Genomic DNA, 56,553 nt, shown 5'->3' on the forward strand with positions numbered 1-56,553 from the left:
GCCGCCGCGGCCGCCGCCATGCCGGCCGGACCGCGCTTCGGACCCGCGCCCGCCGCGCGCCCGGCGCGTGCCCCGGCCCGCCAGTTCGCGAGCTCTGATGCCGCCGAGGCGGCGCTGATCCGCGCCTGCAAGGCGGGCGACGCGCCCGGCGCCCATGCGGCCTTCCTCGCCTGGATGCGGCTTTCGGCCGGCACCGATGGCCTGCGCACGCCGCGCATGGCCCATGCGGTGCGCGACCTCTACCACGCGCTCTACCGGGCCGAGGCGCCGGCCTGGTCGGGCCGCGACTTCCTCGCCGCGTTCCGCGCCGAGCAGGCCGCCCGGCGCAAGGCCGGCCGCGCGACGCGCCGCGCCCGCATCGATCCGCTCTATCCGGCCGGCTGAACCGGCGCGCCTCAGCCGCCGCGGCGGAAGGCGGAGGGGGTCATGCCGAACCGTGCGCGGAAGGTGCGGTTGAAGTAAGAGAGGTCGCCGAATCCGGTCTCGAACGCCACCGCGCTCACCGGCCGCGCGCCCTCCGGGCCCTTGGCGGCGAGGGCCGCGTGCGCGGCGAGCAGGCGCTGCTCCAGCACATAGGCCGAGAAGGTGGTGCCCTCCGCCTGGAACTGCTTCTGGATCGCCCGCGGCGTCACCCCCACGAGGCGCGCCACCATGTCGAGGCTGAGGTCGCGGCGCTTGAGGTGGGGCGCGATGGTGCCCTTCAGCGCCGCGAGCCGGTCCGGCTCAGCCGCATCGTCGTCGGGGAAGAACACCACCCGCGCCAAATCGCGCATGTGCGCGCTCGCGAGCGCGGCGTGGCGCTCGCTCTTGAGCGGGATGAGGCCCTGCATCACCGCGCCGGCATAGTGGACCAGTAGCAGCAGGCTCGCCTCGTCGGCGGCGGCGAGCGGCAGCGGGCCGGGCGCGCCCTCGGCCTGCCAGATGTCGGACGGCATCAGCAGGTGGTCGACCCGCGTGCCGTCGCCGGCCGTGTAGGAGAAGGGAAGCGCCAGCGACAGGAGCGCCCCCTGGCGGTCCTCCAGCACGATCCGGCGGCCGCACTGCTCCACCGGCAGCCGCCCGCCCACCGGCCGCAGCAGGATGAAGCCCGCCGCCCCGCTCTGAGCCGCCCGGCGCGCGAAGCGGGCCCCCGAGGCGAAGCACGTGGCGAGGCGCGCGCCGGGCAGAGCGACCCACAGCATGCGCGCGGTGAAGGCGGCTGGCGCGGCCACCTCGATGTCCACGTCCGCCAGCGCGGCGCGGAAGGCGCGCGCGAATTCCGCCGGCCGCTCGGGGGTCGGCACGCCGGCGCCATCGAACCAGGCGGGCGAGAAGGCATCACGCATAGTAGAACTTTTCTAAGTCGTTGCCGAATTGCGACAGCATCATGATTATCATCACCGGTTCGCCACAGTCCATCTTTTCCGGCGCCGCAGTCCAAGACATGCAGAAGCCGGAGGCCGCATGAAAGCTGTACGCGATCCACGGCCGACTTTGATTTTCAGGCGGCTGGGGAGGCTCCTTTTTCAGAACGACTTAAAACTGCGGGCGGACACATGCCTCGTTCTTCGATGCCTCGTGCTTCATTCGGGTCTTTGACACCCTGCGCGGTCGGTGCGGGCGCACTTCTGGCGGCGCTCGCCGCCGTTCCCGCCGCCCACGCGCAGGACGCGCCGCCTTCCGGCCGGAACGAGGAGATCACCCTCGACACGCTGGTGGTGACGGCGGCGCGCGCCGAGCGGCCCATCGCCGACGTGCCGCAGACGGTGCGGGTGATCGACCAGGCGGAGATCCAGGAGCAGCTGCAGCTCACCAACAATGCGGCGGCGGTGCTGGCGAAGCTGATCCCCGGCTATTCGCCCTCCACGCAGACCATCTCCAGCGCGTCCGAGAACTTCCGCGGCCGCGACCTGCTGGTGATGATCGACGGCGTGCCGCAGAACACGCCGCTGCGCAACGTCTCGCGCATCCTGCCGCTGATCGACCTCAATGCGGTGGAGCGCATCGAGGTGGTGGCCGGCGCCTCCAGCCTCTACGGCTCGGGCGCCACCGGCGGCACCGTGAACTTCATCATGAAGCGCCCGCAGGACGGCAAGCCGCAGGTCTCCATCAACACCGCGCTGCGCTTCTTCACCGCCGATCCCGGCAACTCGCTGGCGCCGGAGGTCTCGGCCACCGTCACCGGCGGCTCCAAGACCGGCTTCGACTACATCTTCACCGGCACCGGCACGTTCGCCGACCGCACCTATGACGGCGCCGGCAACGAGCTTCCCTCGGACGGCATGCTCGGCCAGGGCGGCGGCGACCGCTTCGGGCGGGGCAATTTCTTCGGCAAGATCGGCTACAACTTCGACCCGACGAAGCGCATCGAGGTCTCGGCCGGCTGGACCTATCTGGAGCAGAACCCGCAGTGGATGACGCGCTACGGCCTGCCCTACGCCCAGCCCGACTTCGGCAACTTCTACGCCGGCATGCCGGTGCTGGAGGACACCAAGACGGTGAGCGCGCGCTACACCGACAGCGCCTTCGCGCTCGGCAATCTCTCGCTGCTGGCCTATTACAACGACGTGAAGAAGCGCTTCAACTTCTCCGACTTCAGCATCGACTATAACGGCGCGGTCTATTACTCCGGCAATCTCGGCCGCCCCACCTCGCCCTACAACCAGAGCGAACTCTATTCCGAGCGCACGGGCCTCAACCTCACCATCGACACGCCAGTCTCGTTCCTGAAGGGCGCCACCTTCACCTGGGGCGGCGACATCGTCCACGACGATACCTGGCAGACGCTGACCAACGGCCAGAACATCTTCACCCCGCTCTCGCAGATGAGCTACGCCGCCTTCGGCCAGCTCCAGGTGCCGATCGGCGAAAAGATCGTGGTGCGCGCGGGCGCCCGCTACGAGCTGCTCGACCTCACGGTCAGCGACTTCGTGCGCCCGCCGGTGTTCGTCGGCTTCTCCGGGCTCGGCTATGCGGTGCTGCCGGACCTGCCGGTGACCGGCGGCCAGTACCAGTATTCCGCCCCCACCTTCAATGTGGGCGCCACCTACAAGCTCACCGAGACCAGCGAACTCTATGGCGGCTTCAGCCAGGGCTTCGCGCTGCCCGACATCGGCGCCTTCACGCGCCGCGCCGGGGCCTCCGGAGCGGCCGAGATTCTCTATTACGGCTGCTATATCGGCCTGGGGCCGTTCCCGCCCATCAACTACTCCTGCCCCAAGCAGCGCACCCTCTCCTATGACGATCTCGGCATCGAGGCGCAGATCGTCAACAATTGGGAGCTGGGCATCCGCGGCAGCGCCGGCCGGTTCCGGGGGAGTCTGGCCGGCTACTACTCTACGTCGGACGCGGGCGTGAACTTCGTCGCCTCCACCAACACGGTCTCGCAGACCAAGGAAGTGATCTACGGCGTGGAGGCGACCGCCGAATACCAGGTGAACGACCCGTTCACCGTCGGCGCCAACGGCACGTTCCGGGAAGGCCAGTGGGACAGCGACGACGACGGGGTGATCGACGCCTTCCTGCCGAACAACCGCATCGCCACCCCGGTGCGCGGCACGCTCTGGGGCCAGTATGCCTTCCAGACCGGCACCGTCGTGCGCCTGGAGATGGAGGGCTGGTCGGGCCGCAGCGTGTTCGACGGCACCGGCGTGTTCGAGATCGACAGCGGCTACACCTTCAACGCCGCCGTCAGCCACCCGTTCGGCGGCGGCCTCGCCTACGCCTCGGTGAGCAACTTGCTGGACGCGCAGTATGAGAACCCCTCCGCCACCGCCACCCGCAACCTTGCCGTCATGGCCTGGGGCCGCACGGTGACGCTCGGCTACCGCAAGACCTTCTGATGGTGCGTCTCGACGAGGAACCGGGCAGCCTGCTGGTGCTGCGCTTCCACCAGCCTTACGGGGCGGGCGACGAGGAGGCCTATCTCGCCAGCCTCGACGCCATCGCCGCGCATGAAGGCCCATTCCGCCTCATGACCGTGTTCGGCGGCGGGCCGGCGCTCTCGCGCGCCGGCGAGCGGTCGCAGGCGCTGTGGTTCAAGGCGACGCGCGCGCGCATCGACGGCCTGTGCCGGGCCTGCGCCATCGTGCGGCCCAATGCGGGGGAGGAGATGGCGCAGGTGTTCCGCCGGCTGTGGTCGTTCCCGCTCATCGCCACGCCGGACGAGGCGGAGGCGCGCGCCTTCCTCGCCCGCCACGCCGGCTCCCCGTCATGAGCGCGCCGGCCGCCCCCGCCGCCGCGCCGCTTGGGCGGATGCGGCTGTTCGTGGTGCTGGCGGGGCTCTATCTTGCCCAGTCGATCCCGAGCTACCTGCTGGTGGCGGCGATCCCGCCCATCATGCGCGAGCAGGGCGTCTCGCGCACCGCCATCGGCATGCTTTCGGCGCTGATGCTGCCTTTGGTGCTGAAGTTCCTGTGGGCGCCCTATGTGGACCGCTTCCGCCCCATCTCCGGCCTGCACCGGGCAGGGTGGGTGCTCATCACCCAGTCGCTCACGGTGCTGGCGATCGCCGCCTTCTCGCTGATCGCGCCCACCGACGTGTGGGCCTTCCTCGCGCTCGGCATGGCGCTGGCGCTCCTCATCTCGACGCAGGACATCGCCACCGACGGCTACGCCACCCGGCGCCTCGCGCCGGAGGATCGCCCGTTCGGCAACGCCATCCAGGGCGGGGCGGTGGCGCTGGGCGTGGTGATCGGCGGCACGGGAAGCCTCGTCATCTACCACCATTTCGGCTGGCAGCCGATGATCTGGACCATGGCGGCGCTCTCGCTCGTGCCGCTCGCCTCCGCCTTCGCCATGCGCGAGGACGACGTGACGCGGGCGCCGCGCGCGCCGCGGGCGACGCTGAAATCCTTCTTCGCCCGGCCCGAGGCGCGCGAGGTGCTGGTGATCGCCCTCGTCTACCGGGCGAGCGAGGGCCTCGTGAAGGCCATGGAGGGCCCCTATCTGGTGGACCGGGGCGTGCCGCTCGACATCGTCGGCTATCTCTCCGGCGGCGCTGCGGCGACCGCCGGCCTGCTCGGTTCCGGAGTGGCGGCGCTGCTGATGGTGCGGCTCGGCACCGCGCCGGTGCTGACCCTGCTCGGCGGGCTGCGCACCCTATGCTTCGCCCTGTTCGCGCTGCACGCCTTCGACATCGTCACCGGCTGGACCGCCTTGTTCGGCGCCGCCGCGTTCCAGACCCTGATCCGCTACATGGAGATCGTCGCGCTCTACTCGCTGTTCATGGCGGCCTCCTCGAAGGACCAGCCGGGCACCGACTTCACCATCCTCGCCTGCGCGCAGCTGGTGGTCTATCTCGCCGGCTCGTTCGTGGCCGGGGCGATCGCCGACCGGTTCGGCTACGGCGCGCTGTTCACGCTCGCCGCGCTGCTCTCGCTTGCCGCCGTGGTGGACACGCGCCGCCGCCTCGCCGCCCGCAGCGCGCCCGCGTGAGGCGCCGCCCCGGTTCGCGCGCACGCGGCGGCGGTGCTATGTCTGCGCGCGAACGAACCGGGAGGGCGAGATGGCGGACGGCATGTCGAACGGCGGCGCGGGGCGCCATGCGGGCTTCTGGCTGCGCGAACTGCCCTATCTCGCCATCCTGCTGCTCACGGTCGGCGGCGTCGCCTATGTGAGCATGGAGCGCACGCCGATCGTGCCGTTCTGGGAGTTCGTGGCGGTGGCGAGCTGCGCCGCCTGCGTCTATGCAGGCTGGGCCGATGCCGCCGGCAAGGAGGCGCGCTGGCACCTCATCTGGACCCAGGCGCTGCACTGGGGCGCGTTCCTCGGCGCCATGAACCTCGTCTTCCTGCCCAGCGTGCAGGCGGTGGCGGATGCCGATTCCACCAGCCTGTTCCTGCTCCTGCTGCTGGCGCTCGGCACCTTCGTCGCCGGCGTGCACACGTCGTCCTGGCGCATGGGGCTGAACGGCGTGGTGATGGGCCTGTGCGTGCCGGCGGTGGCGTGGCTCGACCAGTCGGCGCTGTTCGTCGCCCTGACCGCCCTCGTGATCGTCACCGTCGGCGCCGGCCTCATGTGGGGCTATCTCAAGCTCCGGGGCTGAGGCGCCTCACGCGCCGGCCGCCGTGCGGCGGCGGGAGGGGGCCGCGCCGCGAGCGGCGTCCGGCGCGGCATTCCCTGTCCGCTTGGCCCCGCCCCGGCTTTTCGCCGCCGGCCGGGATTCGGCCTCCGCCCGCGCCATCTCCGAGCGGATCTGGTCCGCCAGCTTGCGGATGTGGGCGCGCGCCTCGCGCTCCGCCGCATCCGGATCGCCCGCCTCCAATGCGGCGATGATGAGTGAGTGGTCGTCGGTGGATTGCGGCAGGCGCATGGGCATGGACTGGCGCTGCAGCCGCATCACCCGCATGCGCGCGAAGATGGACTGCAGCAACTCCTCGATCACCTTGTTCTGGGCGATCGACGCCACCTTGTCGTGGAAATCGAGCGCGGTGGCGTAATAGCCCTCGATGTTGCCGTCCTCGAAGCTGCGGCGCTGCTCGTCCACGCCGCGCTTCAGGGCGGCGACCTGGGACGGCGTGATGCGCTGCGCGGCGAGGCGCGCCGCCATGCCCTCCAGCACCTCGCGCGCCTCGTAGATGTCCAGCGCCCGGCGCGGATCGTACCGGATGAGATAGACGCCCTGGCGCGGCACGATCTCGACGATGCCTTCCGCCTCCAGGCGGTTGATGGCGCCCCACAGCGGCGTGCGGCTGACGCCGAGGCCGCGGCTCAGTTCCTCGACGCTGACCTTGTCGCCCGGCTCGTACTGATTCCCGTTGAGGAACAGGTCACGGACATAGGTATAGGCGTCCTCGCTCAGATTGGACCGCTTGAGCTTCTTCACCGGCGTTTCCTGCTTCATGCTTCATGTCAGGTCTACCCACCTCGCGCCGGCCACTCAAGCGCGAGTTGGAGGATTTTACGCGGATTCGCGGTGGCGCGTGCATAGATCGGAGGCATCTGCCCGACAACGAGGCGCGCCGCCGCTCATTTGAGCCGTGGATCGCGCCGCTCCTCCGCCACCGCCCGCATGGCCCCCGCCTGGCGCCGATCAAGCGCGCGCAAGCCGCCTCGCCGCCTTTGCCGATCTCCCGCAGAACCCGCCGCAACGTGGCATGGCTCTTGCTGAAATGAAACATGAGGCATTTCTGAAGATCGGAGATCCCGTGTTCGCCCAGCAACTCATGAACGGACTGATGCTCGGGGGCATCTACGCCTTGGTCGCGGTGTCGTTCACCCTCACCATAGGCATCCTGAATTTCCTCAACTTCAGCATCCCGGCGCTGTTCATGCTGGGGGGCGTGGTGTCGTGCGCGCTGCTCGCGGCGGGGGTGCCCGCCGTCGGCGCGGCGGCCGGCGCGCTCGCCGCCACCGGGCTCGCCTCGCTGCTGGTGGAGCGCTGCACCTTCCGCTGGCTCTCCACCTCCGACCCGCACATCCCGCTCGTGTCTTCGCTCGGCTTCCTTATCTTCTTCGAGAACCTGGTGCTGGTCTATTTCGGCTCCGACGCGGTGGGCTATCCGAGCCCGTTCGCGCGGGCGAGCGTGAAGGTCTCGGACCTCACCGTGAGCCTGCCCCAGACGGGCGGCTTCCTGCTGGCGCTGGTGCTGGTGGCCTTGTGCTACGTGCTCTTGAAATACACGAAGCTCGGCCGCGGCCTGCGCTCCATCGCCGAGAGCCCCGCCATCGCCGAGATGCTCGGCGTGAAGGTCGGCTGGACGGTGTCCAGCGTCTATCTCGTCTCCGGCCTGCTCGCCGGCATCGGCGGCATCCTGTTCGGCATCTCCTATCTCCAGGTGTCCTGGGACATGGGCTCCGAGGTGGCGCTCAAGGGCGTCTCCGCCATGGTGCTCGGCGGCATGGGCAATGTGTGGGGCGCCGTGCTGGGCGCGCTCATCATCGCCGTCATCGAGGTGATGACCATCGCCTACCTGAATTCCGAGGCCGTGAACGTCTTCGTCTACGGCCTGCTGCTGGTCATCATCGCCTTCTGCCCGCGGGGGCTGCTCGGCGACCGGGTCAAGATGGCGGAGCGCATGTGATGAGCGGCTACGCCCTGCAGATCGGCGCCATTCTGTGCGTCCACGTCATCGCCGCCTATGCCGCCTACATGACGCTGGCGGCCGGGCAGCTCAATCTGGGCATCGCCGGCTTCATGGCGCTCGGCGCCTATGGCTCCGCCGTGCTGTCCAATGCCGGCTGGGCCATGCCGCAGTCGATCGCCGGTGCGGTGCTGCTGGCGAGCCTCGTCGGGCTGTGCGTCTCCTATCCGGTGCTCCGGGCGCGGGGCATCTACCTCACCATCGCCACCCTCGCCTTCTCGGAGGTGGTGGTGGCCCTGATCCTCAACATGGAGAGCCTCGGCGCCGCCAGCGGCCTCGTGGTGGTGGGCCATCTGGGCTTCTGGCCGATCCTGTGGGTCACGCTCGGCGTGGTGGCGCTGGTGGTGTTCCTGGCCTCGACCCGCTTCGGGCTGTGCCTCACCGCGATCCGCAACGACGCGCAGGGGGCGGCGGTGTTCGGGGTGCGCACGCGCCGCATCGAGGTCACCGCCTTCACCATCGGCGCCGCCCTCGCCGGGCTCGCCGGGGCGCTCTACGCGCATCATTTCTCCTATGTGGAGGCACAGCGCTTCAACGTGCTGCTGAGCACCTATGCGGTGCTCTACACCCTGCTCGGCGGACTCCAGACGCCGCTCGGCCCGCTGGTGGGCGCCGCCCTCTTCACGCTGGCGCCCGAGCTGCTGCGCGGCACCGACGAGTGGCGCTACGTGACCTTCGGCGCCGTCATCGTCGTGCTCATGCTGCTGCGCTCCGAGGGCCTGTTCACGCGCAGCTTCATCCACAATCTGATGCACCGGAGGCCGGCCACATGAAGCCCAAGCTGTTCCTGCACGGGGTGACGCTGGCCTTCGGCGGCCTGACCGTCATCGACAGCCTGGACATCCAGGTGATGCCCGGCTCGCGCACCGGCCTCATCGGGCCGAACGGCGCCGGCAAGACCACGGTGTTCAACCTGATCAGCGGCGTCTACCGCCCGAACGCGGGCGAGATCCTGCTGGACGACGAGGCGATCGACGCGGTGCCGCTCGACCGCCGCGTCCGGCTGGGCATCGGCCGCACGTTCCAGAACCTGCGCATGATGAAGCACCTGACGGTGCTCGAAAACATCATGCTCGGCCAGCACACCCATGTCGGCCTGTGGCAGCGCATGCTGGTGCCGCTGAATTCGCCGTTCAACCGGGCGGGCCTCACCGAGACGCGGGCGGCGGCGCAATTGATGGGGCTCTCGGCCCATGCGGACCTGCTCGCCGACGGCCTGCCCTACGGCGTGCAGAAGCGCATCGAGATCGCCCGCGCGCTGGTGACGCGCCCGCGCCTCCTGCTGCTCGACGAGCCGGCGGCGGGCCTCAACTCGTCTGAGCGCGACGAGTTGCTGTCCATCCTCCTGACCCAGCTGCCGAAGGAGATGTCCGTGCTCATCGTCGAGCACGACGTCGCCTTCGTCTCCAGCCTGTGCGACCACGTGGTGGCGCTCAATTTCGGCCGCAAGATCGCCGAGGGCCGCGCCGAGGCGGTGTGCAGCCACCCGGCGGTGATCGAGGCCTATCTGGGCAAGGACGACGACGCGGCGGACGCCGATGCCGGCGTGCCGGCCCCCGCGCTCGACGAAACCATCGTTCCCCAGGAGAGCGACCAAAAGAGCGAACGCGCGCCCGGCGCCGAGCGAGGCACCCATGCTGCTTGAGGTCGCAAACCTGTGCGTCTCCTACGGCGCCGTCACCGCGGTGTCCGGCGTCAGCCTCGGCGTGCGCGAGGGCTCCATCGCCACCGTGCTCGGCGCCAACGGCGCCGGCAAGTCCTCGCTGCTGCGGGCGATCATGGGTCTGACCCCGGCCACGGGCGAGGTGCGCTTTGCGGGCGAGGCGATCTCGCGCTGGCCGGCGGCGCGCCGCGTCGCCGCTGGCATCGCCATGGTGCCGGAAGGGCGGCGCATCCTGGTGTCGCTCACGGTGGAGGAGAACCTGCTCATGGGCGCCTATCCGCGCCATGACCGGCAGATCGCCGCCGACCTCGACAACATCTACGACCTGTTCCCGAACCTCGCCCGGCGGCGCCACGCCCCGGGCTCGGTGCTCTCGGGCGGCGAGCAGCAGATGCTCGCCATCGGCCGGGCGATGATGGCGCGGCCCAAGCTGCTTTTGATGGACGAGCCCTCGCTCGGCCTCTCGCCGCTGTTCGTGCGCGAGGTGTTCCAGCTGATCCGGCGGATGAATGCGGACGGCCTGTCCATCCTGCTGGTGGAGCAGAACACGCGCCTCGCGCTGCAGACCGCCGCGGACGGCTACGTGCTGCGGCTCGGCGCCTGCGTCGCCGCCGCCGACACGGCGACGCTCGCCCGGTCGGACGACCTCATGCACGCCTATCTCGGCGGCGCCCACGCCGCCCCCACCGTTCACGGTCCCTGAAGACGGAGCAACTGACATGGCGTTCGACTTTGGCATTCGCAGATCATGCGTGGTCGCGGCGATCCTCGCCTTGGGCGCGGCGCCCGCGGCCGCCCAGCAGCAGGACCTGCTGCTCGGCTACCTCGCCGCCACAACCGGGCCGTTCTCCGCGCTCGCCAAGCGCAATGCGGTGGCGGTGGAGATCGCGGTGGAGGACATCAATGCCGCCGGCGGCATCAACGGCAAGAAGCTGGCCGTCACGAGCTTCGACACCGGCGGCAAGCCGGAGCAGGCCGTGACCGGCGTCACCCGCTTCGCGCAGGACATGCCGGCGCTCGCCATCATCGGCCCGTTCAGCACCTCCGAATGCCGGGTGACCTTCCCCACCGGCGAGCGGCTCGGCATCGCGCAGATGTCCATGGCCTCCTCGGCGCCGAAGGTGGCGGCGCCCTTTACCTATGCGTTCCGCAACGCCACCGACGAGGCCTACACCTATGAGCGCCTGTTCAAGACTCTGAAGGCGAAGGGCTATGCCCACGGCTCCGCCGCCGTCGCCTACGCCACCGACGACGCGGTCTCCCAGTCGCTCGGCACCAAGGTGCTGCCGGACGCGATCAAGGCCGCCGGCATCCCGCTGGAGGAGACGGTGTCGTTCCGCGTCGCCGCGTTCGACCTCGCTCCGCAGGTCTCACAGCTCAACCAGAAGCCCACCGATCTGATCGCCGTCGGCACCCCGCCGGAGCCGATGCTGAAGCTCTCGGCCGAGCTGCGCCGCCAGGGCAACAAGGGCCGCATGCTGGGCGGCTCCACCGTCGCCGACGCCGAGCTTCCCGCCCGCATGGGGGCCAATGGAGAGGGCACGGTCATCACCTCCACCTTCTTCTCGGGCATGCCGGACGAGCGCACCCAGAAGTTCGTCAAGGCGTTCGAGACCAAGCTGAAGGAGAAGGGCGAAACGGTGTTCGAGCCGAACCAGTTCGACGCCGCCACCTACGACATCGTCATGATGTACGCCACCGCCATGAAGAACGCGAAGGTGACGGGCGATCCGGCGAAGCTCGCCGCCGAGCGCGCCGCGATCCGCGACGAGGTGCGCAAGCTCAAGGACTTCCCGGCGCTGGTCGGCCCGCTCTCCATCAATTCGGAAGGCGACGCGATCAAGACCATCTACGTGCTGGAAGCCAAGAACGGCCGCTGGGAGCTGGTGGACACCCACAAGAACTGAGACGGCCGCAGGCGCGCGGAGCCCCGCTCCGCCCCGCCGGGGACGCCAGCTGCCTCGCCCCCCTGCCTTGACAGCGGCGCCCTCGGCTCTATTGTGAAATGAAACACGAAGCACGAAGTCATGGCGAACATTTGCGAGAAGCTTGAAATCCCGCCGGAATTCTCGATGGAGGCCCGCCTCTATCGGCCGTCGCATCTGCCGGATGCCGCGATCCGGCTGGCGGCGCTGGAGGCGGCCATCCTCGACGACATCGAGGTGCTCAAGTATCCGAGCGTGCCTTTGCCGTACGAGCACGACGACGCCATCCTGGAGGTGGCGATCATCGGCGCCGGCCAGAGCGGCAAGGCGCTGGCGTTCGGGCTGCGCCGCTACGGCTGCCACAACGTCCGGGTGTTCGACCGCGCCCCCAAGGGCCGCCAGGGGCCGTGGCGCACCTATGCGCGCAACCACCTGCTGCGCACCAAGAAGGATTCCACCGGCGGGCTCGAATGGGGCATCCCCAACCTGCACTTCCAGCGCTGGTGCGACGCGAATTTCGGCCCCGATTACTATCCGAGCATCAAGAAGATCCCGCGCATCCTGTGGGCCGACTATCTCGACTGGTACGGCGACCTGCTCGATTTGCCCATCGCCTACGGCACGCGCGTCACCGACATCTCCTGGTGCGAGGAGGACGACTGCTTCGTGCTCGCCACCACCACGGGCGTGGAGCGCGCGCGCTTCGTCATCGTCGCCACCGGCATCGAGAGCGCGGGCCAGGCGCGCTTCCCGCAGATCGTCACCGACGTGCTGCCGGCGCACGCCTACGCCCACACCATGAGCGAACTGGCGGTGGAGGACGTCTGCGGCCGCGACGTCGTCGTGGTGGGGGGCGGGGCGAGCGCCTTCGACACCGCCAACGCCGCCCTCGCCGCCGGCGCGCGGCGCGTCGACCTGATGCTGCGCCGGCCGCATCTGCCGCCGGCCCACCGGGTGTGCTGGGGCAGCAAGTGGAACGGCTACCACCGCCACTATATCGAGCTGCCGGACGAGATGAAGTGGGCCTATTCGCTCGCCGACCTGGACCTCGGCGTGCCGCCGCCGCGCGACACCTATTACGAGGCGGCCCGCGACCCGCGCTTCACGCTCTACGGCTCGGCCGGCATCGACGCGCTGGCGTTCCGCGACGGGCGCATCCACGGCATCTATGGCGGCACGCCGCTCGCCCACGACTTCATGATCTGCGGCACCGGCGCGCGCAACTCGCTCGCCGACCAGAGCGAACTCTCAGCGCTGCTGCCCCACGTGCGCCTGTGGCGCGACGTCTACATCCCGAACGGCATGGCCTCGCATCCCGAGCTGGAGAACAGCCCCTATCTCGGCGAGGCGCTCCAGTTCACGCCGCGCACGGAGGACGGCAGCTTCGTGCGCCGGGTCTACTATCTGTGCTCCGGCGTCGCCCATCTCAGCGGCTTCCGCTGCAACCTCTCCGGCCTGCAGTTCGTCGCGCCGCGCATCTGCCACGACATCTCGCGCCAGCTCTTCCTCGCCCATGCCGGCGAGGTCAAGCACGCCTTCGATACCTACGCCATGTGGGAATGAGCGTCGGGAATGACTTCGGATCATCTTCGGGAGAACGACATGAACGTCGCCGTCACTGTCCCCTCTTCGTCGCGCTGGTCGCCGGAAGAGACCCAGCTGCGCATCGAGCTTGCCGCCGCCTACCGGCTCACCGCGAAGCTCGGCCTGGACGACCTGGTCTACACCCACCTCTCCGCCCGCGTGCCGGGGCCGGAGAACCACTTCCTGCTCAACCCCTACGGGCTGATGTTCGACGAGATCACCGCCTCCTCGCTGATCAAGGTGGACGTGAACGGCGAGGTGGTGGACGCCGGCACCGGGCAATGGCTGCACAACCCCGCCGGCTTCGTGCTGCACTCCTCGCTGCACCGCTCGGGCGACGAACGGGCCTGCGTGTTCCACTGCCATTCGGTGAACGCCATCGCGGTGTCGTCGCTGGAGTGCGGCCTCATCCCCATGTCGCTGTGGGCGCTCTCCTATTACGACCGGCTCGCCTATCACGACTATGAGGGGCCGCCGGTGCGCCTCGACGAGCGCGACCGCATCATCGCGAAGCTCGGCGACCACCAGGCCATGCTGCTGCGGAACCACGGCATCCTCACCACGGGCCGCACCTGCGCCGAGGCGTTCATCTACATGTATTACCTGGAGCGCGCCTGCGAGATCCAGGTGAAGGCGCAGTCCACCGGACAGAAGATCGTCATCCCGACCCCGGACATCTGCGAATACACCGCCGCGCTCAGGTATTCCGACATCCAGCACACCGGCAATCCCGGCGCCATCGAGTGGCAGGCGCTGATGCGCAGGCTCGACCGGGAAGACCCCTCCTACCGCGACTGACCCACCCCTCCCCACGGCACGAGAGCAGCGACGGCGCCCCATGACCAGGCCCACCACTTTGGCGATGAACGGGATGGTGACATCCCCCCATTATCTTGCGTCCCAGTCGGGCCTCAAGGTGCTCCGCGAGGGCGGCAATGCGGTGGAGGCGGCGATCGCCACCGCGGCCACCATCGCGGTGGCCTATCCCCAGGCCAACAGCATCGGCGGCGACAATTTCTGGCTGGTAGGAAACGCCGGCGAGAGCGCGCCGCGCGCGCTCAACGCCTCCGGCCGCTCGGGCAGCCTCGCGACGCTGGAGCACTACCAGGCGCAGGGCTTGTCCGCCATTCCCGCGCGCGGGCCGCTGGCGGCCAACACCATCCCCGGCGCGGTTTCCGGCTGGCAGGCGGCATACGACTATTCGGCCGCCGCGCTCGGCGGGCGCATCCCGTTCAAGGAGCTACTCGCGGACGCCATCTCCTATGCGCGGGGCGGCATCCCCGTCTCCTCGCACCAGGAGGTGCGCGGCCCGATCGACTTCACGCTGGAGGACCCGGCCTTCGGCAACATCCAGCGCTTTCCCGCAACCCGCGCCGCCTATTGCCATCCGGACGGGCGGCCGCTGAAGCGCGGCGAGGTGATGCGCCAGCCGGACCTCGCCGACACCCTCGCCTTGATCGCCGAGGACGGCGCGCGCGCCTTCTACCAGGGCGAGACGGCGGCGAAGATCTCGGACGCGCTCCTCGCCGAGGGCGGCGTGCTGACGCGCGAGGACTTCGCCGACCATGCCGCCGACTGGGTCGCCCCCATCAGCGTGGCCTATCGCGGCCGCACCGCCTTCAACCTGCCGCCCAACACCCAGGGCATGGCGGCGCTGGGCATCCTCAATATCCTTGAAAACTTCGAGGTGGCGCGGATCGAGGACGGCTCGACCGCCTTCTACCACCTCATGGCCGAGGCGGTGAAAGCCGCGTTCGCCGACCGCGACGCCTACCTGACCGATCCTGACTTCTTCGACATTCCGCTCGACCGCCTGCTCTCGGCCGAGCACGGGCGGGCCCAGGCGGAGCGCATCCGCGCCGAGGGCAAGGCCGCCTTCAGCGCCCCCGCCATGCGCGGCGGCGACACGGTGTGGATCGGCACCGTGGATAAGGAGGGCCATTGCGTCTCGCTGATCCAGAGCATCTGCGACGGCTTCGGCTCGGGGCTCGTCATCCCCGGCACCGGCGTGCTGATGCAGAACCGCGGCAAGTATTTCGCCCTCGACACCACCTCGCCGAACCGGGTCGCGCCGCGCAAGCGCTGCTTCCACACCCTGATCGCCGGCCTGCTCTACCGCGACGGCGCGCCGGAGCTGGTCTACGGCACCATGGGGGGCGAGGGCCAGCCGCAGACCCAGGCGGCGCTGGTGGTGCGCATCATCGACTATGGCCTGTCGCCCCAGGAGGCGATCGAGGCGCCGCGCTGGCTGCAGGGGCGCATGCTCGATCTGTCCCAGCCGGGCTCGCAGCTCAACCTCGAAGGCCGCGTCGCCGACAAGGTGGTCCGCGAATTGCGTCAGCTCGGGCATCGGGTGGCTCTCACCACGGATTATTCGGACCTCATGGGACACGCGGGCGCGATCCTGATCGACCGCAAGACCGGCGTTCTGCACGGCGGGGCGGACCCGCGCGGCGACGGCGCCGCGGTCGGCTTCTGAGGGCGCCGCCATGGCCCGGACCTCATCGCCCCACCCCCGCCGCCGCTTCCCACCTGCCGCCCGCTTGCGCGCCAGCGCGGCCGCGACTGCGCAAAAGAGCGGCAGCCGTTCCGCACCCAGACGCCTAACCGGCCCCGTATCCCTCCATGGAGTTTCGCCATGAACGCTCCCGTCCGCCTCGAACCGGCCGCACCGGATGCGGCGCTGCTCAACGACTGGCACGTGGTCGCCTTCTCGCGGGAGGTTGTGCCGGGCGCCATCGTCCCGGCGACGCTGCTGGGCGAGGACCTGATCCTGTGGCGCGACAGCGCCGGCAAGATCTATTGCTGGAAGGACCTGTGCATCCACCGCGGCGCGCGGCTCTCCAAGGGCTGGATCGTCGAGGACCAGGTGGTGTGCCCCTATCACGGCTGGCGCTATGACGGCACCTCGAAGTGCACGCTCATCCCCGCCGCTCCGGACCAGCCGCCGCCGCTCAAGGCCCGCACCTTCCCCCACCCGGTGGTGGAGCGCTACGGCATGGTGTGGACCTCGCTGGGCCAGCCGGCGCACGACGTGCCGGTGTTCCCGGAGTGGGACGACCCCGCGTTCCGCAAGTTCAACACCGGCCCCTATCCCTACGACGCCAACGGCTACCGCGCGGTGGAGAACTTCATCGACGCGACCCACTTTCCCTTCGTCCATGCCGGGCTGAACGGGGTCGAGGACGCGCCCGACAAGGTGGAGGACTACAAGGTGTTCGAGGACGAGACCGGCCTCAGCACCAGCCCGATCCGCGTGTTCCAGCCCTATGGCGACCACCGCAAGGTTCCGGTCCACGCCTCCTACGTTTATCGCTGCTTCCGGCCGCTGGTGGCCTATTTCTCGAAGTCGGTGACCATCGCCGACCCGGAGCGCGCCCATCTCGGCGGCGCCAACGACCGCTTCTGCACCTTCCTCGCCGCCCAGCCGGTGGACGAGGTGCACACCATCGTGCGCCTGTGCGTCGCCATCAATTTCGGCGCCGAGCTGACGCAGGCGGACATCGAGCGGCGGCAGGACACGGTGTTCGGCCAGGACCGCGCCATCGTCGAGACCCAGCGCCCGGAACGCATCCCGGTGGACCTCAGGGCGGAGATCCACCACCGCACCGACAAATTGGGCCTCGCCTACCGCCGCTGGCTCGGGGCCATGGGCCTCACCTACGGCACGGCCTGAGGGGGCGCCCATGGCGATCGTCGTCACCGAGGCCTGCAACGGCTGCCGCTACACCGAATGCGTCGCGGTCTGCCCCGCCGGCTGCTTCCATGCGGACGAGCGCATGGTCTACATCGACCCCGCGACCTGCATCGAGTGCCGCGCCTGCATCCCGGTCTGCCCGGTGCAGGCGATCTACGACGAGGAGGACCTGCCCGGCGCGCTCTCCGGCTGGGTCGAGATCAACGCCACCCGCGCGCCGCTGCTGCCGGCCGTCGAGGAGAAGCTGCCGCCGCTCAAGGCGGGGGCGGCATGAGAGCGCCCCGCGTCGCCATCGTCGGCAGCGGCCCGAGCGCGTTCTACGCCGCCGAGGAACTGCTGAAGGCCGGCGTGCTGGTGGACATGATCGAGCGCCTGCCGACGCCGTTCGGCTTGGTGCGCAGCGGCGTCGCGCCCGACCATCCGAAGATCAAGGCCATCACCGCCGCGTTCGAGAAGATCCTCGCCGCGCCCGGCCTCGCCTTCTACGGCAATGTGGAGGTGGGCCGCGACCTCGACGTGCGCGAGCTGGCCGAACTCTATGACGGCCTCGTGCTCGCCTGCGGAGCCAGTGCCGACGCGCCGCTCGGCATCGACGGCGAAGAACTGCCGGGCAGCCTCGGGGCGGGCGCCTTTGTCGGCTGGTACAATGGGCACCCCGACCATCGCGGCCTTGCCGTGCCGCTCGGCGCCGAGCGGGCGGTGGTGGTGGGCAACGGCAATGTGGCGCTCGATGTGGCGCGCCTCCTGCTCAGCCCGCCGGAGCGGCTCGCCGCCACCGACATCGCCGCCGACGCCGCCGCCGCGCTGGCGGCGAGCCGGGTGCGGGAGGTGCATCTGCTGGGCCGGCGCGGGCCGGTGCAGGCGAGCTTCACCCCCGCCGAGCTGCGCGAGCTCTCCCGCCTGGAGGGCATCGCCGTTAGAGTGGCGCCGGAGGACCTGGAGCTGGACCCCGCCTGCCAGATCGAGCTGGACATGCCGCACGCGGACAACGCCCGCAAGACCATGAAGCTGCTGTGCGAGATCGCCGCCGCGCCGCCCCGCCCCGCGGCGCGCCGCTTGCACCTGCATTTCCGCGCCGTGCCGGCTGCGCTCCTGGGGCGCGGCGCGGTGGAGGGCATCCGCATCGCCCGCACGGTTCTGGAGGGGCCACCGGCGCGGCGCACGGCATCGCCAACCGGCGAGACCTTCGACCTCGCCTGCGGGCTCGTGGTGCGCAGCACCGGCTTCCGCGCGCCGCCGCTTCCCGGCGTGCCGGGCGACGCCCGCAGCGGGCGCGTGCCGAACCGCGACGGCCGGGTGACGCTCAGCGGCCGGGTGCTGCCGGGGCTCTATGTCACCGGCTGGATGAAGCGCGGGCCGAGCGGCGTCATCGGCACCAACCGCCCGTGCGGCCAGGAGACCGCGCGCGCCGTGATCGCCGACCTCGCCGGCCGCCCGGTGCGCTCGGACCCCGGCTTCCGGCTCGACGCGCTGCTCGCCGGCCGGCGCATCGCGTTCGTCGACCGGGAAGGGTGGCGGCGCATCGACGCCTGCGAGCGCGCGCTCGGCGCCGAGGCCGGCAAGCCACGCCAGAAGCTGGTGGACCCCGCCGCGTTGCTCGCCGCCGCGCGCGGCCGCGCCGAAGCCGCCGCCGTCCCATGACGGCGGCGGGCGGGATCGTCGTCGAGAAGTACCAGACGCTGGGCAATTGCTATCTGCTGCTCGCCCCTGCCGCGAATGGCCTGCCCGGCGACGGGCTGCCGCCGCTCGGCTTCGTGCGGCGCCTGTGCGACCCGCATCTCGGCATCGGCTCGGACGGGCTGCTGGTCGGCCCCGAGCGCCGGCCGGACGGGCGCTTCGGCCTGGGCATCCTGAATTCCGACGGCAGCCGGGCCGAGTTCAGCGGCAACGGCTCGCGCATCTTCGCGCGCTATCTGTTCGACTCCGGCCATGCGGCGCGCCGCGCCGGCATCACGGTGATCGCCGAGGACGGCGGCGAAGTGCGCCTCGACGCCTGGCTCGAAGGCGAGACGCCCGACGGCCCGATCGCCACCGAGATGGCGGCGCCGCTGCGCCTCGGCCCCGAAGCGGTGGGCGCGGAGCCGGGCGGCGTGGTGCCGCTCGGCGACCTCGTCACCGTTCCGGCGATCGCCGAGGCGGGCCGGCGCCTGTTCGGCCGCGCGGACTGGACGCGCAGCCTGCCGCTCTCCATCGGCAACCCCCATTGCGTCACGCTGGTGGACACGATGGAGTCCCTGCCCTCCTTCGACGCCCTGCGCGCGGCGGCGCCCGCGCTCGCGCGCATCGCCGATGCGCCGGCGCCGGGGGCCGGGCCCGGCCCCTTCGCGCGCGGGTGCAATCTGCAATGGGCGTTCGCCGAGAGCCGGACCCGTCTCCATCTGCGCATCGTCGAGCGCGGCGAAGGCCCGACACTCGCCTCCGGCTCCAGCGCCTCGGCCGCCGCCGTCGCCGCCCATCGCTGCGGGCTGGTGGCGCGCGAGGTGACGGTGGCGATGCCGGGCGGCGACCTGCCGGTACGGCTCGCAGAGGGGCCCGACGGGGGCCTGTCGATCCGCCTCACCGCCCCGGTGGCGCGCATCGCCACCTGCCGGCTGCACGGCGGGATCAGCCGGGACTGAGACCGGCGAGATTCGCGAGAATTGAGGGGTTTTTGCGAGACTTGGGGGGACCTAGCCGGCATCCCGGCGCAGTTGCGCGGGCGGCTGAACGGCCACGGGCGCCACCCGAAGCACCGGACAACAGGTCCGCGAGATGCCGTTACGGCATCGCCATTACGTATGTTTGTCGTACAAACCGGCAGTCATATATTGACACGCTATGACTCCAGCCCCATACCGGTCGAAAGGAAACGCCAGACGCAGCCGGAGGGCTCGGCCGACATGAAGATCGTCAATCGGTTTCGGGTGCCGCTGCCGGTGTCCGAGGCCTGGATCGCGCTCAACGACATTCCCCGCGTGGCGCCCTGCGCGCCCGGGGCGCAGCTCATCGAGGAGCGGCCGGACGGCAGCTATCTGGGTACGGTCTCGGTCAAGCTCGGCCCGGTGGCCCTCACCTTCAAGGGCACCCTCGCCTACAAGGAGCGGGACGAAGCCAACCACCGCGTCGTCGCCGAGGCCTCCGGCAGCGAGGCCCGCGCCCGCGGCACCGCCCGGGCCCTTGTGATCTTTGTCCTTTCCCCCGACGGCGACGGCACCCGGGTGGACGTCGATACCGACGTTCAGCTCGCCGGCTCGATCGCCCAGTATGGCCGCGGGGCGGCGCTCATCCAGTCCACCGCCCAGGTGCTGATGGACGCTTTCGCCAAGAACTTCGCCGCCCAGCTCTCCGCCCAGTCCGCTGCCGCGCCTGCACCGGCCCCCGCCGCGCCGGGCCCGGCCGAGGCTGCGGCCCCGGCCGCTCCCGCTGCGCCGCCACCTCCGCCGCCGCCGGCCCCGGCCCCGGCGCCCGCCATCTCGGTCTTCACGCTGGTGTGGAAGTCGCTGGCAGCGCTCGTGGCGTCCGCCTTCGGCAAGGGGGATCGCCGGTGAAGGCGGCGCGCTTCGACTATCACCGTCCGGCGACCCGCGCCGAGGCGCTGGACATGCTCCAGACCCTTGAGGGCGCGAAGCTTCTCGCCGGCGGGCAGTCGCTGGTGGCGATGCTCAACATGCGCTACGCCTTCGTCGACCACCTCATCGACATCAACCGGGTGGAGGGCCTTGCCGGCATCGCGCTCGGCGACACCATCCGCATCGGCGCCATGACCCGGCAGCGCGACATCCTGGAGAGCCCCGCCCTCAAGGCGCGCCTTCCCATCGTCGCCGCGGCGCTCAATTTCGTCGGCCATCTCCATACCCGCAACCGCGGCACCATCGGCGGCAGCCTCGGCCACATGGACCCGGCGGCCGAGCTGTTCGGCATCGCCACTCTGCTTGACGCCACCATCCACGTGGAGAGCAGGCGCGGCCCGCGCGACGTCGCCATCGCCGACTACCCCCAGGGCTACATGACGCCCGGCCTCGACCCGGACGAGATGATCGTCGGCGTCACGCTCGCGCCGCCGGCCGCCGGCCATGGCTGGAGCTTCCTCGAATTCGCCCAGCGCCACGGCGACTTCGCCGTCGTTGCCGTGGGCACGACGCTCGCCTTCGACAGCGCCGGCAAGGTTGCCGACGCCCGCATCGTCCTGTGCGGCATGGGCATCGCGCCGCTGCGCCTCGCCGAGGCTGAGGCGCTGCTCGTCGGCACCACTGCCGAGCCCGAGGCCATCGCCGCCGCCGCAGAGATCGCCGGCCGCCAGGAGGCCATGTCCGATGCGCTGGCGAGCGAGACCTACCGGCGCCACCTCGCCGGCGTCCTCACCCGCCGCGCCTTGACCGAAGCCCGCGCCCGCGCCAGCCACGGGAAAGTCCAATGAGTGCTGTTTCCATCCGCGTCACCGTCAACGGGACGCCTTTTGAGCGGGAGGTGGAGCCCCGCACCCATCTCGCCGACTTCCTGCGCCACGACCTCGGCCTCACCGGCACCCATCTCGGCTGCGAGCACGGTGTGTGCGGCGCCTGCTCGGTGCTGGTGGACGGGCGCGCGGTGCGCGGCTGCCTGATGCTGGCGGTGCAGGCGGACGGCGCCGAGGTGACCACCGTCGAAGGCCTCGCGCAGGTCGAGCAGCTCAACCCGCTCCAGGAGGCGTTCCGCGAGTTCCACGCGCTCCAGTGCGGCTTCTGCACCCCTGGCATGCTCACCACGCTGATGCAGCTTCTGGAGGAGCACCCCGAGCCCAGCGAGGAGATGCTGCGCGAGGAGCTGTCCGGCAATCTCTGCCGCTGCACCGGCTACGCCGGCATCATCCGCGCCGCCATGAAGGCGGCCCCGCTGCTGAAGGCGCAGAGGGAGAACGCGGCATGACCACGCGCTTCTTCGGCGCCCGCGTGCAGCGGGTGGAGGACGGGGCGCTGGTCACCGGCGCCGGCCGCTTCACCGACGATATCAAGCTGAAGGAGACGCTGAGCGCCGCCTTCGTGCGCTCGCCCTTCGCCCATGCCCGCATCGTCTCCATCGACGCCTCGGCGGCGAAGGAGATGCCCGGCGTGCACCTGGTGCTGACCGCCGCCGACCTGCCGGCGGCCTGGCGCGACAAGCGCCTGCCGCTCGACGTGCCGGCGCCGGCCATCCGCCATCCGCTCACCCAGTTCCCGCTGGCCGCCGACGAGGTGTGCTTCTGCGGCGAGGCGGTCGCCGTGGTGGTGGCCGACAACCGCGCGCTGGCCGAGGACGCCGCCGAGCAGGTGATGGTGGAGTACGATCCCCTGCCCGCAGTGGTCGACTGCCGCACCGCGCTCGCGCCCGATGGCCCGCTCGCCCAGACTTCGGTGGCCGACAACCTCGCCGCCAAGTGGGTGAACGAATACGGCGACATCGAGCGCGCCTTTGCCGGTGCCGCCCACGTGATCGCCGAGGACTATTTCCAGCACCGCGGCACCGGCTGCCCGCTGGAGCCGCGCGCCGTGCTCGCCCAGTACGACCGCGCCGGCGACAGCCTCACCGTGTGGTCCGCCACCCAGGCGCCGCACGGCATCAAGCGCGCCATCGTCGACATGTTCGACATCGCCGATACCCAGGTGCGGGTGATCGCACCGGACGTCGGCGGCGGCTTCGGGCCGAAGCTGCTCACCTATCCGGAAGAGATCGTCATCCCCCACTGCGCGCGCCTCATCGGCCGGCCGGTGAAGTGGATCGAGGACCGGCGCGAGCACATGATGTCCACCGCCCAGGAGCGCGACCAGCTCTGGAGCGTGAGGATGGCGCTCGACGCGGACGGCCGCATCCTCGGTTTGCGCGGCACGCTGCTGCACGACACCGGCGCGTTCCTGCCATGGGGCATCATCATGCCCTACATCTCGGCCACCACTTTCCCAGGCCCCTATGTGGTGCCGGCCTACAGGCTCGACACCTCGGTGGTGTTCACCAACAAGATCTCCACCTCGCCCATGCGCGGCGCGGGCCGGCCGCAGGCGGTGTTCGCGGTGGAGCGCCTGCTCGACCGGGCGGCGCAGGTGCTCGGCCTCGACCGCGCCGAGATCCGCCGCCGCAACCTCATTCCGGCGGAGGCCATGCCCTACAAGGTGGGCCTCATCTACCGCGACGGCCAGCCGCTGACCTATGACAGCGGCGACTATCCCCAGTGCCAGCAGATGGCGCTCGACACCGCCGACTGGGCCGGCTTCGAGGCGCGCCGCGCCAAGGCCCGCGCCGAGGGGCGTCATCTCGGCATCGGCCTCGCCAATTATGTGGAAGGCACCGGCCTCGGCCCGTTCGAGGGGGCGACCGCGCGCCTTTTGCCGTCGGGCCGCATCCTGCTGCGCACAGGCGCCGCCTCCCAGGGCCAGGGCCACCGCACGGTGCTGGCCCAGATCGCCGCCGACGCCTTCGGCGTCGCGGTGGACGAGGTGGATGTCGAGGTGGGCGACACCGCCTCGGTCTCGGTGGGCGTCGGCGCCTTCGCGAGCCGGCTGATGGTCAATGCCGGCTCGGCGGTGGACACCTCCTCCCAGACGCTGGCGCTGAAGCTCCGGCAGATCGCCGCCGCGGTGCTCGACGCCGAACTCGACGACATCGAGCTGTCCGGCGGCGTGGCGCGGGTCATGGGCACCCAGGGCGGGCAGATCAGCTTCCGCGAGATCGCCAAGATGTCGTCGGGCCGCCCCGGCTTCTCGCTGCCGCGCGGCATCGAGCCGGGGCTGGAGGCGACCAGCTTCTTCGCTCCGCCCCAGGCCGCCTATTCGAACGGCAGCCACGTGGCCGAGGTGGAGGTCGATCCCGAGACCGGCCTCGTGAAGGTGACGCGCTACGTGGTGGCGCACGATTGCGGGCGGGTCATCAACCCGCTGCTGGTGGACGGCCAGATCCAGGGCGGCGTCGCCCACGGCATCGGCAACGCCATCATGGAGCGCATGCGCTACGACGAGGCCGGCAACCCGCAGACCACCTCGCTTGCCGACTATCTCCTGCCCGACGCCGGCAACGTGCCGAACGTGGAGATCGTCCACATGGAATCCCCCTCTCCGCTCAATCCCTTGGGCGTGAAGGGCGCGGGCGAGGGCGGCACGATCCCCGCCGCCGCCGCCATCGCCTCCGCCATCGAGGATGCGCTCTCGCCGTTCGGCGTGAAGATCCTCGACGCGCCCATGCTGCCCGAGACCATCGCCATGCTCGTGAAGAACGCGCAGGCTCAGAAGGACGCCCGATGACCGACACCGACGCCTTCACCCTCTCCCGCGACGGCGCCGTCGGCATCGTCACGCTCGGCCGCCCGGACGACGGCAACCGCCTGACCGCCGCCGAGGTGCGGGCGCTCGGCCGGGCGATCCGCGCGCTCGGCGAGGACCGGGAAACCAAGGTGGTGCTGGTGCGGGCCGAGGGCGAAGCCTTCTGCCTCGGCCGCACGCCGGCCCCGCCCGCCGCCGCGCCCAAGAGCGCGCTCGCCGTGCGCGAGGGCGTGACCCAGCCGATCCTCGACCTCTATGCGGACGTGCGCGCGACCCCGGTGCCGGTGATCGCCGCCGTGCAGGGCGAGGCGAAGGGCTTCGGCTGCGCCTTCGTCGGCCAGTGCGACCTCGCCATCGCCAGCGAAAGCGCGGTGTTCTCCATGCCGGAGATGGACACCAACCTGCCGCCCACCCTCGCCATCTCGGCGATCCTCGGCAAGGTGCCGCCGAAGCGCGCCTTGCACCTCGTCTATACCCGCCGCCGGATCGGTGCCGCCGAGGCGCTCTCGCTCGGCCTCCTCAGCGAGGTGGTGCCGGCGTCCGACCTCGGCGCGGCGGTTGCCGCGACGCTCGCCGCCATGACCGACCGCACGCGGCCGTCTTTGTGCGCGGTGAAGGAATACATGTCGGTCGCGCCCTACATGGACCCCCATGCCGCCGCGCGCATGGCGGGCAACCTCCTCTCCGTGGTCCTGTCCTCTCCGGGAGACGCCTGATGCCCAAGATCGACGTCAACGGCGAGACGCTCGCCTACCACCGCGCCGGCAAGGGTGCGCCGCTGCTGCTCATCCACAGCCTCGGCACCGGCGCCTGGATGTGGGCGGGCGAGATCGCCCACTTCTCGGACCGCTTCGACGTGATCGCGTTCGACGCGCGCGGCCACGGCGCCTCCACCCATAACGGGCCGGTGACGATCGACACCATCGCCGCCGACCTCGTCGCGGGGCTGAAGTCGCTGGGCGTCGGGCCGGCCCATGTGGTCGCCATCTCCATGGGCGGGCCGATCGCCTCGATCATGTATGCCAAGGCGCCCGAGGCGTTCGCGAGCCTCGTCATCGCCGACAGCTTCGCGCGCCAGGGCGAGGCCGGCGCGGCGCGCGTGAAGGGGCTGGAGGAGACGCTCGCGAAGGTCTCCATGCGCGACTACGCCACCTCCTACGCCCAGGGCACGCTGCACCGGAATGCGCCGGCGCCCCACATGGAGGCGCTCATCGCCAGCGTCGCCGGCATGAGCCGGGAGACCTACCTGGAGATCGCCCGCTCGGTGTTCACCGCCGACGTCGCAGCGCTCATGGCGAAGCTCGCCGTTCCGGTGCGCGTGGTGGTGGGCGCGCAGGATACCCGCACCCCTCCGGCCATGTCGGAAGAGATCGCCGGCCTCGTGCCCGGCGCCGACCTGAAGGTGATCCCCGATGCGGCGCACCTTGCCAATCTCGACAGTCCGGACGGCTTCCGCGCGGCGATCGAGCCGTTCCTGGCCCGGCACGCCGCCAAGGCTGCATGATGGGCGACGGCAATTGGGGGACGTCGCCCTGCGGCGGATGACGCGATGAACAAGCCACTCCACGGTCTCGGCCCTGTCCGGCAGGAAGCCGCCCCGCTCCGGCGCAAGATCACGTCGGCGCTCCGCCGCGCCATCGAGACCGGCGCGCTCGCGCCCGGCAGCCGGCTGGTGGAAAAGGACCTGTGCGCCGAACTGGACGTGAGCCGCACCTCGCTGCGCGAATCCCTGCGCGAGCTGGAGGCCGAGGGCCTCGTCACCAACGGCTCCAAGGGGCTGGTTGTCACCGCCATCTCGCCCCAGGAGGCGCGCAACATCTATGCCGTGCGCGGCGTGCTGGAGGGGCTGCTGGTGGAGCAGTTCGCGCGTCAGGCCGATGGCGACGCCATGGCGCGGCTAGACGTGGCGGTCGCCGACCTCGCGAGCGCCTACGAGGAGGCGGTGATCGAACGCATCATCGCCGCCAAGGCGGAGCTCTACGAGGTGCTGTGCGCGGGGGCGGACAATTTCATCGTGCTGGAGCTGCTCTCGCGCCTCAACACGCGCATCAACCGGCTGCGCTTCGCCTCGCTGTCGCAGCCGCTGCGGGCCAAGGCCAGCATCGCCGAGATCCATGCACTCGCCGACGCGCTGAAGCGCCGCGACGCCGCAGAAGCCCGGCGCATCGCGCTCGGCCATATCGACGCGGCGGCCGCGGCGGCGCTCGGCGCCGTACCGAAAAACACAGCCTCCGAGGAAGGAACCCCATGACCGACGAACTGTACGAGAAGGGCCTGAAGACCCGCCGCGAGGTGGTGGGCTCCGCCTATGTGGACAAGTCGCTCGCCGAGATGACCGAGTTCACCCGCCCGCTCCAGGAACTGGTGACGCGCTATTGCTGGGGCGAGGTGTGGAACCGCGAGGGCCTCTCGCGCCGCGACCGCTCCATCATCAACCTCGCCGCCATCTCGGCGCTCAACCGCCCCCACGAGCTGAAGCTGCACGTGCGGGGCGCGCTCAATAACGGCATGTCGCCGGAGGAGATCCGCGAAGTCCTGCTGCAAATCGCCATCTATTGCGGGCTGCCGGCGGCGCTCGACGCCTTCCGCATCGCCCGCGAGACCATCGACGAAGAAGAAGCCAAGAAGGCCTGACCCCGCCGGGCGCCAGCCGCCCGGCCCGGCCCGACCTCATCATGTGACGGAAGCCGCGTCCGCCGGCTCCGCCATCGCCCGCGCCCCTCGGAGCTTCTCCGCCCGGCGCCCGGCGACGGCCCGGCCGGCGGCACGCTCCGCCCCGACGGCCATCCGCATCCAACCGACACGACCGCCATCCGCCCTCACCGGGGCGGAAGCGGCGGCGTGCGTTCCATCGTCCTGCGCCTCTAGGAGGTACTCATCATGTCATTCACCACCGCCGCGGCGGCGGGATCGCCGTCGATCACCCGCTACCAATGGCTCACGCTGGTCTCGGCCTTCCTCGGCTGGGCCTTCGATTCCATGGATCTCAACCTGTTCACGCTGGTCATGGTGCCGAGCGTGGCGGAACTGACCGGCACCCGCGATCCCGGCGCCATCGCCCACATGGGCGGGCTGATCCTCGCCATCAAGCTCCTGTGCTGGGGCATCGGCGGCATCTTCTTCGGCGTCATCGCCGACCGCTTCGGCCGCGCCCGCACGATGATCATCACCATCATCATCTACGCGACCTTCACCGGCCTCAGCGGCCTTGCCCAGAGCTGGACCCAGCTCGCGGTGCTCCAGGGCATCGCCGGCTTCGGCATCGGCGGCGAATGGGCGGCCGGCGCCGCGCTGCTCGCCGAGACCTGGCCCGAGAAGCACCGCGCCCGCGCCATGCAGGTGATGCAGATGGCGTTCGCGGTGGGCTTCTTCTTCGCCGCGCTCGCCAACCTGATGCTCGGCCCGATCTCCTGGCGCTGGGTGCTGGCGGCGGGCGCGCTGCCGGCGGTGGTGAGCCTCATCATCCGCCACTACGTGCCGGAGCCGGAGCGCTGGCGCCAGGCGCGGGCCAGGGAAGAGGCGCGCGGCGATGCCGGGGCCATGGCCACCTTCAAGGCCATCTTCGCGCCGGACCTGCGCCGCAAGACCATCGTCGGCGTGCTGGTGTCCTCGGCCATGATGATCGGCTGCTGGGGCGGCCTGGCGCTCCTGCCGAACTGGATCAACCAGCTGGTGCGCGCCTCGGGCGGCGCCAACGGCGTGCAGGCGGTGAGCTACGCGTTCATGCTGATGATGGTGGGCGCGCTCGCGGGGTACGTCTCGCTGATCTGGTTCACCGAATGGCTCGGCCGGCGCGGCGCCTACTTCCTGTTCTGCCTCGGGGCGCTGGCGTCGTCGCTGTACCTGTTCATGGCCATTACCGACCTGAACACCCTCCTGTGGTTCATGCTGGTCTACGGCTTCTTCGTGATCGGCGGCTTCGGCACCTTCGCGCTGTACCTGCCCGAGCTGTTCCCGACCCGCGTGCGCGCCACCGGCCAGGGCTTCGCCTGGAACGCGGCGCGCTGCATCACCGCCGCCGGCCCGCTCCTGGTGGGCACCATGCTCGCCACCTTCGGCTCGTTCCCCGCGGCGGCGGCGGCCACCACGGCGGCCTATCTGGTCGGCCTCGTCGCCATCTGGTTCGGCCCCGAGACCAAGGGCCAGCCGCTGGAAGACTGATCCCACCCGTCCGCTCGGCCCCCCTCCCGCGCGGGGGGCCGGCGGACGAGCCCGTCGGCATTCACCAAAACCGCCGTCATGCGCCGGCTCGTCCGGAGCATCCACGCGGCCTCGCGGCGTCGCGCCCGGCCGGAGAATGGGCCCTCCGGTCAAGCCGGAGGGCGACGGCGGCGATGGGAGCGACGGCCGGGCGGCAAGCGGCGGGGATGTGGGCGCAGGGGTTTCTGCGGCGCAGGATCGCCCCGCCGCTTGCGCGGCATTGCAGCAATGCCTAATCACTGGGCAGACAGAGGGCGCTGCGCTCATCTTTTGGACTTGCCTGCTCCGTCCCCAAATCCATTATGTCTATACATGATTTAGAGGTGGGGACGCGGTGCGGGACTCCGTTCTGGCATTCGACGACATCCGGCAGGACTTTCCGGTACCCGGGCGGTCCACGGCGATGCGCGTTCTCGACGGCATCAGCTTCGAGGTGCGCGCCGGCAAGTTCACCGCCGTGATCGGACCATCCGGCTGCGGCAAGAGCACCCTGCTCCAGATGGCCGCCGGTCTGCTCGCCCCCACCGCCGGCGCGGTGCGCCACCGCGGGCGCAAGGTTGAGGGTGTCAACCGCGAGGTGGGCTTCGTGCCGCAGCAGGCGCAGCTCTTCCCCTGGAAGACATTGGCCGAGAACATCGAGCTCCCGCTGCTGCTGCGCGGGGTCGCGGCGGACGAGCGGCGCGAGCGGGTGGCGCAGGCGATCCGCTCGGTCGCCCTCGACGGCTTCGGCAACCACTATCCCAACCAGCTTTCCGGCGGCATGCAGAAGCGCGGCTCCATCGCCCGCACCCTGGTCTACCGGCCGGACGTGATCCTGATGGACGAGCCGTTCGGCGCGCTCGACGCCCAGACCCGCATGGTGATGCAGTCCGACCTCCAGACGCTCTCGGCCGAGGTGGGGGCCACCGTGGTGTTCGTCACCCACGACATCACGGAGGCGATCCTCTTGGCTGACGACGTGGTGGTGCTGAGCCAGCGCCCCTCCCGCATGCTCGCCCACATCCCCATCGACCTGCCGCGCCCGCGCGACATGTTCGAGCCGTTCCGCAACCCGCGCTTCGATGCCGCCTACGAGACGGTCTGGGCCGCGTTCAGCGCCCAGGTCGCCGGCGCGCGCCGGCCCCATTGAGGCGATCGAGAATGAACGAGATCGTCGAACGCGCCCTCGACCGCCCCGCCGGCAAGCCCGCGCCCGAGCGGGCCGCGCTGCGCGCCCGCCTCGCGGTGTGGGGCCAGCGCCTGCTGGTGCTCGCGCCGGGCATCGCCCTCATCGCCTTCTGGCAGTGGGCCTCCGGCCGCATCATCAAGGAGCTCTACGTCTCCAAGCCCACGGCGGTGGTGGAGCGGCTCTACGAGCTGTTCGCCTCGGGCGAGATCTATCCGCATCTGTGGATCACCGGCCAGGAACTGGTGTTCGGCTATCTCATCGGGGTCGGCGCCGGCATCGTCGGCGGCTATGCGCTCGGCCGCTCGCCGCGCCTGTCGGCCATCTTCGAGCCCTATGTGATGGCGTTCTACGGCATCCCCAAGATCGCGCTGGCGCCGCTGTTCATCATCTGGTTCGGCATCGGCATGTGGTCGAAGGTGGCGCTGGCCGCCATCATGGTGTTCTTCCTCGTGTTCTATAACGTCTATTCGGGCGTGAAGAGCGTCGACCGGGAACTGGTCAACCTCGCCAAGGTGATGGGCGCGAACGAGCGCCAGCTCACCACTCACGTCTATCTGCCCGCCGCCTCGCCCTATGTGGTGCTCGGCATGCGCATGGCGATCCCCTATTCGGTGATCGGCGTGATCGTCGGCGAGTTCACCTCCTCGATGCAGGGGCTCGGCCTGTTCATCCACGAGGCCTCGGCCACCTACGACCCGGCGGGCGTGTTCGCCGGCATCACCATCCTGCTCGCCTTCGTCATCACCGCCAATTTCCTCGCCGGACGGCTGGAACGCCGCCTCCTGCGCTGGCGCACGCCCATGGGCGCGGCGCCCACCGACATCTGACATCCCCGAACCAACCCGGAGGGCATCATGCGCGTGGTCCACAAACTGGTAGCGGCCGCCGCCGTCGGCGCGTCTCTGTTCCTTGCGCCGACGCTGGCGTCCGCGCAGCAGGCGGTGCGCATCGGCCAGGCCACCTCGGCGCTCTCCTTCATGCCGATCTGGGGCGCCCGCGCGCTCGACACCTTTGCGCCCAACGGGCTGACCCTGACGCTCGCCGTGGTGCCGGGAGGCGATCCGAACGCGCTCGCCGCGCTCGATTCCGGCGACATCGACTTCGCCGCCGTGGGCTCCGAGGCGGTGCTGCGCGCGGCGGCCAAGGGCCAGCCGTTCCAGATCATCTCCTCGCTGATGTCGAAGGTGACGCTGGAACTCGTCGTCTCCAAGGAGTTCATGGAGAAGACCGGCGTGAAGCCATCCGATCCGCTGCCGAAGCGCCTCGCGGCGCTCAAGGGCGCGCTGGTGGGCGTGTCCTCGATCGGCGGCGCGCAGGACACAGCGGCCCGCTGGCTCGCCGCCAAGGGCGGGCTGAACCCGAAGGACGACATCAAGGTGGCCCAGGTGGGCAACCCGCCGGCGCTGCTCGCCGCGCTCGAGAACAAGCGCATCGACGCCTTCGTGCTCTCCCCGCCGCAGGGCTTCCTCGCCGAGCAGTCCGGTGCCGGCGTGGTGCTGGTGAAGATGGGCGACGACTTCCCCGCGCTCGCCAACCTGCCCTTCCTGGTTCTGGTGGCGAAGAAGCCGGCGGACGAGAAGGCCACCGACCTCACGGTGCGCACCCTCAAGGCGCTGCGCGCCGCCAGCGCCGAGCTGGTCGCCAAGCCCGAGCCCACCGCGCTCGCCATCCACGCCAAGTTCTTCGCCAAGTCCTCGCCCGAGAGCATCGTCTCGGCGGTGAAGGCCATGGCGAGCGGCGTCGCCGACGGCGGCAAGCTCAATGCCGAGGGCTTCCAGAACCTGATCGCCTTCGCCAAGGAGGTCGGCACCGACCTCGGCAAGGACTACGACGCCAAGTCCATGGAGAACGACGTCTGGACCAACGCCTTCATCGACAAGGCGAAGTGATCCCTCTCCCGTCCGGAATGAGCGGCGCCGGACCCTCCCGGCGCCGCAGCACACGAGACCCAAGAAGACGGCCATGAGCAGCCACCCTCCGATCTATATCGACTTCCTGAACGGCCCGGACATCGCCGCGCTCGGCATCACCGACGACGAGATTCTGGGCGCCATCGAGAAGAGCCTCAAGGCGCAGGGCCTCGGCGAGACCGTCATCGAGCCGCGCGTGCACCTGCACCCCAACCCGGCGGTGGAAGGCCACTTCAACGTGCTGCGCGGCGCCATCGGCGGCGACGTGGACATTGCCGGCGTGAAGGTGGTGAGCGACTTCTACCTGAACTACGAGAAGGGCCTGCCCTCCGAGATGGCGGTGCTCACCTTGATGTCGCGCGACACCGGCATGCCCAAGGCCATCATCGAGGCCGGCGGCATCACCGACATGCGCACCGGCGCCATCACCGCCATGGGCGCCAAGTATCTCGCCCGCAAGAATTCCAAGATCCTCGGCCATATCGGCGCGCGCGGCTCGTCCTACTGGAACGTGCGCCTGCTGGACCGGCTGTTCGACTTCGACGAGATCCGCGTCCATTCGCGTCGGCCGGAGAGCTACAAGCCGTTCGCGGAGAAGCTGGAGCACGACCTCGGCAAGAAGATCCGCGCGGTCGACACCTGGGAAGAGACGGTGCGCGGCGCCGACATCGTGGTGGAGGCCTCGCGCCTCACCAAGCCCGAGCCGCTCTTGAAGACCGAATGGATCAAGCCGGGCGCCCTGGTGGTGCCCTACGGCACCAAGAGCGCGGTCGAACTCTCCCTCACCGACATCATGTCGAAGCTGGTGGTGGACGACTGGGGCCAGTGCCGCGAAGGCGATCTGGGCTCCCTGCGCGCCCATGTGCGCGCCGGCAAGCTCTCGGAAGAGACGCTTTACGCCGAAATGGGCCAGATCGTCGCCGGGCTGAAGCCGGGCCGGGAGAACGACGAGGAGACCATCCTGTTCTGGCACCGGGGCCTCTCGCTGTCCGACATCGCGCTGGGCCACGCCATGCTGGAGAAGGCGGCGCGCCTCGGCATCGGCCAGCGCCTGCGCTTCGCCTGACGCTTGTCCCGGCGCCCGGCGCCGGCGCTTCCATGGTCTGGAAGCCTGGCCTCACGCCGTCATGGCCGGGCTCGACCGGCCATCCACGGGTTGAGACCCGGAGCAGACTTCCGGAGCCGGAGCTGGCGGCTCGGCCTGGATGCCCGGCACGAGCCCGGGCATGACGGACGGATGGCCTGGGCCTTCCATGAAATTCCCTGACGGCGCCCGGCGCCGCAACAAGAGAGCCGATCCGATGGACGCCCAGACCCTTTCCCGGCAGGACCTTTCCCGGCAGGACCTGCGCAGCTTCCTCGCGGCGTTCGAGGCCGCCCACCCGGACCAGGTGCTGCGCGTCACGGACGAGGTGGACCTCGACTACGACACCACCGCCATCGCCTTCGAGTTCGAGAAGCGCGGCAGCCCCATTCTCATCTTCGAGAACGTGAAGGGCTCGCGCTTTCCGGTGCTGATGAACGTGTTCGGCCGCCGCAGCCGGTTCGCCGCCGCGCTCGGCGTGCCGGAGGACAAGCTGATCGAGGCGTGGTCCGCGGTGGACGCCGCCCCGATCAAGCCGGAGGTGGTGAAGAGCGGGCCGATCCTCGACGTGGTGCTGAAGGGCGACGCGGTGGACCTGTCCTATTTGCCCATCATGCGGCACTTCCGCGAGGACGGCGGCCCCTACATCACCAATGCCATGTTCATCGCCAAGGACCCGGAGACGGGCGTACGCAACGCCTCGTTCCACCGCATGCAGATGAACGGCAAGACGCGGTTCGGCACCTCGTTGCACTCGCGCCGGCATCTGTGGAACCTCGCCCGCAAGGCCTCGGCCATGGGGCTGAAGGAGATGCCGGTGGTGGTCGTGGTGGGCTGCCACCCGCTCATCACCTTCGGCGCCGGCCTTTGGAAGGGGCCGATCAGCGCCGACGAATACGAGATGGCGGGTGGCTTCCTCGGCGAGCCGCTGAAGGTGGTGGAGGGCGTGACAGGACCGATCGAGATCCCCGCCTTCGCGGAAGTGGCCATCGAGGGCAAGCTGCTGCTCGACGCGGACGAGAACGAGGGTCCGTTCGGCGAGTTCACCGGCTACGCCTCCGAGCGCTCCACCCGCAACGCGGTGGAGGTGACGGGCATTCTGCACCGGCGCGACGCCTTCTATCAGAACATCGTCGCCGGCATCTCGGACGAGCACACGCTGCTGCTCGGCGTCTCCCAGGAGGCGCGGCAGCTGAAGTCGCTGCGCGTGCACTATCCGAACGTGACGGCGGTGAGCTATCCCAAGTCCGGCACCTGCCTGCTGCACACCTACATCGCGGTGAAGAACCCGGCGCCGGGCGAGGCCGCCAACATTGCCGCCGCCGCGTTCGGCGACAACCTCTCGCTCAAGCTGGTGATCGTGGTGGACGACGACATCGACGTCCATGACGAGGAGCAGGTCATGTGGGCGGTGTGCACCCGCTTCCAGGCCAACGAGGACATGGAGCTGATCCGCAACGGCATGGGGGCGATCCTCGATCCCTCCAACCGCAACGGCGCGACGGCCAAGCTGACCATCGACGCCACCTGCAAGAAGCGCCCCTATGCGCGGCGCCACTCGCTGCCCGACGACGTGAAGGAAAAGGCCCGCGCGCTGGTGGCAAAGCTGGCCTGAGGGCGGCGAGCCAGGGTTTGCATCCCTGGGTGCGGGGCATCCTGCCGGAGCCCCGTTCTCACCCCTGAAGCCGCAGGGGCACCGGGCGGCCTGTGTCGCCCCGTGCAGCGGACCTCCGGCCCGGTCACGGCAGCCGCATACGACGGGCGGATGCTGTTGATGGATCAACAGGCCGCGCCGCCGCCCGCAGGCCGGCCTTGCTCCCGCGCCGCCATGGGGCTATGCCTCCGGCCTGCCATGACGTCCGCCCCGTTCGCCTCCGCCTTCACCCTCTCGGGCCGCGACCTCCTCGGCATCGAGGGACTGTCCGCCCCCGAGATCGTCGGCCTGCTCGACCTCGCCGAGGAATTCATCGTCCTCAACCGGCAGATCGAGAAGAAGCGCACGACACTGCGCGGCCGCACCCAGATCAACCTCTTCTTCGAGGCCTCCACCCGCACCCAGTCCTCGTTCGAGATCGCTGGCAAGCGGCTCGGCGCGGACGTGATGAACATGTCGGTGTCCTCCTCCTCGCTCAAGAAGGGCGAGACGCTGATCGACACCGCCATCACGCTCAACGCCATGCACCCGGACATATTGGTGGTGCGCCACCATGCCTCCGGCGCGGTGGCGCTGCTCGCGCGCAAGGTGGACTGCTGCGTGGTGAATGCCGGCGACGGCGCCCACGAGCACCCGACACAGGCGCTGCTCGACGCCCTCACCATCCGCCGCAACAAGGGCCGCATCGAGGGGCTCACCGTCGCCATCTGCGGCGACGTGCTGCATTCGCGGGTGGCCCGCTCCAACATCCTCCTGCTCGGCGCGCTCGGCGCCAATGTGCGGGTGGTGGCGCCCTCCACGCTGCTGCCGGCGGGGATCGAGAATTTCGGCGTCGAGGTGCACCGCTCCATGGCGAGCGGGCTCGACGGGGCGGACATCGTCATGATGCTGCGCATCCAGCGCGAGCGCATGGCGGGCTCGTTCATCCCCTCGGTGAAGGAGTATTTCCACTTCTTCGGCCTCGACGAGGACAAGCTGAAGCGCGCGAAGCCCGACGCGCTGGTGATGCATCCCGGCCCCATGAACCGGGGGGTGGAGATCGATTCCAGCGTCGCCGACGGCCCGCAATCCCTGATCCGCGAGCAGGTGGAGATGGGCGTCGCCGTGCGCATGGCGGTGCTCGACGCCCTCGCCCGGAAGTTGCCCAATGCGTGATCCCGTGCGCCATTCCAACGGCGATCCCCGCCCGCTGCTGCTCGCCAACGCCCGCGTGGTGGACCCCTCGCGCGGAGCGGACTTCCACGGCGACGTGTTCATCGCCGATGGCGTGGTGAAGGACGCGGCCTTCGGCATCGCCAATGCCGGCCCGCCGGACGGCGCCGAGGTGGTGGATTGCAGGGGCGCGGTGGTCGCCCCCGGCCTCGTCGACATGCGCGCCTTTGCCGGCGAGCCCGGCGCCGAGCCACGCGAGACGCTGGCGAGCGCCTCGCTCGCCGCCGCCGCTGGCGGGGTGACGACGCTGATCTGCCAGCCGGACACCGATCCGGTGGTGGACGAGCCGGCTATCGTCGACTTCATCCTGCGCCGCGCCCGCGATACCGCGGTGGTGCGCGTCCATCCCATGGCCGCCATCACCAAGGGCCTCAAGGGCGAGGAGATGACCGAGATCGGCCTGCTGACCGCCGCCGGCGCGGTCGCCTTCACGGACGGCCACGCATCGATCCCGAGCGCGCAGGTGCTGCGCCGGGCGCTGACCTATGCGCGCGACTTCGACGCGTTGATCGTGCACCACACCGAGGACGCCACCATGTCCGGCGGCGCCATGAACCAGGGCGAGTTCGCCGCGCGCCTCGGGCTCGGCGGCGTGCCGAAATCGGCCGAGACCATCGTGCTGGAGCGCGACGTGCGCCTCGTGGGCGACGCGCGCGGGCGCTACCACGCGGCCGCGGTGACCTGCGCCGAATCGCTCGCCGTGCTGGAGCGCGCCAAGGCGGCCGGGCTGCCCGTGACCGCCTCCGCCTCCATCAACCACCTGACCTTCAACGAGCTGGACATCGGCTCCTACCGCACCTTCTTCAAGCTGAAGCCGCCGCTGCGCGCGGAGGACGACCGCAAGGCGCTGATCCGCGCGCTGGCGAGCGGGCTCATCGACGTAGTGGTCTCCGACCACCTGCCGCAGGACGTGGAGGGCAAGCGCCTGCCGTTCTCGGAGGCCGAGCCCGGCGCGCTGGGCCTTGAAACCCTGCTCGCCGCAGCCCTGCGCCTCGTCCATGCGGACGAGATCGACCTCGTGAGCCTGCTCTTCGCTTTGTCCACGCGGCCGGCGCAGATCCTCGGCCTCAAGGGCGGCACGCTGAAGGCCGGCGCGCCGGCGGACGTGATCGTGTTCGATCCGCACCAAGCCTATGTGCTCGACAAAAGGGACCTGAAGTCGCGCTCGCGCAACACACCGTTCGACGAGGCGCGGCTGGACGGGCGGGTGCTGCGTACCATCGTTGCCGGGCAGACCGTCTACGAATACGTTTGAGCGCCCACCCACCGCCGGACGCCCATGCTCTCTTTCTTCTCCTGGTCCCTGCCCGCGGTGCCGACGCTCCTCGCGCTGGCGCTCGGCTATCTCCTCGGCTCGATCCCGTTCGGGCTGGTGCTGACGCGGCTCGGCCGCACCCGCGACATCCGCACCATCGGCTCGGGCAATATCGGCGCCACCAACGTGCTGCGCACCGGGCGCAAGGACCTTGCCGCCCTCACCTTGCTGGGCGATGCGCTGAAGGGCACGGCGGCGGTGCTGATCGCCGGGCACCTGTTCGGCCCCGACGGGGCGCTGGCGGCGGGCCTCGCGGCCTTCCTCGGCCACGTCTTCCCGGTCTGGCTCGGCTTCAGGGGCGGCAAGGGGGTCGCGACCTTCCTCGGCGTCGCCCTCGCGCTGGCGTGGCCGGCGGCGCTCGCCTTCGCGGCCACCTGGCTGCTGATGGCCTACCTGACGCGCTATTCCTCGCTCTCGGCGCTCGCGGCCGCCATCGCCACGCCGCTCGCCGCGCTGACGCTCGGCGAGACGCGGGCGGCGGCGCTGCTCGCCCTGCTCGCCGTGATCCTGTGGGCAAAGCACCACGAGAACATCGCGCGGCTCGTCGCCGGCACCGAGGGCAAGATCGGCGCGAAAGGCTGAGCCATGGCTTCCCGCGGCGCGCCCTCCTCCCCGCCGCCCGAAGCCGGACGCGACCTCCTGTCCCCCGAGCAGCGGCTCGACTGGCTGCGCCTGATCCGCACCGAGAATGTCGGCCCGCGCACCTTCCGCGTGCTCATCAACCAGTATGGCGGCGCGGCCGCGGCGCTGGAGGCACTGCCCACGCTCGCCCGGCGCGGCGGCCGCCTGGTGCCGCCCCAGGTGCCGAGCCGCGCCGACGCGGAGGCGGAGATGGCGGGCCTCGCCCGCATGGGCGGCCGGCTGGTGGCGCTCGGCGAGGCGGACTACCCGGCGGCGCTGCGCGCGCTCGACGACGCGCCCCCGCTCATCGCCGTGCGCGGCCGGGCGGAACTGCTGCGCCGGCCGAAGGTCGCCATGGTCGGCGCGCGCAACGCCTCCGCCGCCGGCCGCAGCTTCGCGGCGCGCCTCGCCCGCGACCTCGGGGCGGACGGCTGGGTGGTGGTGTCGGGCCTCGCGCGCGGCATCGACGCCGCCGCCCACGAGGCGAGCCTTGAGACCGGGACCGTCGGCGTGTTCGCCGGCGGCCTCACCCGCCCCTATCCGCCCGAGAACCTGAAGCTGATCGAGACCATCGCCGAGCGCGGCGTGCTGGTCTCCGAGATGCCGCTCGGCTGGGAGCCGCGAGCGCGCGACTTCCCGCGCCGCAACCGCCTGGTCTCCGGCCTGTCGCTCGGCGTTGTGGTGGTGGAGGCGGCGGAACGCTCGGGCTCGCTCATCACCGCGCGCCTCGCCGGCGAGCAGGGGCGGGAGGTGTTCGCCGTGCCCGGCTCGCCGCTCGATCCGCGCGCGGGCGGCACCAACCGGCTGCTGAAGCAGGGCGCGACCCTCGTCACCGAGGCCGGCGACGTGACATCGGTGCTCGCCCCCATGATCGGCCGGGAGCCGGACGGGTCGGGCGCCCTCGCCGCCCCGGACGCGCTGTCGCCGCCGCCGGCGCCGGGCGACGACGTGCGCGGCCGCGTGCTGGAGCTGCTCTCCCCCGTGCCCACTCCGGTGGACGACCTGATCCGCCTCTCGGGCGCCAGCGCAGCGGAGGTCCAGATCATCCTGCTCGAACTGGAGCTGGCCGGGCGGCTCGACCGGCCCGGCACCGGGCGCGTGGCGCTGAGATAGGGCGTCACGAAGGATGGCGCCTCAGGTCTGCCGCTCGGCGGCCCCGTCGTCCGGCGTGTGCGACAGCACGATGTTGCGCGCCTCCAGGCGCGCCATGTCCAGGAGATAGGCCAAGGTCGCCAGATTGTGGCTGCGAGCGAGGCGGGCCAGCTCGCCGGCGAGCGATTCCACATACGCCGCCACCTCCGGAGAGGCAGGCCCACCCTGTGACGACGGAAAGTCCGCCATGGCTCGATCCTGGGATTCGCGAGGTACGGGAACGCTGATTACTCTCATAAAGGGAAACTGACACAAATAAACTTACCTAAGGTTGTATCTCGCTGGTCCCGGCCCCGGACCGCTCCGGAGGGCGGGCGATTTGACACAAGGCCGCCGGCTGCCCATGTTGCGGCCACCTCCGCTCGCGGCCACCGCACGGGGCGGCCGTGCCAGCGGTCCGTCCATGGCCGGTCGCGGCGGGGCAAAGCGGGGGCGGGAGAGGTGATCGACGCGGGCCCGAAAGGGCGGCCGCGGCGCATCATTCTTGGCTTCCGGGCTCACGGAAAGATACGGGACACCCATGCAGGTCGTCATCGTCGAATCGCCCGCAAAGGCGAAGACGATCAACAAATATCTCGGCCCCGGCTACGAGGTCATCGCGTCCTACGGCCACGTGCGCGACCTTCCTTCCAAGGACGGCTCGGTCGATCCGGACCAGGACTTCCGCATGCTCTGGGAGGTGGATCCCAAGGCGCAGAAGCGGCTCAACGAGATCGCCAGCGCGGTCAAGGGCGCCTCCGCCTTGATCCTCGCCACTGACCCGGACCGCGAGGGCGAGGCCATCTCCTGGCACGTCCTGGAGGTGCTGCGCCACAAGAAGGCGCTCAAGGACCAGAAGGTCGAGCGGGTGGTGTTCAACGCCATCACCAAGCAGGCGGTGCTGGAGGCCATGAAGGCGCCGCGCGCCATCGACGTGGCGCTGGTGGACGCCTATCTCGCCCGCCGCGCGCTCGACTATCTGGTCGGCTTCACGCTCTCCCCGGTGCTGTGGCGCAAGCTGCCCGGCGCCCGCTCGGCGGGCCGCGTGCAGTCGGTGGCGCTGCGCCTCGTCTGCGAGCGCGAGCGCGAGATCGAGACCTTCGTCGCCCGCGAATACTGGTCCATCACCGCCCGCCTCGCGACCCCCCGGAAGGAGGAGTTCGAGGCGCGCCTCTCCGGCGCCGACGGAAAGAAGATCACCCGCCTCACGGTGGGCACGGCGGAGGAGGCGAAGGCCTTCCGCGCGGCGCTCGACGCCGCCGCCTTCCGCGTGCGCTCGGTGGAGGCGAAGCCGGTCAGGCGCCACCCGCAGCCGCCCTTCACCACCTCGACCCTGCAGCAGGAGGCGAGCCGCAAGCTCGGCCTCGCCCCGGCGCGCACCATGCAGATCGCCCAGCGGCTCTATGAGGGCGTCGACGTGGGCGGCGAGACCGTCGGCCTCATCACCTATATGCGAACCGACGGCGTCGACATGGCCCCCGAGGCGGTGGCGGCGACCCGCTCGGCCATCGCCAAGCAGTTCGGGCCGAAATACCTGCCCGGCGTGCCCCGCAAGTACACCACCAAGGCCAAGAACGCCCAGGAGGCGCACGAGGCCATCCGCCCGACCGATCCCGCGCGCCATCCGCGCGAGGCGGCGCGCCATCTCGATGGCGAGCAGGCCAAGCTCTACGAGCTGATCTGGACCCGCACGGTGGCGAGCCAGATGGAATCGGCCGAGCTGGAGCGCACCACCGCCGACATCGAGGCGAAGGCCGGGGGCCGCGTGCTCGACCTCACCGCCACCGGCACGGTTGTGAAGTTCGACGGCTTCCTCACCCTCTATCGCGAGGGCAAGGACGACGACGACGAGGACGAGGAGAGCCGCCGTCTGCCCGCCATGAGCGCCGGCGAGGCGCTCGACCGGCGCGAGATCACCACCACCCAGCACTTCACCGAGCCGCCGCCGCGCTATTCCGAGGCATCGCTGGTCAAGCGCATGGAGGAGTTGGGCATCGGCCGGCCCTCCACCTATGCCGCCGTGCTCGCCGTGCTGCGCGACCGCGAATACGTCAAGCTCGACAAGAAGCGCCTCGTGCCGGAGGACAAGGGCCGGCTCGTCACCGCGTTCCTGGAGAGCTTCTTCAAGCGCTACGTGGAATACGACTTCACCGCCGACCTGGAGGAGAAGCTCGACGAGGTCTCGGCCGCGGAGCTCGACTGGAAGGAGGTGCTGCGCGCCTTCTGGCAGGACTTCCATGCCGCCATCGAGGCCACCAAGGACCTGCGCGTCTCCCAGGTGCTCGACGCGCTCGACGAGATGCTGACCGCCCACATCTTCCCGCCGCGGGAAGATGGCACCGACCCGCGTCTGTGCCCCACCTGCGGCACCGGGCGGCTGTCGCTGAAGATGGGCAAGTTCGGCGCCTTCATCGGCTGCTCCAACTATCCCGACTGCCGCCACACTCGTCCGCTCACCGGCGACAATGCGCAGGAGGGCGACGGCACCCGCGTGCTGGGGCTCGATCCCGTATCGGGCGAGGAAGTCACCATCCGCTCGGGACGCTTCGGCACCTATCTCCAGCTCGGCGAGGGCAAGGACGGGGAGAAGCCCAAGCGCTCCTCCTTGCCCAAGGGCCTCGCCCCGGCGGACGTGGACCTGGAGACCGCGCTCAAGCTGCTGGCGCTGCCGCGGGAAATCGGCCGCCATCCGGAGGACCAGGAACCGATCCTCGCCGGCATCGGCCGTTACGGCCCTTATGTCCAGCACGGGCGGACCTACGCCAATATCGAGGACGGCGACGACATCCTCGCCATCGGCCTCAACCGCGCGGTGACGCTGATCGCCGAGAAGCAGTCCAAGGGCCGAGGCGGGCGCGGCGGCACGCCAGCGGGCCGCACCTTGGGCGACCATCCGGTCCATGGCGGGCCGATCACCGTGCGCGCGGGCCGGTTCGGGCCCTACGTGAACCACGGCAAGGTCAATGCCACGCTGCCGAAGTCGGTGGACCCGGAGGCGCTGACCCTGGCGGAGGCGGTGACCATCGTCGACGCCAAGGCCGCGTCCAGCCCCGCCAAGCCCTCCCGCGGCCGCAAGGCGCCGGCCAAGTCCGCCGACGACGCGCCGAAGAAGGCGCCGGCCAAGAAGGCTTCTGCCAAGAAGCCGGCGGCGAAGAAGGCCCCCGCGAAGAAGCCCGCGGCCAAGAAGGCTGCAGAGTAAGGCACCCCACGCGGCGGCTGACGGGGCCGCCGCCAAGGCCCTATTCGGCGATGCCGGCGGCCTCCTCGGCCGCCGCGCGCACGCTGGAGCGCAGCGGGCGTTCCGCCATGGCGACGAGGAAGCCGAAGCCCATGGCCAGAACCAAAGCCGCGGTGCCGAACACGTAGGCGAAGCCGCCGGCCAGCGCCTCGGGCGCGGCCTGGCGCGCCAGTTCCTCCATGTCGTGACCGGAGGTGCGGCCGGCAAAGCCCAGCAGCACCGCGCCGAGCACCGCCACCACCATGGCCCCGCCGAGCTGGCGGGAGAAGTTCATGAGCCCCGTGGCGGTTCCCATGCGGTGCGGCGTGACCGCGTTCTGGATGGCGATGGTGGTCATGGGCAGCACCGTGCCGATGCCGACCCCGACCACGGCGAGCCCCGCCACCAGCGCGGGCAGCGGCAGGCTGCCGGGCGCCAGCGCGAAGGCGGCGAGCAGCAGCGCCGAGGAGGCGCAGCCGATCATGCCCGGCCGCTTGTAGTGGGTGAGGCGGGCGAGCAGCCGGCCCGACATCACCGCGCCGCAGACGATGCCGCCCATGAGCGGGATCAGGGCGAGGCCCGACTGGCTGGCGCTCAGCCCTCGCACGGTCTCGAAATAGAGCGGCACGAAGATGGAGAGGCCGACCATCGTCCCCGCCGCCGCGAACGCCGCCGGCACCGCGCGGCCCACCACCGGGTCGGTGAGCATGTCGAGCGAGATGAAGGGTTCGCGCACGGTGCGGATGCGCCAGACGAACAGCAGCCCCAGCACGAGGCTGGCGGCGAGCATGCCGAGGATCTCCGGCGAGCCCCAGGGCAGGCGCACGCCGCCCCAGTTGAGCGCCAGCAGCAGCACCAGCGCCGACAGGCCCATGAGCGCCGCGCCGGGCGCGTCGAGGTCGTGGCGGCGGTCGTGGCGCGGCAGCCGGCGCAGGGTGCGGTCGGTCATGAGATAGGCCGCCGCGCCGAGCGGCAGGTTGATCCAGAAGATCAGCGTCCAGTGCAGATGCTGGGCGAAGAAGCCGCCCATGACGGGCCCGAGGATGCTGGCGGCGGCGAACACGGCGGCGATCTGCGCCTGGTAGCGCGGTCGCTCGCGCGGCGCCACCACGTCGGCGATGATGGTCTGGGCGAGCGAGATCAGCCCGCCCCCGCCCAACCCCTGCACCGCGCGGGCGATGATGAGAAAGAGCAGGTTCGGCGCCAGGGCGCAGGCGAGCGAGGCGAGCGAGAACACCGCCACCGAGATCAGCAGCATCACGCGCCGGCCGCGAATGTCGGACAGCTTGCCGTAGAGCGGCGTCGCGACCGTGGCCGCCAGCAGATAGGAGGTCACCACCCAGGGCAGGTTGGCGAAGTCGCCGAACTCGGCGCCGATGGTCGGCAGCGCGGTGGCGACGATGGTCTGGTCCAGCGCGCCGAGGAACATCGCCAGCATGATGCCGAGGATGATGCGGCGGACGTCGGCGTGCGTGAGATCGGAAGGCTGGTGCTTCACGGAAGGCCCTCGGCTCCCGGCGCGCGGGCGCCCGCGGCGGCAGGGAGAGGGGGAGATAGGCCAAAATGCCGTGCCGAACAACGGCACAACGTGGGACCCCCGGCCGCGAGCCATGCGGCCCGCGCGGCCCCCGGATGCGGCGGGAAGGCCCCTGGCGGTCCGGCGGCTCTCCCCCGCGATCCGCCTTCTCCTCGTCCTCCTCCCCTCGCGGGAGAGGGACCGGAGTGAGGGTCCTGCCGGGCGCGGCCCCGGCCATGGGGCGAGCCCAGGCGGCCCCGTCACCCGTCTCGCGGCTGCGCCGCGATCCACCCTCTCCCCGAGGGGAGAGGGGACGCCCGCGAAGGCTCAGTCCTGCGCGACGAGCTTCGCCGAGACGATCTTGTCCGGATCCTTCACCGGCTCGCCGCGCTTGATCTGGTCGACGTTCTCCATGCCGGAGATCACCTCGCCCCACACGGTGTACTGGCCGTTGAGGAACGGGGCGTCGGCGAAGCAGATGAAGAACTGGCTGTCGCCGGAATCCGGGTTCTGCGCGCGCGCCATGGAGACCGTGCCGCGCTTGTGCAGGGTCTTGTTGAACTCCTGCTTCAGCTTCTTGCCCGATCCGCCCATGCCGGTGCCGGTCGGGTCGCCGGTCTGAGCCATGAAGCCCTCGATGACGCGGTGGAACGGCACGCCGTCATAGAAGCCGGTCGAGGCCAGCTCCTTGATGCGCGCCACGTGGCCGGGCGCCACGTCGGGCAGGAACTTGATGGTCACCGGGCCCTTGGTGGTTTCGAGAACGAGCACTTCCTCACTCATGTCCTGTCCTTTCCTTGCCGGAGGCGGGCGCCGCGCGCCCCCTCCCCTGCGGCCGCGCCTGGGCACGGCCATGGCCTCGTCACGCGGAGCGCCCAGCGCCGCCGCATCGCGGCGGCGCCTTACTTGGGCTTGGCGTCCGCCGCCACCGTCATCTTCACGACCTTGTCGGGATTGCTCACCGTGCCGCCCTGGCCGGTGCCCTTCTTGATCTTGTCCACGAACTCCATGCCCGACACCACCTCGCCCACCACGGTGTACTTGCCGTTCAGGCTCGGCGTCTCGTCGAACATGATGAAGAACTGGGAATCGGCGCTGTCGGGCGAGGTGGCCCGCGCCATGCCGACGACGCCGCGCTTGAACGGGACGTTGGAGAATTCCGCCGGCAGCTTCACCCCGGAGCCGCCCGTGCCGGTGCCGGTGGGATCGCCGGTCTGGGCCATGAAGCCCTCGATGACGCGGTGGAACGGCACGCCGTTGTAGAAGTTCGCGCGGGTCAGTTCCTTCAGGCGCGCGGCATGCTTGGGCGCGAGGTCTGGGCGCAGCTTGATCACCACGCGGCCATAGGCCGTGTCGAGATAGAGCGTGTTTTCGAGATCGGGCTTGCCCTGGGCGGCGGCAGGCAGTGCCGTGGCCAGCGCCAGAGTGAGGGCGACCGCCAGAGCGGCGCCGAGGCGGCCGAGAACGCTTCGCATGAACTACTCCTTCAAGAGCCTTCCAGGATCCGGAAAGGCGGGTGGCGGGCCGCGCTCAACGCGGAAACTTGTCCTTCAGCCGGGCCAGCACCGCCGGCGGCACGAAGGGGGCGACGTCGCCGCCCATGGCGGCGATCTGCCTGACGAGCGTGGCGGTGATGGGGCGCACGCGCGGCGAGGCGGGCAGGAACACGGTCTGGATGTCCGGCGCCATGGCGCCGTTCATGCCGGCCATCTGCATCTCGTAGTCGAGGTCGGTGCCGTCGCGCAGGCCGCGGATCAGCAGGCTCGCGCCCACCTCCTGGGCGGTCGAGACGATGAGGTTGCCGAAGGTGATGGCCTCCAGCACCGCATTTTCCTCGGCGGCGACGGGGCCGCACACCTCCTGGAGCATGGCGAGGCGCTCCTCGGGGGAAAACAGCGGCGCCTTGCCGGGATGCACGCCCACCGCCAGCACCAGCCGGTCGGCGAGCCGGCAGGCCGAGCGCACCACGTCCAGGTGGCCGTTGGTGAGCGGATCGAACGAGCCGCCATAGATGGCGGTGCGCGGGGTGTGGGATGGCTTGTCGCTCAAGGGCTTCGGCCTCGTTGCCCGAATTCGGGTCGATCAGTCGGATCGGCGAGAAGCGTTAGCCGCCCCGTGTCGCCGACGCAATGCGCATGTCCGTATTCGCTGGCGCGTGGATCGCGGCTCCGGCCGGACGGGGCACGCGCTCCGTCTCCGGCAGCGATTGTGCTTCGCAGCGCGCGCGGCCATGGTGCGCGCTCAAGCCGCGACGCAGCGAAAGAATCGGTCTCACCGCCCGTGCACGTCATCGCGTTTCCCTATGGCGAGGCCCTCGCCGCCTTCTCGGCCGTGGCGGACGACCCCTTCTGCGCCTTCCTCGACAGCGCCGCCGCGGGCGATCCGCGCGCGCGCTGGTCCTACATCGCCACCGACCCGTTCGCGCTCATCACCGCCGATGCCGCGGGCACGCGGGTGGACGGCCGCCCTGTGCCGCACGACCCGTTCTCCGCTCTGGAGGCCGCCCTCGCGGCGCAGGCGGGCGACGACCTGTCCGGGCCGGCGCCGTTCCGCACCGGCGCGGTGGGCTTCCTCGGCTACGAGCTGGGCCGCCATCTGGAGCGCCTTCCCGTCCCGCACGCCTTGGGTCCCGCCGTTCCCGAGATGGCGTTCGGCCTCTACGACGTGATCGCCGCCTTCGACCATGCGGAGCGGCGCGCCTTCATCCTTTCCAGCGGCCGCCCCGAAGCCGACCCCGCGGCCCGGCAGGCGCGGGCGCAGGCGCGGGGGCGGTGGCTCTGTGACCGGCTGGCCCGGGCGCCCGCTGCCCCGCCCGCCCCGGACTGGCGCGCCCGCGGCCGGTTCGCGCCCGAGCGCCCGCGCGCGGCGGTGGAGCAGGCGGTCGGCCGCGTCATCGACTACATCCGCGCGGGCGACATCTTTCAGGCCAACCTCACCCACCGCATGGCGGCGGACGTGCCGGACGGCCTCGGCGACCTGGAGCTCTATCTGCGCCTGCGCGCCAGCAGTCCCGCCCCGTTCGCCGCCTTCCTGAGGTGCGGTCCCGGCCTTTCGGTGATGAGCGCCTCTCCGGAACGCTTCCTCAGCCTCGCGCCGGACGGCCTCGTGGAGACCCGCCCCATCAAGGGCACGCGGCCGCGCGGCGCCGACCCGGCGGCGGATGCCGCCATGGCGCGCGCGCTCATCGCCTCGGCCAAGGACCGGGCCGAGAACCTGATGATCGTCGACCTCATGCGCAACGATCTCGGCCGGGTATCGCGCACCGGCAGCGTCCGGGTGCCGGTGCTGTGCGGCCTGGAGACCTTCGCCAGCGTGCATCATCTGGTCTCGGTGGTGGAAAGCACGCTGAAGCCGGGCCTCGGCCCGGTCGACCTCTTGCGCGCCTGTTTCCCCGGCGGCTCCATCACCGGCGCGCCGAAGATCCGCGCCATGGAGATCATCCACGAACTGGAGAGCGCCCCGCGCGGCGTCTATTGCGGCGCGGTGGCCTGGATCGGCTTTGACGGCGCGATGGATTCCTCCATCGTCATCCGCACCATCACGCGGGCGGGCGGCACGCTGCTGGCCCAGGCGGGCGGCGGCATCGTGGCGGATTCCGACCCGGCGGCGGAATATGAGGAAAGCCTGGTGAAGCTCGCGCCACTGCTGCGCGCCCTGTCGGGAGAGGACCGATGATGCTCTGGCTCGGCGACCGGCTGACGGCGGAGGAGGCGGCCCGCATCTCCCCGCTCGACCGCGGCTTCACGCTGGGCGACGGGCTGTTCGAGACCCTGCGCCTGTCCGGCGGCGCGGTGCTGCGGCTGGAGGCCCACCTTGCGCGCCTCGCCGCCGGCGCGCGGGTGCTCGGCCTGCCCATGCCCAGCCTCGACCTTGGCGCGGCGCTCGCCGCCACCGCGCAGGCGAACGGCCTTTTGGACGGCGTGCTGCGCCTGACGCTGACCCGCGGCACCGGCCCGCGCGGCGTGCTGCCGCCGGCCGCCCCCTCCCCCACCCTCGTCATCGCCGCCGCCCCCGCCGGCCCGGCGCTGCCGCCGGCGCGGCTGGTGATCGCTGAGACCACGCGGCGCAACGAGCTATCGCCCTTGGCGCAGGTGAAGTCGCTGAACTATCTCGACGGCATCCTGGCGCGGCAGGAGGCGGCGCGGCGCGGCGCCGACGACGCGGTGCTGCTCAACACGAAGGAGCGCGTCGCCGAGACCACCATCGCCAACCTGTTCGCTCTGATCGACGGCGCGCTGGTGACGCCGCCGCTCGCCGACGGGGTCCTGCCCGGGGTGATGCGCGCGGCGGTAATGGCCGAGGGGGCCGAGGAGCGGCCGCTCGGCGCCTTCGACCTTGAGCGGGCGGGCGAGATCTTCCTCACCTCGGCGCTGGGCATCCGCAGCGTAAGCGCGATCGAGGGCCGCGCCTTGTCTTCCTTCGCGACGGCCGAACGGCTGCGCGCGCGCATTCCCGGTGCCTGATGGCGCCGCCCGTGCTCGCGACCGAGCGCCTCCTGCTGCGCCCCTGGCGGCCGGCAGACCGGGAGGGCCTGTGGCGCATGCAGTCCGACCCGCGCACCATGGAATTCCTGATTCCGGTGCCGGACCGCGCGGCGAGCGATCAGGTGGCCGATCGCGCCGAGGCGTACTTCGCGCGCCACGGCTTCGGCCTGTGGGTGGTGGAGGCGCCGGGCGTGAGCGATTTCGCCGGCTATTGCGGCCTGGTCCATGTGCCCTATGCCGAGCACTTCACCCCGGCGGTGGAGATCGGCTGGCGCTTTGATCCCGCCCTCTGGGGCCGGGGCTACGCCACCGAGGCGGCGCACGCGGCGCTCGCCTTCGGCTTCGATCGGCTGGGGCTCACCGAGATCGTCGCCATCACCGTTCCCGCCAATGCCCGCTCGCGGGCACTGATGCAGCGGCTCGGCATGACGCACGACGAACGCGGCGACTTCGACCTGCCGACGACACCGGAAGGCCACCCGCTGCGGCGACAGGTGCTCTACCGGCTGAAGGCGGGCGGAGCCGCCCAGGTCTGCCGTCGCCCTCCGGCATGACCGGCGGGGCCATGGGACGTGCCGGCCTCCCCGGCGCCAGGAATGGATGCTCCGGTCAAGCCGGAGCATGACGCGGCGCGGGAGTGACGGCGGCGTCCGATCTGCGCGATTCCCCTCAGTCGAACCTTGCGGCGCGCGGGAGCGCGGCGGCGGCGGCGGCGAGGTCGCGCACCTTGGCGAAATCGCCCGCGCGGATGGCGTCCTGCGGCACCACCCAGGAGCCGCCCACCGCCACCACGCTGGGCACCGCGAGATAGTCGCCCACATTCGCCGGGCCGATGCCGCCGGTGGGGCAGAAGCGCAAATGCGGCAGCGGGCCGGCGATGGATTTCAGGAACGCCGCGCCGCCGGAGGCCTCCGCCGGGAAGAATTTGAGCACCTCGAAGCCCATCTCGGCGAGGCGCATGGCCTCGCTCGCCGTGGCGCAGCCCGCCATCACCGGAATGTCGAGGCCGGCGAAGGCATCGGCCAGCGCGGGCGTGGTGCCCGGGCTCACCAGGAACTGGGCGCCCGCTTCAAGCGAGGCCTCGATCTGGGCGCGGTCGATCACCGTGCCGGCGCCCGCGATCGCGCCCTCGACCTCCGCCGCCACGATGCGCACCGCCTCCAGCGCCACCGGCGTGCGCAGGGTGATCTCGATCAGCGGCAGCCCGCCCTCCACCAGCGCCCGCGCCAGCGGCACCGCATCAGCGAGGCGCTCGATCACCACCACGGGCACCACCGGCGCCCTGGCGAGGAGGGGAAGCGGATTGGGCAGGCTCATGGACTGGGGTCTCCGGCGGGCATGGGGCAGGGCTTGCACACTAGTATACCAATGCGGCGCGCGCGAGCCTGTTCCGGGAGGGCTGGACAAAGGAGATGATACACTATATCAAAATAATAGTGTCCTCAGTCGATCGTGCCATGCCCCTCGCCGCCTCGCCCGTACCGCGCCCGCTCGCTCCCGAAGGTTCTGAGCACGCCGGGAGAACGACCCTAGGGAATGTGCCGCACCCGCACGGCGACCACCCCGGGAGCCAGGAAAATTCCGGCTTCACGAATCTCGGCCATGGGCACGACGGCCACTCCCACGATGGCCACTCCCTCGACGGCCACTCCCATGATGGCGACAGCCACGACACCCATCACCACGCGCCGCGCCGCTCTGTTGGCCCCGCAGTCCGCCCTTCGCTCCTGCGCCTGTCGCTGGCGGGGCGGCTCGCCATCGCCGCCGGCCTGCTGACACCGCTTTGGATCGCGGTCTTCTTCGTGATGGGCGGCCCATGAGCGCGCCCGCTGATGCCAGCGCCAAGGCGCAGATCGCGTTCAGCGACCTGACCCTGGGCTATGAGCGCCACCCGGCCGTGCACCATCTCTCGGGGACGGTGCATGAGGGCACGCTGCTTGCCGTGTGCGGCCCGAACGGCGCCGGCAAGTCGACCCTTCTGAAGGGAATCACCGGCGCGCTGCGCCCGCTCGGCGGCGGCATCGACCTCAAGGGCCTGTCCACCCGCGACATCGCCTACCTGCCGCAGGGGGCGGAGATCGACCGGTCCTTCCCCATCAGCGTCTTCGACATGGTGGCCATGGGCCTGTGGCGGCGTGCCGGCCTGTTCGGCGGCATCGGCGCGAAGGACCGCGAGCGCATCGAGGCGGCGCTCGCCGCCGTGGGCCTGCAGGGCTTCGAGACGCGGCCCATCGGCACGCTCTCGGGCGGCCAGATGCAACGCACCCTGTTCGCCCGCCTGCTGCTCCAGGACGCCCGCCTCATCCTGCTCGACGAGCCGTTCACCGCGCTCGACGCCTCCACGGTCGCCGACCTCGTCGCCCTGGTCGGGCGCTGGCACCGGGAGGGCCGCACCGTGATGGCGGTGCTGCACGACTTCGAGATGGTGCGCCAGACCTTTCCCCAGACCCTCCTGCTCGCCCGCGGGCCGGTGGCCTGGGGCCCGACGCGGGATGCCCTCTCGCCCGAGAACCTGCTCAAGGCCCGCCGCATGGGCGAGGCCTGGCACCAGGACGCCACCTCCTGCACCCGCGCGGCCTGAGCCGCACGACACTGGACCCGGAAGGCCCCTCGTCATGACCGCCTATGAGGTGCTGGTCGCGCCGTTCGCCGAGTTCGAGTTCATGCGCCGCGCCCTTGTCGGCGTGCTGGCGCTGTCGCTCGGCGCCGGGCCGGTGGGCGCGTTCCTGATGCTGCGCCGCATGTCGCTGACGGGCGATGCGATGGCGCACGGCATTCTTCCGGGTGCCGCCATCGGTTTTTTGATGAGCGGCCTCAACCTCTTCGCCATGACCATCGGCGGGCTCATCGCCGGCCTCGTGGTGGCGGTCGGCGCCGGCGTGGTCGCACGCGCCACGCAGATGAAAGAGGACGCCTCGCTCGCCGCCTTCTACTTGATCTCCCTGGCGCTCGGCGTGATGATCGTCTCGCTCAGGGGCTCGAACCTCGACCTTCTGCACGTTCTGTTCGGCACCGTGCTCGGCATCGACGACGCGACGCTGCTGCTGATCGCCGGCATCTCAACCGTGACCCTGGCGACGCTCGCCGTGATCTGGCGCCCGCTGGTGCTGGAATGCGTCGATCCCACCTTCCTCGCCTCGGTGAGCCGGGCGGGCGGGGCGAGCCACATCGCCTTCCTGTCGCTGGTGGTGCTCAACCTCGTCGGCGGGTTCCATGCGCTCGGCACGCTGCTCGCGGTGGGCCTGATGATGCTGCCCGCCGCCACCGCCCGCTTCTTCGCCCGCGACCTCACCGCGCTGGTGACGCTCGCGACCCTGGTCGCCGCCGCCTCGGGCGTCGCCGGCCTGCTCGTCTCCTATCACCTGGGCGCCCCCTCCGGTCCGGCCATCATCCTGGTCGCCGGGTGCGCCTATGCCCTCGCCGTGCTGTTCGGCCCGGTGGGGGGACTGATCGGCCGCCTCGTGCCGCGCCGCCATCTCGAAGCCTGAAAGGAAGCCGCATGGTCTCCCGTCGTCTCGTCCTCGCCGCGTTCGCGGCGCTGCCTTTGCTCGCCGGCCCCGCCGGCGCCCAGGAGGCGAAGATTCCCGTGGCCGCCTCCTTCTCCATCCTCGGGGATTTCGTGAAAGAGGTGGGCGGCGACCGCGTGGCGGTCTCCACCATCGTCGGCCCCAACGGCGACGCCCACGTCTACCAGCCGACCCCGGCCGACGCGAAGACGCTCGCCGCCGCCAAGGTGGTGTTCGTCAACGGCCTCGGCTTCGAGGGCTGGATGGAGCGCCTCACCAAGGCTTCCGGCACCAAGGCGAAGATCATCGTCGCCACCACCGGCATCACCCCGCGCGAGATGGCGCACGAGGACGACCACGACCACGGCAAAGACAAGAAGGGCGGCAAGAAGGAGGCGCACGGCCACGACCATGGCGCCACCGATCCGCACGCCTGGCAGTCCATCGCCAACGGCAAGATCTATGTCGCCAACATCCGCGACGCGCTGATCGCCGCCGACCCGGCCGGCAAGGACGCCTACACGGCCAACGCCGCCGCCTACACCGCCAGGCTCGACGCCCTCGACGCCGAGGTGAAGGCGGCGCTCGCCAAGATCCCGGCCGACCAGCGGCGCATCATCACCTCGCACGATGCCTTCGGCTATTTCGGCGCCGCCTACGGCGTGGAGTTGATCTCGCCCGAGGGCGTCTCCACCGAGAGCGAGGCGTCCGCCAAGGACGTGGCGCGCATCATCCGCCAGATCAAGGCGGAGAAGATCCCGGCCGTGTTCCTGGAGAACGTCACGAACCCGCGCCTCATCGAGCGCATCGCCAAGGAGACCGGCGCCAAGATCGGCGGCGAGCTCTATACCGACGCGCTCTCCGATGACAAAGGCCCGGCGAGCACCTACATCCTCATGATGCAGTCCAACGTGCGCACCCTGAGCTCGGCACTGTCGAGCTGAACGGCGCGCCGCGGGCGGGACATCCGGCGGCAGGCGATCGCGCCTGCCGCCTTTTCGGCATCCGGGCGCCTGCCCCGCAGTGCCGACAAGACAGGTGGAACACATGGCCGAGACTTCGTCCGCTAAGATTCCCGTCACCGTGCTCACCGGCTATCTGGGGGCGGGCAAGACGACGCTGCTCAACCGCATCCTCTCCGAGCCGCACGGGAAGAAATTCGCCGTCATCGTCAACGAGTTCGGCGAGATCGGCATCGACAACGACCTCGTGGTGGGTGCCGACGAGGAAGTGTTCGAGATGAACAACGGCTGCATCTGCTGCACCGTGCGCGGCGACCTTATCCGCATCATAGACGGCCTGCTGCGCCGCAAGGGCCAGTTCGACGGCATCATCGTCGAGACCACGGGCCTCGCCGACCCCGCGCCGGTGGCGCAGACCTTCTTCGTGGACGAGGAGGTGCAGGCCAAGACCAAGCTCGACGCGGTGGTGACGGTGGCCGACGCCAAGTGGCTCTCCGACCGCCTCAAGGACGCGCCCGAGGCGAAGAACCAGGTGGCCTTCGCGGACGTGATCCTGCTCAACAAGACCGACCTCGTGAGCGCCGAGGAACTGGCCGAGGTGGAGGCCCGCATCCGCGGCATCAACCCCTATGCCAAGCTGCACCGCACCCAGAAGTCGGCCATCGACGTCTCCAAGGTGCTGAACCAGGGCGCGTTCGACCTTGACCGCATCCTGGAGATCGAGCCCGCCTTCCTCGAAGAGGACGAGGGGCACCACCATCACCACGATCACGAACACGGCCCCGACTGCGGCTGCGGCCACGATCATGGCCACGACCATCACCATCACGGCCTGAAGGCGGTGCACGACGCGGAGATGCAGTCGTTCTCCTTCTCCACCGAGAAGCCGCTGGATCCCGACAAGTTCTTCCCCTGGGTGCAGGACCTCGTCGCCAAGGAAGGGCCGAGCATCCTGCGCTCCAAGGGAATCCTCGCCTTCAAGGACGACCCGGACCGCTTCGTGTTCCAGGGCGTGCACATGATCCTCGACGGCGACCACCAGCGCCCGTGGAAGGACGGCGAGAAGAAGGTCAGCCGCATCGTCTTCATCGGCCGCAAGCTGGACGCGAAGGCGCTTGAGGCGGGCTTCCTGTCCTGCGCGGCGTGAGCTGCGGCGTTCGAGGACAACCTGGCGCGGCGCACAGTCTTGGCGGCCTGAATACGGCGCTCGGAATGCCAATCGATCCAACCTGACCGCACGTCAGGATTGCAGACCCCCCGACTGCGAGCCGATACTTGGCACGCAGCTTGGGGAGGCATCATGAAACGGGGAATATTCCAGCGATTCGTCCGTCTGGCATGCACCGCATGCTTGACCGCAGTTCCGATGGTGGCAGGCTTGGTGTCGGGCCTCGTCGTCCTGACCCCGCCGGACGCCTCTGCACAGGCCGGCAAGCCGCGGGCGACGGCGATCCTCGTGCCCGGCGCAGGCGGTGCGGTGCCATCGGATTTCCTCATCCGCAACCGGGCCGCTCTTGAACAGAAGGGAATCGCCACGATCGTGGCGCAGGACGGCGTTGCCGCTGCGGTGGCCCGGGCCGGTCACCCCGTGGTGGTGATTGGTATGAGCAAGGGCACGCCGACTGCCGCGGCTGGAAGCAGCCAAGCGGACGGCCTCGTCCTCGTCTCCGGCATGCTGATGCCTGGCCCGGCGCCCCTGTCGGTGAAGGCCGCGGTGGGCTCCCCGAGCGCGCTGCCGCGCACGCTCATCGTCCACAACCCCGACGATCCCTGCGCGCTGACGCCAGCGTCGGGCGTGGCGGCGTTCCAGGCGTGGAGCGGGCGGGCACAGGTAGCTTGGATCCGATCAGGACCGGGCCAGGGCAAGCCGTGCGGCCCCTTCTCCGGCCACGGCTTCGCCGGCAACGACGCAGCCGCGGTGGCAGCCATCGCGAACTTCATCCTGGCGCGATAGCACGGGAGGCTCGCGCGCCGCACGTGCCGGCCGAGGCGGCCGACTACCCCGCCTTCGGCAGGCTCCGGCCCGCGCGCGCCGGGAGGCCGAGGCTCTCCACCTTCGCGACGATGGCGTCGACATCGAGGCCGGCTTCGGCCAGCTGGCGGGCCTGGCTGTCCTGGTCGATATAGATGTCGGGCAGCACCATGGCGCGCACCTTCAGCGCGCCTGCGTCCAGCGCCCCGGCGTCGGTCAGGAGCTGGAGCACGTGGCTGCCGAAGCCGCCCACCGCGCCCTCCTCCACCGTCACCAGCGCCGCGTGGCCGGCAGAAAGGCCGAGGATCAGGTCGCGGTCGAGGGGCTTCGCGAACCGCGCGTCGGCGACACTCACCTTGAGGCCCTTGGCCTCCAGCCGTTCGGCGGCCTCCAGGCACGGGCCGAGCCGCGTCCCGAGCGAGAGCAGCGCCACGTCGCCGGCACCGATACCGTGCACCAGGCGCCCCTTGCCGATGGGCAGGATCTCGCCCCGGTCGGGCCGCTCGATGCCCACGCCCTCGCCGCGCGGGAAGCGCACCGCGGACGGGCCGTCGTCGAACGCCGCCATGGTGGCCATCATGTGGGTCAGCTCGGCCTCGTCCGCCGGCGCCATCACCGTCATGCCCGGCAGGCAGGCGAGGAAGGCGACGTCGAAGGCGCCCGCGTGGGTCGCCCCGTCCGCGCCCACGAGGCCCGCGCGGTCGATCACGAAGCGCACCGGCAGGCCTTGCAGCGCCACGTCGTGGACCACCTGGTCGTAGCCCCGCTGGAGGAAGGTGGAATAGAGCGCGCAGAACGGCTTGAAGCCTTCCGCCGCGAGCCCGGCCGCGAACGTCACCGCATGCTGCTCGGCGATGCCCACGTCGAAGGTGCGGTCGGGATGGACCTGCCCGAACAGATCGAGCCCGGTGCCGGAGGGCATGGCGGCGGTGATGGCGACGACCTTCGGGTCGCGCCGCGCCTCGGAGATCAGGCTCTCGGCGAACACGCGGGTATAAGACGGCGCGTTGGACTTCGCCTTCACCTGCGCGCCGGTCACCACGTCGAACTTGACCACGCCGTGATACTTGTCCGCGCTCGCCTCGGCGGGCGCGTAGCCCTTGCCCTTCTGGGTCACCACATGCACCAGGATCGGCCCGGTCTTGGCGTCGCGCACGTTCTTCAGCACGGGCAGCAGGTGGTCGAGATTGTGCCCGTCGATGGGGCCGACATAATAGAAGCCCAGCTCCTCGAACAGCGTGCCGCCGGTCCAGAAGCCGCGCGCGAACTCCTCCGCCCGCTGCGCCCCGCGCTCCACGAACTTGGGCAGGTGCCCGGCGATCTGCTTGCCGATTTCACGAAGGGAACGGTAGGTCTGGCCGGAAATCAGCCGCGCGAGATAGGCCGACATGGCGCCCGTGGGCGGGGCGATGGACATGTCGTTGTCGTTGAGGATGACGATCAGGCGCGAATCCATGGCGCCGGCATTGTTCATGGCTTCATAGGCCATGCCCGCCGACATGGCGCCGTCGCCGATCACCGCGACCACGTTGCGCTCGATGCCGGCAAGGTCGCGCGCCACCGCCATGCCGAGCCCGGCGGAGATGGAAGTCGAGGAATGGGCGGCGCCGAACGGGTCGTATTCGCTCTCCGAGCGCTTGGTGAAGCCGGAAAGCCCGCCCCCCTGGCGCAGGGTGCGGATGCGGTCGCGCCGGCCGGTGAGAATCTTGTGGGGGTAGCACTGGTGGCCCACGTCCCAGATCAGCCGGTCATGCGGAGTGTTGAAGGTGTGGTGCAGCGCCACCGTCAGCTCCACCACGCCAAGCCCGGCGCCCAGGTGTCCGCCGGTCACGGAAACCGCGTCGATGGTCTCGGCACGCAGCTCGGCGGCCAGTTGGGCCAGCTTGTCCTGCGGCAGGCGCCGCACGTCCGCGGCATCCTTGATGGTATCGAGCAACGGTGTCTTCAAGCTCACGGAACGCTCCGGGCCGGTCCCAGCCGGCGGTCAACGAGGCTTACACAGGTCGTCATATGGCGCAACGCGCCGTTGTAAACCATCCCGGCCGGGGTCTGCGCAAGGATTTCCGGCCGCAGCCGGCTCCGCGGGACCCCGGGATCGACACGCTCTGCGCGGCGGATTGCCGGTACGCCTGCCGCTGAGCCCGCCGAATGGCGCGCGGCGCGAAGCCGGCTATCCCGGCTTCGGCGTCACCGGCGGATCGAACAGCCCGAGCAGCTTGCCGGAGCGGATGGCGAGCCGGTGCGCATCGAGCAGGGCGAGCGCCAGCACGCACCCGCCTGCGAGCTTCAGCGCCTGCATCGCCCGGCTGTCCCGGCGGCGGTATTTCGCCCTGAGATAGGCTTCCGACTGCTGCTTGAAGCGGTTGATGGCGAAGGTCTGCCGGAAGCTCGGCGCCGAGGAGCGGCCGCCCGCATGCACCGCCCG

55 protein-coding genes (1 of these 55 only partly in view) are annotated in these 56,553 nt (G+C 70.6%); 45 read left to right on the plus strand and 10 right to left on the minus strand.

Annotated features, from left to right (window positions below; genetic code table 11):
- The coding region (locus D9R14_RS23115) for a BatD family protein (protein ID WP_210210839.1) at positions 1-384 on the plus strand (384 nt) is incomplete at its 5' end.
- 11 nt (positions 385-395) lie between these two features.
- Here D9R14_RS23115 and D9R14_RS11060 read toward each other — a convergent pair.
- A complete protein-coding gene (locus tag D9R14_RS11060; RefSeq protein ID WP_121623395.1) occupies positions 396-1,325 on the minus strand; it encodes a helix-turn-helix transcriptional regulator in 930 nt (309 codons plus the stop codon).
- 249 nt (positions 1,326-1,574) lie between these two features.
- Here D9R14_RS11060 and D9R14_RS11065 point away from each other — a divergent pair, with 249 nt between their 5' ends.
- The 4 genes from D9R14_RS11065 to D9R14_RS11080 all read left to right on the plus strand — a co-directional run bounded on the left by D9R14_RS11065 (position 1,575) and on the right by D9R14_RS11080 (position 6,025).
- Positions 1,575-3,821, plus strand: coding sequence for a TonB-dependent receptor (locus D9R14_RS11065; protein ID WP_245420741.1), 2,247 nt, complete (start codon positions 1,575-1,577; stop codon positions 3,819-3,821).
- The gene (locus D9R14_RS11070; RefSeq protein ID WP_121623397.1) at positions 3,821-4,195 is read left to right on the plus strand and encodes a hypothetical protein; all 375 of its coding nucleotides are present in this window, start codon (positions 3,821-3,823) and stop codon (positions 4,193-4,195) included. The genes D9R14_RS11065 and D9R14_RS11070 overlap by 1 nt, the downstream gene beginning before the upstream one ends.
- A complete protein-coding gene (locus tag D9R14_RS11075; protein ID WP_121623398.1) occupies positions 4,192-5,415 on the plus strand; it encodes an MFS transporter in 1,224 nt (407 codons plus the stop codon). The genes D9R14_RS11070 and D9R14_RS11075 overlap by 4 nt, the downstream gene beginning before the upstream one ends.
- Positions 5,416-5,485: 70 nt before the next feature.
- Positions 5,486-6,025 carry a hypothetical protein gene (locus D9R14_RS11080; protein ID WP_170168579.1) on the plus strand — a complete coding sequence of 180 codons (540 nt, stop codon included), beginning with the start codon at positions 5,486-5,488 and terminating at the stop codon, positions 6,023-6,025.
- A 6-nt stretch (positions 6,026-6,031) separates the two neighbouring features.
- On the opposite strand, the gene D9R14_RS11085 is transcribed toward D9R14_RS11080, so the two are convergent.
- A complete protein-coding gene (locus D9R14_RS11085) occupies positions 6,032-6,823 on the minus strand; it encodes a GntR family transcriptional regulator (RefSeq protein ID WP_121623399.1) in 792 nt (263 codons plus the stop codon).
- A gap of 304 nt (positions 6,824-7,127) precedes the next feature.
- Here D9R14_RS11085 and D9R14_RS11090 point away from each other — a divergent pair, with 304 nt between their 5' ends.
- From D9R14_RS11090 to dprA, 30 genes are all read left to right on the plus strand, one after another.
- Complete coding sequence (locus D9R14_RS11090; RefSeq protein WP_170168580.1) at positions 7,128-8,003, plus strand: branched-chain amino acid ABC transporter permease; 876 nt, start codon at positions 7,128-7,130, stop codon at positions 8,001-8,003.
- Positions 8,003-8,836 carry a branched-chain amino acid ABC transporter permease gene (locus tag D9R14_RS11095; protein WP_121623401.1) on the plus strand — a complete coding sequence of 278 codons (834 nt, stop codon included), beginning with the start codon at positions 8,003-8,005 and terminating at the stop codon, positions 8,834-8,836. Before D9R14_RS11090 ends, D9R14_RS11095 begins: the two co-directional genes overlap by 1 nt.
- Entirely contained in the window at positions 8,833-9,708 is an 876-nt protein-coding gene (locus D9R14_RS11100; RefSeq protein WP_121623402.1) for an ABC transporter ATP-binding protein, read from the plus strand. The genes D9R14_RS11095 and D9R14_RS11100 overlap by 4 nt, the downstream gene beginning before the upstream one ends.
- Complete coding sequence (locus D9R14_RS11105) at positions 9,698-10,429, plus strand: ABC transporter ATP-binding protein (protein WP_121623403.1); 732 nt, start codon at positions 9,698-9,700, stop codon at positions 10,427-10,429. The genes D9R14_RS11100 and D9R14_RS11105 overlap by 11 nt, the downstream gene beginning before the upstream one ends.
- 16 nt (positions 10,430-10,445) lie before the next feature.
- The gene (locus tag D9R14_RS11110) at positions 10,446-11,633 is read left to right on the plus strand and encodes an ABC transporter substrate-binding protein (RefSeq protein ID WP_121623404.1); all 1,188 of its coding nucleotides are present in this window, start codon (positions 10,446-10,448) and stop codon (positions 11,631-11,633) included.
- Between the two features lie 120 nt (positions 11,634-11,753).
- Complete coding sequence (locus tag D9R14_RS11115; RefSeq protein WP_121623405.1) at positions 11,754-13,214, plus strand: NAD(P)-binding domain-containing protein; 1,461 nt, start codon at positions 11,754-11,756, stop codon at positions 13,212-13,214.
- 39 nt (positions 13,215-13,253) lie between these two features.
- The gene (locus D9R14_RS11120; protein WP_121623406.1) at positions 13,254-14,033 is read left to right on the plus strand and encodes a class II aldolase/adducin family protein; all 780 of its coding nucleotides are present in this window, start codon (positions 13,254-13,256) and stop codon (positions 14,031-14,033) included.
- A gap of 40 nt (positions 14,034-14,073) precedes the next feature.
- Entirely contained in the window at positions 14,074-15,714 is a 1,641-nt protein-coding gene (ggt, locus tag D9R14_RS11125) for a gamma-glutamyltransferase (protein ID WP_210210840.1), read from the plus strand.
- Between the two features lie 159 nt (positions 15,715-15,873).
- Positions 15,874-16,911 (plus strand): Rieske 2Fe-2S domain-containing protein, encoded by a 1,038-nt coding sequence (locus D9R14_RS11130; RefSeq protein ID WP_121623408.1) that lies wholly within the window; start codon positions 15,874-15,876, stop codon positions 16,909-16,911.
- A gap of 10 nt (positions 16,912-16,921) precedes the next feature.
- Complete coding sequence (locus tag D9R14_RS11135; RefSeq protein ID WP_121623409.1) at positions 16,922-17,206, plus strand: ferredoxin family protein; 285 nt, start codon at positions 16,922-16,924, stop codon at positions 17,204-17,206.
- Entirely contained in the window at positions 17,203-18,573 is a 1,371-nt protein-coding gene (locus tag D9R14_RS11140; protein WP_121623410.1) for an FAD-dependent oxidoreductase, read from the plus strand. The genes D9R14_RS11135 and D9R14_RS11140 overlap by 4 nt, the downstream gene beginning before the upstream one ends.
- Entirely contained in the window at positions 18,570-19,550 is a 981-nt protein-coding gene (locus D9R14_RS11145) for a diaminopimelate epimerase (protein WP_121623411.1), read from the plus strand. The genes D9R14_RS11140 and D9R14_RS11145 overlap by 4 nt, the downstream gene beginning before the upstream one ends.
- 261 nt (positions 19,551-19,811) lie before the next feature.
- Complete coding sequence (locus D9R14_RS11150) at positions 19,812-20,459, plus strand: SRPBCC family protein (protein WP_184759433.1); 648 nt, start codon at positions 19,812-19,814, stop codon at positions 20,457-20,459.
- Complete coding sequence (locus tag D9R14_RS11155) at positions 20,456-21,328, plus strand: FAD binding domain-containing protein (RefSeq protein WP_121623413.1); 873 nt, start codon at positions 20,456-20,458, stop codon at positions 21,326-21,328. The genes D9R14_RS11150 and D9R14_RS11155 overlap by 4 nt, the downstream gene beginning before the upstream one ends.
- Positions 21,325-21,816, plus strand: a complete 492-nt coding sequence (locus D9R14_RS11160; RefSeq protein WP_121623414.1) for a (2Fe-2S)-binding protein — start codon at positions 21,325-21,327, stop codon at positions 21,814-21,816. Before D9R14_RS11155 ends, D9R14_RS11160 begins: the two co-directional genes overlap by 4 nt.
- Positions 21,813-24,158 carry a xanthine dehydrogenase family protein molybdopterin-binding subunit gene (locus D9R14_RS11165; RefSeq protein WP_121623415.1) on the plus strand — a complete coding sequence of 782 codons (2,346 nt, stop codon included), beginning with the start codon at positions 21,813-21,815 and terminating at the stop codon, positions 24,156-24,158. The genes D9R14_RS11160 and D9R14_RS11165 overlap by 4 nt, the downstream gene beginning before the upstream one ends.
- Positions 24,155-24,892 carry an enoyl-CoA hydratase/isomerase family protein gene (locus tag D9R14_RS11170; protein WP_121623416.1) on the plus strand — a complete coding sequence of 246 codons (738 nt, stop codon included), beginning with the start codon at positions 24,155-24,157 and terminating at the stop codon, positions 24,890-24,892. The genes D9R14_RS11165 and D9R14_RS11170 overlap by 4 nt, the downstream gene beginning before the upstream one ends.
- Positions 24,892-25,680 (plus strand): alpha/beta fold hydrolase, encoded by a 789-nt coding sequence (locus D9R14_RS11175; RefSeq protein ID WP_121623417.1) that lies wholly within the window; start codon positions 24,892-24,894, stop codon positions 25,678-25,680. Before D9R14_RS11170 ends, D9R14_RS11175 begins: the two co-directional genes overlap by 1 nt.
- 45 nt (positions 25,681-25,725) lie before the next feature.
- Positions 25,726-26,427: a GntR family transcriptional regulator gene (locus D9R14_RS11180; RefSeq protein WP_121623418.1), complete on the plus strand. Its 702-nt coding sequence runs from the start codon at positions 25,726-25,728 to the stop codon at positions 26,425-26,427.
- A complete protein-coding gene (locus D9R14_RS11185) occupies positions 26,424-26,810 on the plus strand; it encodes a carboxymuconolactone decarboxylase family protein (RefSeq protein WP_121623419.1) in 387 nt (128 codons plus the stop codon). The genes D9R14_RS11180 and D9R14_RS11185 overlap by 4 nt, the downstream gene beginning before the upstream one ends.
- Before the next feature lie 246 nt (positions 26,811-27,056).
- Complete coding sequence (locus D9R14_RS11195) at positions 27,057-28,337, plus strand: MFS transporter (protein ID WP_121623420.1); 1,281 nt, start codon at positions 27,057-27,059, stop codon at positions 28,335-28,337.
- A 442-nt stretch (positions 28,338-28,779) separates the two neighbouring features.
- Positions 28,780-29,505, plus strand: a complete 726-nt coding sequence (locus D9R14_RS11200) for an ABC transporter ATP-binding protein (RefSeq protein WP_121623421.1) — start codon at positions 28,780-28,782, stop codon at positions 29,503-29,505.
- An 11-nt stretch (positions 29,506-29,516) separates the two neighbouring features.
- Entirely contained in the window at positions 29,517-30,371 is an 855-nt protein-coding gene (locus tag D9R14_RS11205; protein ID WP_121623422.1) for an ABC transporter permease, read from the plus strand.
- Between the two features lie 27 nt (positions 30,372-30,398).
- A complete protein-coding gene (locus D9R14_RS11210; RefSeq protein ID WP_121623423.1) occupies positions 30,399-31,433 on the plus strand; it encodes an ABC transporter substrate-binding protein in 1,035 nt (344 codons plus the stop codon).
- A 73-nt stretch (positions 31,434-31,506) separates the two neighbouring features.
- Positions 31,507-32,520, plus strand: a complete 1,014-nt coding sequence (locus D9R14_RS11215; protein WP_121623424.1) for an ornithine cyclodeaminase family protein — start codon at positions 31,507-31,509, stop codon at positions 32,518-32,520.
- A 235-nt stretch (positions 32,521-32,755) separates the two neighbouring features.
- Positions 32,756-34,153 carry a UbiD family decarboxylase gene (locus tag D9R14_RS11220; protein WP_170168581.1) on the plus strand — a complete coding sequence of 466 codons (1,398 nt, stop codon included), beginning with the start codon at positions 32,756-32,758 and terminating at the stop codon, positions 34,151-34,153.
- Positions 34,154-34,390: 237 nt separating this feature from the next.
- Positions 34,391-35,347, plus strand: a complete 957-nt coding sequence (locus tag D9R14_RS11225) for an aspartate carbamoyltransferase catalytic subunit (protein WP_121623426.1) — start codon at positions 34,391-34,393, stop codon at positions 35,345-35,347.
- On the plus strand, positions 35,340-36,659 hold the full coding sequence (locus D9R14_RS11230; protein ID WP_121623427.1) for a dihydroorotase: 1,320 nt from the start codon (positions 35,340-35,342) through the stop codon (positions 36,657-36,659). Before D9R14_RS11225 ends, D9R14_RS11230 begins: the two co-directional genes overlap by 8 nt.
- A gap of 24 nt (positions 36,660-36,683) precedes the next feature.
- Complete coding sequence (gene plsY, locus D9R14_RS11235) at positions 36,684-37,301, plus strand: glycerol-3-phosphate 1-O-acyltransferase PlsY (protein WP_121623428.1); 618 nt, start codon at positions 36,684-36,686, stop codon at positions 37,299-37,301.
- A 3-nt stretch (positions 37,302-37,304) separates the two neighbouring features.
- Positions 37,305-38,453 carry a DNA-processing protein DprA gene (dprA, locus tag D9R14_RS11240; protein ID WP_121623429.1) on the plus strand — a complete coding sequence of 383 codons (1,149 nt, stop codon included), beginning with the start codon at positions 37,305-37,307 and terminating at the stop codon, positions 38,451-38,453.
- A 21-nt stretch (positions 38,454-38,474) separates the two neighbouring features.
- On the opposite strand, the gene D9R14_RS11245 is transcribed toward dprA, so the two are convergent.
- Complete coding sequence (locus D9R14_RS11245) at positions 38,475-38,624, minus strand: hypothetical protein (protein ID WP_245420743.1); 150 nt, start codon at positions 38,622-38,624, stop codon at positions 38,475-38,477.
- A 388-nt stretch (positions 38,625-39,012) separates the two neighbouring features.
- On the opposite strand from D9R14_RS11245, the gene topA reads away from it, so the two are divergent.
- Positions 39,013-41,670: a type I DNA topoisomerase gene (topA, locus tag D9R14_RS11250; RefSeq protein WP_121623431.1), complete on the plus strand. Its 2,658-nt coding sequence runs from the start codon at positions 39,013-39,015 to the stop codon at positions 41,668-41,670.
- A gap of 40 nt (positions 41,671-41,710) precedes the next feature.
- Here the strand turns inward: topA and D9R14_RS11255 are convergent, their stop codons facing one another.
- The 4 genes from D9R14_RS11255 to coaD all read right to left on the minus strand — a co-directional run bounded on the left by D9R14_RS11255 (position 41,711) and on the right by coaD (position 45,253).
- Positions 41,711-43,186 carry an MDR family MFS transporter gene (locus D9R14_RS11255; RefSeq protein ID WP_245420745.1) on the minus strand — a complete coding sequence of 492 codons (1,476 nt, stop codon included), beginning with the start codon at positions 43,184-43,186 and terminating at the stop codon, positions 41,711-41,713.
- 345 nt (positions 43,187-43,531) lie between these two features.
- Positions 43,532-43,987, minus strand: coding sequence for a peptidylprolyl isomerase (locus tag D9R14_RS11260; protein WP_121623433.1), 456 nt, complete (start codon positions 43,985-43,987; stop codon positions 43,532-43,534).
- A gap of 119 nt (positions 43,988-44,106) precedes the next feature.
- On the minus strand, positions 44,107-44,679 hold the full coding sequence (locus D9R14_RS11265) for a peptidylprolyl isomerase (protein WP_121623434.1): 573 nt from the start codon (positions 44,677-44,679) through the stop codon (positions 44,107-44,109).
- A 55-nt stretch (positions 44,680-44,734) separates the two neighbouring features.
- On the minus strand, positions 44,735-45,253 hold the full coding sequence (coaD, locus tag D9R14_RS11270; protein WP_121623435.1) for a pantetheine-phosphate adenylyltransferase: 519 nt from the start codon (positions 45,251-45,253) through the stop codon (positions 44,735-44,737).
- Positions 45,254-45,484: 231 nt separating this feature from the next.
- On the opposite strand from coaD, the gene pabB reads away from it, so the two are divergent.
- Genes pabB through D9R14_RS11285 form a run of 3 tightly spaced genes read left to right on the plus strand, consistent with a single transcriptional unit; the run spans position 45,485 to position 48,242 of the window.
- Positions 45,485-46,879, plus strand: coding sequence for an aminodeoxychorismate synthase component I (pabB, locus tag D9R14_RS11275; RefSeq protein WP_121623436.1), 1,395 nt, complete (start codon positions 45,485-45,487; stop codon positions 46,877-46,879).
- Positions 46,876-47,667: an aminotransferase class IV gene (locus D9R14_RS11280; protein ID WP_121623437.1), complete on the plus strand. Its 792-nt coding sequence runs from the start codon at positions 46,876-46,878 to the stop codon at positions 47,665-47,667. Before pabB ends, D9R14_RS11280 begins: the two co-directional genes overlap by 4 nt.
- An 11-nt stretch (positions 47,668-47,678) precedes the next feature.
- Positions 47,679-48,242 (plus strand): GNAT family N-acetyltransferase, encoded by a 564-nt coding sequence (locus D9R14_RS11285; protein ID WP_245420747.1) that lies wholly within the window; start codon positions 47,679-47,681, stop codon positions 48,240-48,242.
- Between the two features lie 115 nt (positions 48,243-48,357).
- Here the strand turns inward: D9R14_RS11285 and eda are convergent, their stop codons facing one another.
- Entirely contained in the window at positions 48,358-49,005 is a 648-nt protein-coding gene (gene eda / locus D9R14_RS11290; RefSeq protein ID WP_121623439.1) for a bifunctional 4-hydroxy-2-oxoglutarate aldolase/2-dehydro-3-deoxy-phosphogluconate aldolase, read from the minus strand.
- 95 nt (positions 49,006-49,100) lie between these two features.
- Between eda and D9R14_RS11295 the strand changes: the two genes are divergently transcribed.
- From D9R14_RS11295 to D9R14_RS11320, 6 genes are all read left to right on the plus strand, one after another.
- On the plus strand, positions 49,101-49,508 hold the full coding sequence (locus D9R14_RS11295) for a hypothetical protein (protein WP_147453007.1): 408 nt from the start codon (positions 49,101-49,103) through the stop codon (positions 49,506-49,508).
- Positions 49,505-50,269 (plus strand): zinc ABC transporter ATP-binding protein AztA, encoded by a 765-nt coding sequence (gene aztA / locus D9R14_RS11300; protein ID WP_121623441.1) that lies wholly within the window; start codon positions 49,505-49,507, stop codon positions 50,267-50,269. Before D9R14_RS11295 ends, aztA begins: the two co-directional genes overlap by 4 nt.
- A gap of 34 nt (positions 50,270-50,303) precedes the next feature.
- Entirely contained in the window at positions 50,304-51,176 is an 873-nt protein-coding gene (locus D9R14_RS11305) for a metal ABC transporter permease (protein WP_121623442.1), read from the plus strand.
- An 11-nt stretch (positions 51,177-51,187) separates the two neighbouring features.
- On the plus strand, positions 51,188-52,138 hold the full coding sequence (locus D9R14_RS11310; RefSeq protein ID WP_121623443.1) for a metal ABC transporter substrate-binding protein: 951 nt from the start codon (positions 51,188-51,190) through the stop codon (positions 52,136-52,138).
- Positions 52,139-52,241: 103 nt separating this feature from the next.
- On the plus strand, positions 52,242-53,303 hold the full coding sequence (locus D9R14_RS11315) for a CobW family GTP-binding protein (RefSeq protein ID WP_121623444.1): 1,062 nt from the start codon (positions 52,242-52,244) through the stop codon (positions 53,301-53,303).
- A 234-nt stretch (positions 53,304-53,537) separates the two neighbouring features.
- Positions 53,538-54,110, plus strand: a complete 573-nt coding sequence (locus D9R14_RS11320; RefSeq protein WP_147453008.1) for an alpha/beta hydrolase — start codon at positions 53,538-53,540, stop codon at positions 54,108-54,110.
- A 43-nt stretch (positions 54,111-54,153) separates the two neighbouring features.
- Here D9R14_RS11320 and dxs read toward each other — a convergent pair whose 3' ends face one another.
- Both dxs and D9R14_RS11330 read right to left on the minus strand, forming a co-directional pair.
- A complete protein-coding gene (gene dxs, locus D9R14_RS11325) occupies positions 54,154-56,082 on the minus strand; it encodes a 1-deoxy-D-xylulose-5-phosphate synthase (RefSeq protein WP_121623446.1) in 1,929 nt (642 codons plus the stop codon).
- A 216-nt stretch (positions 56,083-56,298) separates the two neighbouring features.
- Positions 56,299-56,553, minus strand: partial view of a glycosyltransferase family 2 protein gene (locus D9R14_RS11330; RefSeq protein WP_170168582.1) — the final stretch only. The gene runs 654 nt beyond the window's last position; 255 of the gene's 909 nt are visible here — the last part of the coding sequence; the start codon falls outside the window, past its right edge; it ends in the stop codon at positions 56,299-56,301.

Source organism: Xanthobacter tagetidis (assembly GCF_003667445.1).
Taxonomy (GTDB): domain Bacteria; phylum Pseudomonadota; class Alphaproteobacteria; order Rhizobiales; family Xanthobacteraceae; genus Xanthobacter; species Xanthobacter tagetidis.

Bases quoted from the DNA above. Each gene is read 5' to 3' on its own strand.
- D9R14_RS11130 (WP_121623408.1), top strand. From the start codon at position 15,874: ATGAACGCTCCCGTCCGCCTCGAACCGGCCGCACCGGATGCGGCGCTG.
- D9R14_RS11100 (WP_121623402.1), top strand. From the start codon at position 8,833: ATGAAGCCCAAGCTGTTCCTGCACGGGGTGACGCTGGCCTTCGGCGGC.
- plsY (WP_121623428.1), top strand. From the start codon at position 36,684: ATGCTCTCTTTCTTCTCCTGGTCCCTGCCCGCGGTGCCGACGCTCCTC.
- D9R14_RS11135 (WP_121623409.1), top strand. From the start codon at position 16,922: ATGGCGATCGTCGTCACCGAGGCCTGCAACGGCTGCCGCTACACCGAA.
- D9R14_RS11095 (WP_121623401.1), top strand. From the start codon at position 8,003: ATGAGCGGCTACGCCCTGCAGATCGGCGCCATTCTGTGCGTCCACGTC.
- D9R14_RS11260 (WP_121623433.1), bottom strand. From the start codon at position 43,987: ATGAGTGAGGAAGTGCTCGTTCTCGAAACCACCAAGGGCCCGGTGACC.
- D9R14_RS11070 (WP_121623397.1), top strand. From the start codon at position 3,821: ATGGTGCGTCTCGACGAGGAACCGGGCAGCCTGCTGGTGCTGCGCTTC.
- D9R14_RS11105 (WP_121623403.1), top strand. From the start codon at position 9,698: ATGCTGCTTGAGGTCGCAAACCTGTGCGTCTCCTACGGCGCCGTCACC.
- D9R14_RS11200 (WP_121623421.1), top strand. From the start codon at position 28,780: ATGCGCGTTCTCGACGGCATCAGCTTCGAGGTGCGCGCCGGCAAGTTC.
- D9R14_RS11230 (WP_121623427.1), top strand. From the start codon at position 35,340: ATGCGTGATCCCGTGCGCCATTCCAACGGCGATCCCCGCCCGCTGCTG.
- D9R14_RS11120 (WP_121623406.1), top strand. From the start codon at position 13,254: ATGAACGTCGCCGTCACTGTCCCCTCTTCGTCGCGCTGGTCGCCGGAA.
- D9R14_RS11140 (WP_121623410.1), top strand. From the start codon at position 17,203: ATGAGAGCGCCCCGCGTCGCCATCGTCGGCAGCGGCCCGAGCGCGTTC.
- dprA (WP_121623429.1), top strand. From the start codon at position 37,305: ATGGCTTCCCGCGGCGCGCCCTCCTCCCCGCCGCCCGAAGCCGGACGC.
- D9R14_RS11195 (WP_121623420.1), top strand. From the start codon at position 27,057: ATGTCATTCACCACCGCCGCGGCGGCGGGATCGCCGTCGATCACCCGC.
- D9R14_RS11210 (WP_121623423.1), top strand. From the start codon at position 30,399: ATGCGCGTGGTCCACAAACTGGTAGCGGCCGCCGCCGTCGGCGCGTCT.
- D9R14_RS11170 (WP_121623416.1), top strand. From the start codon at position 24,155: ATGACCGACACCGACGCCTTCACCCTCTCCCGCGACGGCGCCGTCGGC.
- D9R14_RS11060 (WP_121623395.1), bottom strand. From the start codon at position 1,325: ATGCGTGATGCCTTCTCGCCCGCCTGGTTCGATGGCGCCGGCGTGCCG.
- D9R14_RS11165 (WP_121623415.1), top strand. From the start codon at position 21,813: ATGACCACGCGCTTCTTCGGCGCCCGCGTGCAGCGGGTGGAGGACGGG.
- aztA (WP_121623441.1), top strand. From the start codon at position 49,505: ATGAGCGCGCCCGCTGATGCCAGCGCCAAGGCGCAGATCGCGTTCAGC.
- D9R14_RS11180 (WP_121623418.1), top strand. From the start codon at position 25,726: ATGAACAAGCCACTCCACGGTCTCGGCCCTGTCCGGCAGGAAGCCGCC.
- D9R14_RS11295 (WP_147453007.1), top strand. From the start codon at position 49,101: ATGATACACTATATCAAAATAATAGTGTCCTCAGTCGATCGTGCCATG.
- D9R14_RS11150 (WP_184759433.1), top strand. From the start codon at position 19,812: ATGAAGATCGTCAATCGGTTTCGGGTGCCGCTGCCGGTGTCCGAGGCC.
- D9R14_RS11110 (WP_121623404.1), top strand. From the start codon at position 10,446: ATGGCGTTCGACTTTGGCATTCGCAGATCATGCGTGGTCGCGGCGATC.
- D9R14_RS11080 (WP_170168579.1), top strand. From the start codon at position 5,486: ATGGCGGACGGCATGTCGAACGGCGGCGCGGGGCGCCATGCGGGCTTC.
- D9R14_RS11280 (WP_121623437.1), top strand. From the start codon at position 46,876: ATGATGCTCTGGCTCGGCGACCGGCTGACGGCGGAGGAGGCGGCCCGC.
- D9R14_RS11115 (WP_121623405.1), top strand. From the start codon at position 11,754: ATGGCGAACATTTGCGAGAAGCTTGAAATCCCGCCGGAATTCTCGATG.
- D9R14_RS11145 (WP_121623411.1), top strand. From the start codon at position 18,570: ATGACGGCGGCGGGCGGGATCGTCGTCGAGAAGTACCAGACGCTGGGC.
- D9R14_RS11220 (WP_170168581.1), top strand. From the start codon at position 32,756: ATGGACGCCCAGACCCTTTCCCGGCAGGACCTTTCCCGGCAGGACCTG.
- D9R14_RS11265 (WP_121623434.1), bottom strand. From the start codon at position 44,679: ATGCGAAGCGTTCTCGGCCGCCTCGGCGCCGCTCTGGCGGTCGCCCTC.
- D9R14_RS11310 (WP_121623443.1), top strand. From the start codon at position 51,188: ATGGTCTCCCGTCGTCTCGTCCTCGCCGCGTTCGCGGCGCTGCCTTTG.
- ggt (WP_210210840.1), top strand. From the start codon at position 14,074: ATGACCAGGCCCACCACTTTGGCGATGAACGGGATGGTGACATCCCCC.
- D9R14_RS11185 (WP_121623419.1), top strand. From the start codon at position 26,424: ATGACCGACGAACTGTACGAGAAGGGCCTGAAGACCCGCCGCGAGGTG.
- D9R14_RS11315 (WP_121623444.1), top strand. From the start codon at position 52,242: ATGGCCGAGACTTCGTCCGCTAAGATTCCCGTCACCGTGCTCACCGGC.
- D9R14_RS11175 (WP_121623417.1), top strand. From the start codon at position 24,892: ATGCCCAAGATCGACGTCAACGGCGAGACGCTCGCCTACCACCGCGCC.
- D9R14_RS11305 (WP_121623442.1), top strand. From the start codon at position 50,304: ATGACCGCCTATGAGGTGCTGGTCGCGCCGTTCGCCGAGTTCGAGTTC.
- D9R14_RS11225 (WP_121623426.1), top strand. From the start codon at position 34,391: ATGACGTCCGCCCCGTTCGCCTCCGCCTTCACCCTCTCGGGCCGCGAC.
- D9R14_RS11075 (WP_121623398.1), top strand. From the start codon at position 4,192: ATGAGCGCGCCGGCCGCCCCCGCCGCCGCGCCGCTTGGGCGGATGCGG.
- D9R14_RS11160 (WP_121623414.1), top strand. From the start codon at position 21,325: ATGAGTGCTGTTTCCATCCGCGTCACCGTCAACGGGACGCCTTTTGAG.
- D9R14_RS11205 (WP_121623422.1), top strand. From the start codon at position 29,517: ATGAACGAGATCGTCGAACGCGCCCTCGACCGCCCCGCCGGCAAGCCC.
- eda (WP_121623439.1), bottom strand. From the start codon at position 49,005: ATGAGCCTGCCCAATCCGCTTCCCCTCCTCGCCAGGGCGCCGGTGGTG.
- D9R14_RS11215 (WP_121623424.1), top strand. From the start codon at position 31,507: ATGAGCAGCCACCCTCCGATCTATATCGACTTCCTGAACGGCCCGGAC.
- topA (WP_121623431.1), top strand. From the start codon at position 39,013: ATGCAGGTCGTCATCGTCGAATCGCCCGCAAAGGCGAAGACGATCAAC.
- D9R14_RS11085 (WP_121623399.1), bottom strand. From the start codon at position 6,823: ATGAAGCAGGAAACGCCGGTGAAGAAGCTCAAGCGGTCCAATCTGAGC.